54 protein-coding genes and 1 other RNA gene (2 of these 55 cut by a window edge) are annotated in these 57671 nt (G+C 54.8%); 13 read left to right on the plus strand and 42 right to left on the minus strand.

Features of this window, described 5'->3' with window-relative positions; genetic code table 11:
* The 9 genes from K5L82_RS09630 to K5L82_RS09670 all read right to left on the minus strand — a co-directional run.
* A protein-coding gene (locus tag K5L82_RS09630; protein WP_133006369.1) for a YbeD family protein crosses the window boundary here: on the minus strand, positions 1 to 84 show its 5' end (the start). The gene continues 186 nt to the left of window position 1, outside the view; the window shows 84 of its 270 coding nt (coding positions 1–84); it begins with the start codon at positions 82 to 84; the stop codon falls past the left edge of the window.
* A 43-nt stretch (positions 85 to 127) separates the two neighbouring features.
* Positions 128 to 1303, minus strand: coding sequence for a D-alanyl-D-alanine carboxypeptidase family protein (locus K5L82_RS09635; RefSeq protein ID WP_223133950.1), 1176 nt, complete (start codon positions 1301 to 1303; stop codon positions 128 to 130).
* A 45-nt stretch (positions 1304 to 1348) separates the two neighbouring features.
* Positions 1349 to 2242 carry a septal ring lytic transglycosylase RlpA family protein gene (locus K5L82_RS09640; RefSeq protein WP_410505859.1) on the minus strand — a complete coding sequence of 298 codons (894 nt, stop codon included), beginning with the start codon at positions 2240 to 2242 and terminating at the stop codon, positions 1349 to 1351.
* A 118-nt stretch (positions 2243 to 2360) separates the two neighbouring features.
* Entirely contained in the window at positions 2361 to 3506 is a 1146-nt protein-coding gene (rodA, locus tag K5L82_RS09645; protein ID WP_223133952.1) for a rod shape-determining protein RodA, read from the minus strand.
* Positions 3506 to 5404, minus strand: coding sequence for a penicillin-binding protein 2 (gene mrdA / locus K5L82_RS09650; RefSeq protein ID WP_223133953.1), 1899 nt, complete (start codon positions 5402 to 5404; stop codon positions 3506 to 3508). Before mrdA ends, rodA begins: the two co-directional genes overlap by 1 nt.
* 8 nt (positions 5405 to 5412) lie before the next feature.
* Complete coding sequence (gene rlmH / locus K5L82_RS09655; protein WP_223133954.1) at positions 5413 to 5883, minus strand: 23S rRNA (pseudouridine(1915)-N(3))-methyltransferase RlmH; 471 nt, start codon at positions 5881 to 5883, stop codon at positions 5413 to 5415.
* A 2-nt stretch (positions 5884 to 5885) separates the two neighbouring features.
* Positions 5886 to 6236, minus strand: coding sequence for a ribosome silencing factor (gene rsfS, locus K5L82_RS09660; protein WP_133006375.1), 351 nt, complete (start codon positions 6234 to 6236; stop codon positions 5886 to 5888).
* Positions 6237 to 6306: 70 nt separating this feature from the next.
* Positions 6307 to 6957, minus strand: a complete 651-nt coding sequence (gene nadD / locus K5L82_RS09665; protein WP_223133955.1) for a nicotinate-nucleotide adenylyltransferase — start codon at positions 6955 to 6957, stop codon at positions 6307 to 6309.
* A 3-nt stretch (positions 6958 to 6960) separates the two neighbouring features.
* Positions 6961 to 8217, minus strand: coding sequence for a glutamate-5-semialdehyde dehydrogenase (locus K5L82_RS09670; RefSeq protein WP_262492561.1), 1257 nt, complete (start codon positions 8215 to 8217; stop codon positions 6961 to 6963).
* 143 nt (positions 8218 to 8360) lie between these two features.
* Between K5L82_RS09670 and K5L82_RS09675 the strand changes: the two genes are divergently transcribed.
* The 3 genes from K5L82_RS09675 to K5L82_RS09685 are packed head-to-tail and all read left to right on the plus strand — an operon-like array spanning position 8361 to position 11811.
* The gene (locus K5L82_RS09675) at positions 8361 to 9368 is read left to right on the plus strand and encodes a GGDEF domain-containing protein (RefSeq protein WP_223133956.1); all 1008 of its coding nucleotides are present in this window, start codon (positions 8361 to 8363) and stop codon (positions 9366 to 9368) included.
* Entirely contained in the window at positions 9365 to 10363 is a 999-nt protein-coding gene (locus tag K5L82_RS09680; protein WP_223133957.1) for a GGDEF domain-containing protein, read from the plus strand. The genes K5L82_RS09675 and K5L82_RS09680 overlap by 4 nt, the downstream gene beginning before the upstream one ends.
* Positions 10360 to 11811 carry a bifunctional DedA family/phosphatase PAP2 family protein gene (locus K5L82_RS09685; RefSeq protein ID WP_223133958.1) on the plus strand — a complete coding sequence of 484 codons (1452 nt, stop codon included), beginning with the start codon at positions 10360 to 10362 and terminating at the stop codon, positions 11809 to 11811. The genes K5L82_RS09680 and K5L82_RS09685 overlap by 4 nt, the downstream gene beginning before the upstream one ends.
* Here K5L82_RS09685 and K5L82_RS09690 read toward each other — a convergent pair.
* Positions 11808 to 12389 (minus strand): LON peptidase substrate-binding domain-containing protein, encoded by a 582-nt coding sequence (locus tag K5L82_RS09690; protein ID WP_133006381.1) that lies wholly within the window; start codon positions 12387 to 12389, stop codon positions 11808 to 11810. The two genes, K5L82_RS09685 and K5L82_RS09690, sit on opposite strands and share 4 nt — an antisense overlap.
* 44 nt (positions 12390 to 12433) lie before the next feature.
* On the minus strand, positions 12434 to 13687 hold the full coding sequence (locus K5L82_RS09695) for an HDOD domain-containing protein (protein WP_223133959.1): 1254 nt from the start codon (positions 13685 to 13687) through the stop codon (positions 12434 to 12436).
* A gap of 152 nt (positions 13688 to 13839) precedes the next feature.
* Here K5L82_RS09695 and ilvD point away from each other — a divergent pair, with 152 nt between their 5' ends.
* Positions 13840 to 15675 (plus strand): dihydroxy-acid dehydratase, encoded by a 1836-nt coding sequence (gene ilvD / locus K5L82_RS09700; protein WP_133006383.1) that lies wholly within the window; start codon positions 13840 to 13842, stop codon positions 15673 to 15675.
* Positions 15676 to 15741: 66 nt separating this feature from the next.
* Here ilvD and K5L82_RS09705 read toward each other — a convergent pair whose 3' ends face one another.
* Both K5L82_RS09705 and K5L82_RS09710 read right to left on the minus strand, forming a co-directional pair.
* The gene (locus tag K5L82_RS09705; RefSeq protein ID WP_262492562.1) at positions 15742 to 16149 is read right to left on the minus strand and encodes a peptidoglycan-binding domain-containing protein; all 408 of its coding nucleotides are present in this window, start codon (positions 16147 to 16149) and stop codon (positions 15742 to 15744) included.
* Between the two features lie 99 nt (positions 16150 to 16248).
* A complete protein-coding gene (locus K5L82_RS09710) occupies positions 16249 to 17340 on the minus strand; it encodes an AI-2E family transporter (RefSeq protein WP_223133960.1) in 1092 nt (363 codons plus the stop codon).
* Between the two features lie 119 nt (positions 17341 to 17459).
* Between K5L82_RS09710 and K5L82_RS09715 the strand changes: the two genes are divergently transcribed.
* Positions 17460 to 17819 carry a hypothetical protein gene (locus K5L82_RS09715; protein ID WP_223133961.1) on the plus strand — a complete coding sequence of 120 codons (360 nt, stop codon included), beginning with the start codon at positions 17460 to 17462 and terminating at the stop codon, positions 17817 to 17819.
* A 162-nt stretch (positions 17820 to 17981) separates the two neighbouring features.
* Complete coding sequence (locus K5L82_RS09720; protein WP_223133962.1) at positions 17982 to 18881, plus strand: haloalkane dehalogenase; 900 nt, start codon at positions 17982 to 17984, stop codon at positions 18879 to 18881.
* A gap of 16 nt (positions 18882 to 18897) precedes the next feature.
* Here the strand turns inward: K5L82_RS09720 and K5L82_RS09725 are convergent, their stop codons facing one another.
* Positions 18898 to 19686 (minus strand): acyl-CoA thioesterase, encoded by a 789-nt coding sequence (locus K5L82_RS09725; protein ID WP_223133963.1) that lies wholly within the window; start codon positions 19684 to 19686, stop codon positions 18898 to 18900.
* A gap of 195 nt (positions 19687 to 19881) precedes the next feature.
* On the opposite strand from K5L82_RS09725, the gene K5L82_RS09730 reads away from it, so the two are divergent.
* Complete coding sequence (locus K5L82_RS09730; RefSeq protein WP_133006388.1) at positions 19882 to 21408, plus strand: DEAD/DEAH box helicase; 1527 nt, start codon at positions 19882 to 19884, stop codon at positions 21406 to 21408.
* A gap of 18 nt (positions 21409 to 21426) precedes the next feature.
* Here the strand turns inward: K5L82_RS09730 and K5L82_RS09735 are convergent, their stop codons facing one another.
* From K5L82_RS09735 to K5L82_RS09750, 4 genes are read right to left on the minus strand one after another with little or no spacing between them, the layout of a single operon-like run.
* Complete coding sequence (locus tag K5L82_RS09735) at positions 21427 to 21942, minus strand: dihydrofolate reductase (protein ID WP_133006389.1); 516 nt, start codon at positions 21940 to 21942, stop codon at positions 21427 to 21429.
* Positions 21943 to 21980: 38 nt separating this feature from the next.
* Positions 21981 to 22820: a thymidylate synthase gene (locus tag K5L82_RS09740; protein ID WP_133006390.1), complete on the minus strand. Its 840-nt coding sequence runs from the start codon at positions 22818 to 22820 to the stop codon at positions 21981 to 21983.
* Positions 22817 to 23605 carry a prolipoprotein diacylglyceryl transferase gene (lgt, locus tag K5L82_RS09745; RefSeq protein ID WP_133006391.1) on the minus strand — a complete coding sequence of 263 codons (789 nt, stop codon included), beginning with the start codon at positions 23603 to 23605 and terminating at the stop codon, positions 22817 to 22819. The genes K5L82_RS09740 and lgt overlap by 4 nt, the downstream gene beginning before the upstream one ends.
* A gap of 10 nt (positions 23606 to 23615) precedes the next feature.
* On the minus strand, positions 23616 to 24413 hold the full coding sequence (locus tag K5L82_RS09750; RefSeq protein ID WP_133006392.1) for a sulfite exporter TauE/SafE family protein: 798 nt from the start codon (positions 24411 to 24413) through the stop codon (positions 23616 to 23618).
* Positions 24414 to 24505: 92 nt separating this feature from the next.
* Here K5L82_RS09750 and K5L82_RS09755 point away from each other — a divergent pair, with 92 nt between their 5' ends.
* The 4 genes from K5L82_RS09755 to dxs all read left to right on the plus strand — a co-directional run bounded on the left by K5L82_RS09755 (position 24506) and on the right by dxs (position 28543).
* Positions 24506 to 25279 (plus strand): NRDE family protein, encoded by a 774-nt coding sequence (locus K5L82_RS09755; protein ID WP_223133964.1) that lies wholly within the window; start codon positions 24506 to 24508, stop codon positions 25277 to 25279.
* Between the two features lie 57 nt (positions 25280 to 25336).
* Entirely contained in the window at positions 25337 to 25591 is a 255-nt protein-coding gene (locus K5L82_RS09760) for an exodeoxyribonuclease VII small subunit (protein ID WP_223133965.1), read from the plus strand.
* Positions 25591 to 26487, plus strand: coding sequence for a (2E,6E)-farnesyl diphosphate synthase (ispA, locus tag K5L82_RS09765; RefSeq protein WP_223133966.1), 897 nt, complete (start codon positions 25591 to 25593; stop codon positions 26485 to 26487). The genes K5L82_RS09760 and ispA overlap by 1 nt, the downstream gene beginning before the upstream one ends.
* Positions 26488 to 26611: 124 nt before the next feature.
* Complete coding sequence (dxs, locus tag K5L82_RS09770; RefSeq protein WP_223133967.1) at positions 26612 to 28543, plus strand: 1-deoxy-D-xylulose-5-phosphate synthase; 1932 nt, start codon at positions 26612 to 26614, stop codon at positions 28541 to 28543.
* A gap of 43 nt (positions 28544 to 28586) precedes the next feature.
* Here the strand turns inward: dxs and ribA are convergent, their stop codons facing one another.
* The 6 genes from ribA to K5L82_RS09800 form a co-directional block, all read right to left on the minus strand.
* Positions 28587 to 29198, minus strand: coding sequence for a GTP cyclohydrolase II (gene ribA, locus K5L82_RS09775; RefSeq protein ID WP_133006397.1), 612 nt, complete (start codon positions 29196 to 29198; stop codon positions 28587 to 28589).
* A 52-nt stretch (positions 29199 to 29250) separates the two neighbouring features.
* Complete coding sequence (gene moaC, locus K5L82_RS09780; RefSeq protein WP_133006398.1) at positions 29251 to 29739, minus strand: cyclic pyranopterin monophosphate synthase MoaC; 489 nt, start codon at positions 29737 to 29739, stop codon at positions 29251 to 29253.
* A 17-nt stretch (positions 29740 to 29756) separates the two neighbouring features.
* A complete protein-coding gene (locus tag K5L82_RS09785) occupies positions 29757 to 30761 on the minus strand; it encodes a Nudix family hydrolase (protein WP_223133968.1) in 1005 nt (334 codons plus the stop codon).
* On the minus strand, positions 30742 to 31959 hold the full coding sequence (gene argJ, locus K5L82_RS09790) for a bifunctional glutamate N-acetyltransferase/amino-acid acetyltransferase ArgJ (RefSeq protein WP_223133969.1): 1218 nt from the start codon (positions 31957 to 31959) through the stop codon (positions 30742 to 30744). Before argJ ends, K5L82_RS09785 begins: the two co-directional genes overlap by 20 nt.
* 102 nt (positions 31960 to 32061) lie before the next feature.
* Positions 32062 to 34794: a preprotein translocase subunit SecA gene (gene secA / locus K5L82_RS09795; protein ID WP_223133970.1), complete on the minus strand. Its 2733-nt coding sequence runs from the start codon at positions 34792 to 34794 to the stop codon at positions 32062 to 32064.
* Between the two features lie 89 nt (positions 34795 to 34883).
* A complete protein-coding gene (locus tag K5L82_RS09800) occupies positions 34884 to 35840 on the minus strand; it encodes a M23 family metallopeptidase (RefSeq protein WP_223133971.1) in 957 nt (318 codons plus the stop codon).
* A gap of 216 nt (positions 35841 to 36056) precedes the next feature.
* Between K5L82_RS09800 and K5L82_RS09805 the strand changes: the two genes are divergently transcribed.
* The gene (locus K5L82_RS09805) at positions 36057 to 36509 is read left to right on the plus strand and encodes a DUF721 domain-containing protein (RefSeq protein ID WP_133006402.1); all 453 of its coding nucleotides are present in this window, start codon (positions 36057 to 36059) and stop codon (positions 36507 to 36509) included.
* An 11-nt stretch (positions 36510 to 36520) separates the two neighbouring features.
* Here K5L82_RS09805 and lpxC read toward each other — a convergent pair whose 3' ends face one another.
* The 18 genes from lpxC to rsmI all read right to left on the minus strand — a co-directional run bounded on the left by lpxC (position 36521) and on the right by rsmI (position 56163).
* Positions 36521 to 37438: a UDP-3-O-acyl-N-acetylglucosamine deacetylase gene (lpxC, locus tag K5L82_RS09810; protein WP_133006403.1), complete on the minus strand. Its 918-nt coding sequence runs from the start codon at positions 37436 to 37438 to the stop codon at positions 36521 to 36523.
* A 212-nt stretch (positions 37439 to 37650) separates the two neighbouring features.
* The gene (gene ftsZ, locus K5L82_RS09815) at positions 37651 to 38808 is read right to left on the minus strand and encodes a cell division protein FtsZ (RefSeq protein WP_133006404.1); all 1158 of its coding nucleotides are present in this window, start codon (positions 38806 to 38808) and stop codon (positions 37651 to 37653) included.
* 99 nt (positions 38809 to 38907) lie between these two features.
* On the minus strand, positions 38908 to 40143 hold the full coding sequence (gene ftsA / locus K5L82_RS09820) for a cell division protein FtsA (protein WP_133006405.1): 1236 nt from the start codon (positions 40141 to 40143) through the stop codon (positions 38908 to 38910).
* Positions 40144 to 40179: 36 nt separating this feature from the next.
* Positions 40180 to 41019, minus strand: coding sequence for a cell division protein FtsQ/DivIB (locus K5L82_RS09825; RefSeq protein WP_223133972.1), 840 nt, complete (start codon positions 41017 to 41019; stop codon positions 40180 to 40182).
* Positions 41012 to 41980 carry a D-alanine--D-alanine ligase gene (locus K5L82_RS09830; RefSeq protein WP_133006407.1) on the minus strand — a complete coding sequence of 323 codons (969 nt, stop codon included), beginning with the start codon at positions 41978 to 41980 and terminating at the stop codon, positions 41012 to 41014. Before K5L82_RS09830 ends, K5L82_RS09825 begins: the two co-directional genes overlap by 8 nt.
* Before the next feature lies 1 nt (position 41981).
* A complete protein-coding gene (murC, locus tag K5L82_RS09835) occupies positions 41982 to 43427 on the minus strand; it encodes a UDP-N-acetylmuramate--L-alanine ligase (protein WP_223133973.1) in 1446 nt (481 codons plus the stop codon).
* On the minus strand, positions 43420 to 44505 hold the full coding sequence (gene murG, locus K5L82_RS09840) for an undecaprenyldiphospho-muramoylpentapeptide beta-N-acetylglucosaminyltransferase (protein WP_223133974.1): 1086 nt from the start codon (positions 44503 to 44505) through the stop codon (positions 43420 to 43422). The genes murC and murG overlap by 8 nt, the downstream gene beginning before the upstream one ends.
* On the minus strand, positions 44498 to 45697 hold the full coding sequence (gene ftsW, locus K5L82_RS09845; RefSeq protein WP_223133975.1) for a putative lipid II flippase FtsW: 1200 nt from the start codon (positions 45695 to 45697) through the stop codon (positions 44498 to 44500). Before ftsW ends, murG begins: the two co-directional genes overlap by 8 nt.
* Positions 45697 to 47037, minus strand: coding sequence for a UDP-N-acetylmuramoyl-L-alanine--D-glutamate ligase (gene murD / locus K5L82_RS09850; RefSeq protein ID WP_223133976.1), 1341 nt, complete (start codon positions 47035 to 47037; stop codon positions 45697 to 45699). The genes ftsW and murD overlap by 1 nt, the downstream gene beginning before the upstream one ends.
* A gap of 15 nt (positions 47038 to 47052) precedes the next feature.
* Positions 47053 to 48138 (minus strand): phospho-N-acetylmuramoyl-pentapeptide-transferase, encoded by a 1086-nt coding sequence (gene mraY / locus K5L82_RS09855; RefSeq protein WP_133006412.1) that lies wholly within the window; start codon positions 48136 to 48138, stop codon positions 47053 to 47055.
* Positions 48123 to 49520: a UDP-N-acetylmuramoyl-tripeptide--D-alanyl-D-alanine ligase gene (locus K5L82_RS09860; protein WP_223133977.1), complete on the minus strand. Its 1398-nt coding sequence runs from the start codon at positions 49518 to 49520 to the stop codon at positions 48123 to 48125. The genes mraY and K5L82_RS09860 overlap by 16 nt, the downstream gene beginning before the upstream one ends.
* A complete protein-coding gene (locus tag K5L82_RS09865) occupies positions 49517 to 51001 on the minus strand; it encodes a UDP-N-acetylmuramoyl-L-alanyl-D-glutamate--2,6-diaminopimelate ligase (protein ID WP_133006414.1) in 1485 nt (494 codons plus the stop codon). The genes K5L82_RS09860 and K5L82_RS09865 overlap by 4 nt, the downstream gene beginning before the upstream one ends.
* Positions 51002 to 51003: 2 nt before the next feature.
* Positions 51004 to 52707: a peptidoglycan D,D-transpeptidase FtsI family protein gene (locus K5L82_RS09870; protein WP_410505860.1), complete on the minus strand. Its 1704-nt coding sequence runs from the start codon at positions 52705 to 52707 to the stop codon at positions 51004 to 51006.
* A 60-nt stretch (positions 52708 to 52767) separates the two neighbouring features.
* A complete protein-coding gene (gene ftsL, locus K5L82_RS09875) occupies positions 52768 to 53172 on the minus strand; it encodes a cell division protein FtsL (protein ID WP_223133979.1) in 405 nt (134 codons plus the stop codon).
* 27 nt (positions 53173 to 53199) lie between these two features.
* Positions 53200 to 54156, minus strand: a complete 957-nt coding sequence (gene rsmH / locus K5L82_RS09880) for a 16S rRNA (cytosine(1402)-N(4))-methyltransferase RsmH (RefSeq protein ID WP_223133980.1) — start codon at positions 54154 to 54156, stop codon at positions 53200 to 53202.
* Entirely contained in the window at positions 54153 to 54611 is a 459-nt protein-coding gene (mraZ, locus tag K5L82_RS09885; protein WP_133006418.1) for a division/cell wall cluster transcriptional repressor MraZ, read from the minus strand. The genes rsmH and mraZ overlap by 4 nt, the downstream gene beginning before the upstream one ends.
* Before the next feature lie 292 nt (positions 54612 to 54903).
* An RNA gene (rnpB, locus tag K5L82_RS09890) (RNase P RNA component class A) lies at positions 54904 to 55253 on the minus strand.
* Positions 55254 to 55293: 40 nt separating this feature from the next.
* A complete protein-coding gene (gene rsmI, locus K5L82_RS09895) occupies positions 55294 to 56163 on the minus strand; it encodes a 16S rRNA (cytidine(1402)-2'-O)-methyltransferase (protein WP_223133981.1) in 870 nt (289 codons plus the stop codon).
* A 143-nt stretch (positions 56164 to 56306) separates the two neighbouring features.
* Between rsmI and K5L82_RS09900 the strand changes: the two genes are divergently transcribed.
* On the plus strand, positions 56307 to 57671 hold the 5' portion of the coding sequence (locus K5L82_RS09900; RefSeq protein WP_262492565.1) for a penicillin-binding protein activator. The gene runs 477 nt beyond the window's last position; 1365 of the gene's 1842 nt are visible here — the first part of the coding sequence; its start codon is at positions 56307 to 56309; the stop codon falls past the right edge of the window.

A 57671-nucleotide genomic window follows, 5' to 3' on the forward strand; every position in this document is an offset into this window, starting at 1 on the left:
GATGAAATCCGGGGCGGAGTCTCCGATCACCTTAATCACGTAATCACAGGGAAACTCAATTTTCGGTGCTTTCGGCTCAGTCATACCGCCCTATACTCCCACGTCGTCGCGGTTGTTCCGCGCGTTCTTAATTGAATAATTGAATGAAAAAGAGCTTGATAGAATCCCACAGGCGTTTGAACAGGCCGCCTTGCTCAATTTCAGTCAGCGCCAGAACCGGTTGCTCGACCACAGTTTCGCCATCAAGCAGCACACGTACTTGCCCCAGTTCCTGACCCATCTTAATGGGCGCTTTGATCACAGAATCAAGGTCTACCGTAGATTCCAGTTTATCGCGGGAGCCTCTTGGAATCGTGACATACACATCTTCAGCCATACCAACCGAGACTTGATCAGCCACACCACCCCAGACATCCGCCGCCATCAACTCTTGGCCAGCACTGAACAAGCGCTCGGTTTCATAATAACGGAAACCGTAGTTCAGCATTTTCTGCACTTCCTGCGCGCGGGCTGCTGAGCTGCTGGTACCCATCACTGAGGCAATCAAACGGGTATCATTTCGCTTCGCTGACGCAACAAGGCAATAACCCGCTTCGTCGGTATGACCTGTTTTCAGGCCATCAACACTGTCATCACGCCACAGCAACGCGTTGCGGTTCGGCTGACGGATGTTGTTGTAGGTAAAATGCTTCTCGGCATAAATCGGGTAGTTTTCGGGGTAATCTTGAATAATGGCCCGCGCCAGAAGTGCGAGGTCATAGGCAGTAGAGAAATGATCCTGTGCCGGCAAACCAGTAGCATTCCGGAAGTTCGTGTTCTTCATGCCAAGCAATTGAGCTTGCTGGTTCATGATATCGACAAACGCCTCTTCGCTTCCGGCAATGAACTCTGCCAAAGCCACCGAAGCATCGTTGCCTGACTGGATGATGACACCTTTCAGCAAATCGTGAACGGTCGCCGTGGTGCCTTCACGAAGAAAGGTACGTGATCCTTCCGTACGCCACGCATTTACACTAATGGGCACCATGTCCTGCATGGAAATTCGACCTTCATCCAGTTCACGCTCAACGATGTAAGCCGTCATCATTTTGGTCAGACTGGCCGGCGGTAGGCGCTCGTTGCTGTTGTGTTCCATGAGCACACTGCCACTGAGCGGGTCCATCAGCACCCAGGAGCTACCGGCTACTTTGGGCGCCGAAGGTATCAGCACGGATTGCGCAGATACCTGCGCAGAAAACACTGTCAAAGACAGAGCCAGAAGAAAGATTCTAGTAAACATTTTGAAAGCCATGGGTTGTTTCATTCGCTGTCAGAGGTTTGTCTTATGTGTTTTCTGAACTCAGAGGGTTCAGTGTGTGTCCGTAAGAACAATGGAGTTGCCGAAACCTTTTGCTTCAATCAGGTTCTGGGCATACCGGGCATCATCTTCGGTGCCAAACGGGCCCACTTGCACCCGGTGGAAGCGCCCGTTACTCGTTGAAACTTGCCGCACCCGGACGGGATCATCAAGCTCTCGTTGAGCACGAGCGAGCATTGCATTCGCTGGCTCCAGGCTACCAAAAGCCCCTAGTTGCACAAACAACGCCTTGCGGGCGTTTTCAACCGCCGGCTTTTGGGGCTCGACAGGTTCCGGAGCCGGTTTGGCCATCACAGTTTCGCCATTCGGGCTATAAGGCTGCCCAGCCAAAAACATAGAGCCGCCGGGCTTAACGGTAATGGCCGCCACTTCTACGTGCGCTGTACCGCGGGATTGATAACCCAGTTTCTTGGCCGCCGCGTACGACAAATCGATCAACCGGTCACCATGAAATGGGCCCCGGTCGTTTACACGAACAATCACAGAGCGGCCGTTATCCAGATTGGTCACTCGGGCATAGCTCGGGATGCGAAGTGACTTATGGGCAGCAGACATGCTGTACATATCAAACACTTCGCCATTCGACGTTTTATGGCCATGAAACTTTTGCCCGTACCAACTGGCGGTTCCCCGCTTTACGTAACCATCATTCGACTCCACCACTTGGTAGCTTTTGCCCCATACTTTATAGGGCGACTTGTTACCCGCCCGGCGGGGAGCTTCGTAGCGAGGCTCGGCATCGGCTAGGCCGCTGACGTCGTAATCGCCGTCTGGCGCACGGTCTTGCTTCATGGTGTATCGTGACGAATGATCGACCTCAGGTGTACTGGAGCAGCCAGATAAGACCACTGCGATCAACGCCACCAAAAAACCCATGTTAAACATATTCGCCATAGCTGCGCGCAACTCATCGTGTTGGTTTGTCAGAGCTTACTGACCTGCAATATTGTAACGGGTTCCCCCTGGCCTTAACCATTACCGGCCAGCCATGATTCACCTGATGTCAGGCGGTAATCATCCGGCGATGGGTGTGGATCGACATAAGCACCCCGAAAGCTGCCATTAACGTGACTCCCGAAGTTCCACCATAACTGATTAGCGGCAAGGGCACACCGACCACCGGCAATAGCCCGCTGACCATTCCCACGTTGACGAAGATGTAAATAAAGAAGGTCATAGTCAACGCGCCAGCCAACAGTCTTGCATAGGAATCCTGAGCCGACACCGCGATGAATAGACAGCGCAGGATGACCAAAAAATATAAAGCCATCAGCAGCATCATGCCAACAAACCCAAATTCTTCGGCTAACACAGCAACGATAAAATCGGTGTGACTTTCCGGTAAAAACTCCAAGTGAGACTGAGTCCCCTGGAGCCAGCCCTTGCCGTCCATCCCGCCGGAACCGATCGCAGTCTTAGATTGAATAATATTCCAGCCGGCTCCCAACGGGTCGCTCTGTGGATCCAACAAGGTAAGCACACGCTGTTTTTGGTAATCCCGCATGACAAAAAACCACATCAGCGGCGCGGAAACCGACACCACACCAAAAAACGCAGTGATGAGTTTCCAGCTCATGCCGGCAAAAAACACGACAAAAATACCCGCCATACCCACTAGCAACGAAGTTCCCAAGTCAGGTTGCTGGACAATCAAAAACATCGGAAGCAACACGATAAACAATCCGACCATTACACGCCCAAACGTAGGCGGGAGGAAGTAACGGGAGAGATACCAAGCGGCCATCATCGGCACCACCAACTTCATCAATTCTGACGGTTGGAACCTTGGTAGCCCGGGGATTGCCAACCAGCGTTGCGCGCCTTTGGCCCCCACTCCCACCAGCAAGACCGCCACCAGGCCGGCCAGCCCAAGTACGTACAACCAAGGCGACCAGCGTCGGAATACGGCCGGGTCAAGCTGAGCAAACACCAGCATCACAGCAAAAGCCACGGCCAGCCGGATACCCTGTGCTTTGACCACATCGATGTTTCTATCCGCACCGCTATACAAGACAAACAAGCCGCCGCCAACCAGCAGCAGTAACAGAAACATCAGAACCGGGTCCAGATGCAATATGCTCCATATGCTGCGCGAACGGCCTAATGCGTTATCCGCCGGCCCTTCCAGAAAACTCTTCCCCAGCGCCATCAGTGCTCACTCTCACTTTGGTCTGACAAGCCCGCTACTTGCGCGGATTCTGCTGCCGGAAACTCTTCCAACCAGGCATCAAACAAGCCTCTGGCTACGGGGGCTGCGACACTACTACCACCGCCAGCATTTTCGACAATGATGGCCACGGCAATTTTTGGATCGTCGGCTGGCGCAAAACCAACGAATAAGGCGTGATCCCGAAGCCGCTCCCGGATCTCTTCGGCGTCGTATTCCTGGTCTTTCCCCAAACTGAACACCTGTGCAGTTCCGGTTTTGCCTGCCATTTTGAAATTGGCACCGCGTGCGGCTCGCCGGGCGGTACCTCGAGCTCCGTGCATCACTTCTTCCATGGTATCGACCACATATTCCCAATTTTCCGGATCTTTCAGAACCAATGGCTTGTGGGTCTCGGCTGGCAAAAACTCTGACGCGGTCCCCTCGCCACGAATATCTTTCAGCAGGCGGGGTTCAACCCACTCACCCCGATTAGCGATCAGCGCTGTTGCCGTCGCTAGCTGCAACGGTGTCGCCAGAAAGAAGCCTTGGCCAATCCCCATGTTTACAGAGTCCCCCGGGTACCATGGCTGGTCACGCATCGCGCGTTTCCAGCCGTCAGAAGGCAACAAACCGCTCAAAGCCCCGGATACGTCTAGGGTTGCGTCTTCGCCGAAGCCGAATGCCGACAAGTAATGATGCATGGTATCGACACCCATGTCGGCGGCCACATCATAAAAATAGACATCGCAAGACTGCGCCATCGCATGTTTCAAATCTACCCAACCATGCCCGGAACGTTTCCAGTCACGGTACCTGCGACCGCCTTCGCGTAACTGGAAATACCCCGGATCCCAGATTTTCCGATCACGGGTTGTCACTCCGCTATCCAGCGCTGCCACCGCCATCATCGGTTTAATGGTTGAGGCTGGTGGATACTGGCCACGCAGCGCCCGGTTAAATAGTGGCTTGTCGATGCTTTCGCTAAGTGCGCGGTAGTCCGCCACGCTGATACCTGTTACGAACTTATTGGTATCGAAACCGGGCACACTTGCCAGCGCCAAGATGCCACCGGTGGCCGGTTCAATTGCCACAATGGCTCCGCGTCGCCCTTCTAACAATTCATGGGCTTTGCGCTGAAGGCGCAAGTCCAGATGCAATTCAAGGTCCTCACCCGGCACAGGGTTTTCACGCTCCAGTACGCGCAAAATACGGCCTCGGGCATTGGTTTCAACGTGCTGGTAGCCAACCCGGCCGTGCAAGACTTCTTCGTAGAAGCGTTCGATCCCGGACTTGCCAATGTAATTGGTACCCGCATAGTTAACGGGATCTATCCGATTCAACTCTTCGCGATTAATACGGCCAACGAACCCTAGGGCATGGGCAGTGAGATCACTGTGGGGGTAGTAACGAACTAATTCAGCGGTAACTTCTACACCGGGAAATTCATGCCGATGAACGGCCATCTTGGCGATATCAGATTCCCCCAGATCATAAAACAAGGGAATCTCTTGGAAAGGTCGTCGAGGCTCATTCAAACGCTTTTTGAAGCGTTCGAGGTCTTCGTCGGCAATCGCGAGAATACGCCCCAAACGGGCCAGTGTGTCGTCAATCGGAGCCGCCCGCTCGGGCACGATGGTTAAACTGAAGACCGGCCGGTTCTCCGCTATAAGTTCGCCGTTTCGGTCATACACCAAACCACGAGGCGGCGGCACTGACTGAACCTGTACGCGGTTTTTATCAGACAGCGTGGTGTACACATCATGCTCAACAACTTGCAACTGATACATGCGTGCCAACAGCCCCGTCATCAGCAGAACGACGAATAGCAACATCACCAAAGCACGACGCTGAAATAACCGGCGCTCTGCCGCGGTGTCTTTGAATTCACCCCAAGCCATAGTTCACCTTAGGCCCGGTGATAAGGATGATTACGTGTGATCGACCAGGCACGATACAGTTGTTCTGCTAGCAGAATACGGACCAGAGGGTGAGGTAAGGTAAGCGGAGAAAGTGACCATTGTTGATCGGCACGTTGTCGGCAAGCGTCGGCTAAGCCATCCGGGCCACCCACCAGAAACGACACGTCCTGACCATCTTGCTGCCAGCGCTCCAGCTGGCTAGCAAGCTTTTCCGTTGACCACGGACGCCCGCCCACTTCCAAAGCAACCACCGTATCCCTTTGGCCCACAGCGGAAAGGATCGAATCGCTTTCACGCTGCATAAGTCTCGGGATATCGGGGTTTTTGCCGCGGTGAGGCATGGCAATTTCAGTCAACTCGAGGGGCAGCTCCGGAGGCATCCGGCGCACATAATCGTTATACCCCGCAGTGACCCAGTCGGGCATCTTCTGCCCCACGCAGATCAAACGCAGGCGCATGATTACTCGCTGCCTGCCGCACCAGCTTCTGGCGCATCACGCCAGAAGCGTTCCAGGTCGTAGAATTCCCGGGCTGCTGGCAGCATCAGATGCACAACCACATCGCCCAGATCGACAAGAATCCAGTCGCTGCCCGGCGCACCTTCTACGTTATTGGCTCGCATTCCCTGCTCTTTTGCCTCGATAACCACGGAATCCGCCAGTGATTTCACGTGCCGGCTAGAAGTACCCGATGCGAGAACCATAAAATCAGTAACGCTGGTACGATCACGAACATCAACCACGCTGATGTCTTGCGCCTTGATGTCTTCCAGCGCGTTTACGACCAGATCTTTCAGTTGTTCTGCCTGCATAATGACCCTGTGTTCCGGGCGCTGGCCCAGATGGCCGCCCGATTAGTGATATTCAAGCGCGATTGTAGCACTAAAAGTTTCTGTCAGGGCAGGCACCATAAAGGCCTTGCTCATGAATTCTCTGCAACACCGAATCGGGTAGAAGGTAACGAGGTGAAAGTTCGCCAGAAATTCGTTGGCGAATCCCGGTTGCTGATATCTCGATTAACGGTGCGTCAAACTCCAGAATTTTTCCGGCAGGGGCCTGCCACAGATCTTTTTCGGTTACTGCACGGCGCTCTTCAAGCAGGCAGCTGGCTGCACTCCCGGCCGGCAAATCCGACCCCGGCCGTTTAACCACAACGATGTGTGCCAAGGCCGGAATATCCTTCCACTCTCGCCACTGATCAAAGCTGGCGAAGGCATCGGTGCCTACCACCATCACCAAAGGCTTTGCAGGGCCCAGCTCCTGTCGCAGTTGCCGCAGCGTATCGGCGGTGTAGGATGCCCCGGCGCGCTGCAATTCCCGGTCATCAACACGCAACTTCGATTCGCCAGCAAGCGCAAGCTGAATCATCTCGAGCCGCTGAGCGGAGGTTGCGCCGGTATCACCTCGATGAGGCGGTATGTGGCAAGGTACCAGATCCACTTGCTGCACCTGCAGCGCGTCTGCCACTTCCAGCGCCAATCTCAGATGTCCGTGGTGGATCGGATCGAAGGTTCCGCCGTAAATAACGTGCATCAATCAGGCCCGGATGTGGCCATCGCCAAACACCACGTATTTTTGAGACGTTAAGCCAAGCAGCCCAACCGGACCACGGGCATGGATTTTGTCGGTGGAGATACCGATTTCAGCTCCCAATCCATATTCGAATCCGTCGGCAAATCGTGTTGAGGCATTTACCATTACCGAACTGGAATCCACTTCAGTCAGGAAACGACGCGCTCGGGTGTAGTTTTCGGTTACGATGCTTTCTGTGTGCTGAGAGCTGTAGTGGTTGATGTGATCTATGGCGCCGTTCAACCCCGCTACCACCCGCACCGCAAGAATCGGTGCAAGATACTCTTCGTGCCAATCCTCTTCACTCGCAGCAACGATGCCGGGGAGAATGTTTTGTGTTTGCTCGCAGCCCCGCAATTCAACACCTTTCGCTTTAAATTCTGCCGCCAGCAACGGCAGCATGTCTTCAGCAATTTCCTCATCCACCAGCAAGGTTTCCATGGTATTGCAGGTGCCGTAGCGATGGGTCTTGGCATTGACCGCAACTTTGAGAGCCTTCTCGGGATCAGCGTGACTGTCGATGTAGACGTGGCACACCCCATCAAGGTGCTTGATCACCGGTACTTTGGCATCCCGCGAGATTCGCTCAATCAACCCCTTCCCGCCGCGAGGCACAATCACATCCACATACTGTGGCATGGTGATCAATGCCCCCACTGCGTCTCGGTCAGTGGTTTCAACAACTTGAACCGCAGTTTCCGGCAAGCCGGCAGCGGCTAAGCCCTGCGCTATGCAGGCAGCCACGGCCTGATTAGAGTGGATAGCTTCAGAGCCGCCTCGAAGAATCGTTGCATTGCCGGACTTCAAACACAGGCTCGCCGCTTCAACGGTTACGTTTGGTCGCGATTCATAAATGATACCAATCACCCCCAATGGCACCCGCATTTTTCCCACCTGAATACCGGACGGGCGATAGGTCATATCCGTAATCTCGCCTACCGGATCTGGCAAGGTTGCCACTTGTTTCAGGCCTTCGATCATCGTATCAATGCGGGCTGGGGTCAGCTCTAGTCGATCAAGCATCGCAGCGTCCAACCCGTTGGCCCGGCCGTTCTCCAGATCTTTCTGATTGGCCTGCGCAAGCTCTGCACGAGCACTGTTGAGTGCGTCTGCGGTGGCTGAAAGCGCGTGATTTCTCACTTCAGTCGTTGATCTGGCAACTTCTCGGGCGGCGGCCCGAGCCTGCTGGCCGAGCTCCGTCATATACGCTGCAACGTTCATGGATATACCTTCTTATATGCAAGCTAAATCTAAAACCGGTGGGTTACTTTACCTTTCCCGTTTCAAGTCCGCACCCCAAACGACTATTATACCGCTGCACAGGATTCAATATTCAACGGATGTGCCGGTATAGGACTGTCACCATGCCCCAGTTGGCCGAAAAATTTCTGCCTAGCAAGCTGTCGAAAATAGGCTTCGTTGTTCTCGCGTTAACCGCGGCGGGGTTTGCTGCCTTGAGAGAACCACTAGCGGCGGCCGCAGCGGCGTCTACAGCGGGCCTGTTTCTGACCGGCATGCACGGCAACCGCCGCAGACAATTCATGCCGTGGCCACAGTTGCGCATACTGTTTTTTATTACTCTGAATTTAGCCCTGTTTATCGCACTATGGCGCGGCCCCTGGGCTCTGAGCCACTGGCTGTATGCCCTCCCCCTGATCACTTTCGGGTTTGTTCCGGCTTATCTGGCAACCGTTGTAACCATGATTGGCGTTGTGTTTGTGATATCCAGCACACAATGGTTTATCACGCTACCCGACCGGCACCAGATGATCAGCGCCTTTTTGCTCTCCACACTGCTCGGAGCAATCCTGATTCTTCTTCAAAAATACAAAGACCGCCAGCTCAAGCCCTTGCGCCGCACTGATCAGCTAACCCAAGCGGCAAGCCGGGAATACTTGTCAGCAGATTTACACAAGGAAATACAACGCAGTGAGCGGGAAGGCACTCATCTTTCGGCCATGGCAATAGGGCTCGATACCCACCTGAGCGATACTGATCCGGATGCCGACATCAGCGCTATTCTGCCTCGCATCGGCCGGTACCTGCATTCGCAGCTTCGGGATTTCGACACCTATTACCGAATGGCCGATTTGCAGTTTCTGGCAATACTGCCGAGCACCAATACCGCAGAAGCCGCGGATACCGCCGAACGCATTCGGAATGGACTGCGCACCCTGATGACCTCTCACGGCCTGAAACTGACCGTCAGCGCTGGCGTTGCCGGCTTAAACATTGGCGATGATGCTGACAGCCTGCAAATCAGCGCTTCAAATGCACTACGGCGCGCCCAACAGCAAGGTGGTAACCGAACACAAGCCTACAGCAATCCGGTACCCAACAACCTTTCAGGTACCAAAGGGGCTGCACAATGACAGAAACCCGGCTAAGAACCTGGTCCCACAGCGTAGCCTACACGCTGGCGGCTGTTTTTATCAGCGCATTGGCATTCCAAAATCTGCGCTATGGTTTTTATCAACTGTTCTACCTTGCTTCAATGATGGCGACACTGCTGTTCGTGGGCCTGATCTACACGTTTATTTCTCGCCGTCAGCAACTGTCAGCGCCGGGGCACCTGATCATTCTCAGTCTTTTAAACGCAGGATTGCTCATTTCCTCGCTGACTCTCAATGCGCCGGGCATCAGTCACTGGGCGATGCCGCTTCTGGTTCTCAACCTGACCATTTTGCCGCTTCGCCAAGGGCTTGCGTTGTCAGTTTTATTGGTCACAACGGTGTCCGTCTCATTGCTGGTAGAACAACCGTTCGCTGACGCGCTTATATCCAGCTCAGGGCTGATGCTCATGCTGACGGTGGTCGGGTTCTATATTTGGGGTTACGACTACATGGCCCAATCTGCTCAAAACCTATCCACCACAGACCCGATTACGGGCGCTCATAACGCTCGTTTTCTTGATGAAACACTGCAAAAAGAAATCAGCCGAGCCATTGCCACCGGACACCCGCTTTCTGTTGTTAGCATCGGCCTTAGCTATGCAGAAGAAATTCGGGATCTGCACGGAAAAAACGGGCTACAAAACTTGCTAAAGAACATAACCGAGCACCTGTTCGAAACCATTCGAACCGGTGACACTCTATACACCGTCAATGAATCTGAATTTTTCCTGATCCTCCCCTTCACACCCGAAGAAGGCGTTCGAGTGATAGCTGAGCGCATCCGCCGCAAGCTCATAGAGCACAACTGGCCCGAAATCGGCAACGTTTCCGTTAGTCTGGGGTGCACCACTCGCGGCAATGGCGACACCAGCACCTACTCATTGCGGTCTCGCGCCACAAGCGCCATGGAAGAGGCGCACACAAGAGGTGCCAATTCAGCTTGGTTTAGCCCCGGAGAACCTGTTAAAGCATGACCGAAACTTGGCTTAACGAGGCAACAACATGGGTCGCAGCCAACCCTGGATGGCTTGCGCTGGCACTCGCTGCCACGGCCTTTATTGAATCTCTCGCCGTGGCGGGCATTATTGTGCCCGGCGTGGCGATGCTGTTTGCGTTTGCGGCTTTAGCCGGAAAATCCGGCATGCCGCTGTCGGAAGCCCTTATCTGGGCGGGCGCAGGAGCTGTGGCGGGAGACGTGTTGAGTTTTACCATCGGGCGGATGCTTCAGGGTCGCCTACATTCAGTTTGGCCACTGAGCCGCTACCCTAAATTGTTAGCCCGCGGGGAAACGTTTTTCCATGCCCACGGCGGCAAAAGCGTCATCATTGGTCGCTTTGTAGGCCCTATACGCCCCATCATCCCTTTAATTGCCGGTGCCTTTTACATGCCTTGGCAACGCTTCCTTGCGTTTAATCTGCTGTCTGCGGTCGGTTGGGCGCTGACTTACATTCTGCCGGGCTACCTGGTTGGCGCGGCACTCGCGACGGGCATTCAACCGCCGCCCCATTTCTATTGGGTCCTCGGCATCAGTGGCGCCGCATTGCTCATTGTGTATCTAATCACGCTTAGAATGCGACTCGGTCTTGGTGAAGGCAGTCGGCTGTATCACTGGCTAGAAACGCGCATGGCGGCCTATGATGCCACCCACAGATTCTGGCGTTTATACACGAGCACCCGGCCCGCCCGCAGCGGCGAATTTCCGCTGCCTTCACTAATGATGGCCACCACGGCCTTGGCACTGTTTTTGATTCTCGCCCAGTTGGTCACGCTCAGCGGCCACCTGCTCTTGCTCAACCAATTGGTCAGTGAATGGTTCCAATTGCTCCGGCAACCACTGCTGGACCTACCAATGATCGCTTTTACGCTTGCCGGCGATCCTCCCGTTTTAGTCGCAGCCGCGGTCTTGGCAACCGCATGTCTTGCGTTCCGAGGCTACTACGCGGCCGCCATCCACATCATCACAGCAGCCCTACTGACTGCCGTCAGTGTATGGTTACTCAAGGCAGGCATTGGCATAAGCCGTCCCGATCAGGTGCTTAGCCCCCCTGAGTCTGGCGCTTTTCCCAGTGGCCACACGGCCGGCGCTACGGTTTTAGTGACACTGGCTGCTAGCTTCATTGCCGCCGAAAACACTCAAAAACAACGATGGCAAAGCTATGTATTGCTGTCGTTACCCCTGATTCCGATAGCACTTAGCCGACTTTACCTCGGGGTACACTGGTTCACTGACGTTTTAGGGGGATTGTTTCTGGGGCTGACGATTACCGGCATTATCCGAGCTAGCTATAGCCGCTATGACCGGGTCCCGATCAAGGCTGATGCGGTCTCCTGGATCGCTCTCATCATTTGGGTGGTGTTTGGCGCTTTTTACATCGGCGAGCAATGGGGTTTAGCCATACAGAACTATACTCCTAGGCCCTAACCGTCGCCTTCAAGCGCTTCCAACAGACGCTGTAGTCGGTCAAGACGCTCCAACGGATCTTGCAGCTCGGCCAAACGTTGTTTTTCGGGGGTATCCAGGGGTAATAATTCCGTGAGACGCCATCCAACATGCCGTGCGTCGTCAAAGTCCACCTTCATGTCGAGATTCTGTATCGCGGGGTGCCGAAACAGAGCCCGAAGCACCGAAGGCAATTCATGGTAACGCTCCGGCACACCGCTCTCGACTTCGGACATCAAGCATTCCACGTCACCCAGATTCAAGCCGTCTTTTTGCTGCCAGGTTCGAACCACCGTCACCTTGCTTTCACCCTCTACCGTGATGCCCAACAATCCATTATCCAGCTGCTGGAAATCAATGATGCGCACGTAGGTGCCAATGTCGTAAAACGCCGTGGTCCTCGACGTTTCAGGGCCTTCCTGCAAGAGCACAATCACAAAACCGCGATCTTCCTTCAGGCATCGGCTCAACATATCAATATATCGAGGCTCGAACAGCTGCAAAGGAATGCGCCCTTGAGGCAAGACAACGGAATTCAACGGAAATATAGGCACATTCATATGGGTTTCATTCACTGCAAAGCAGACCCCGGTTGCATGTTAATTTAACGGCCAGACAATAGCTTCTGAGCTTCATTTACCCGATCTTTCGCTTCACTGAGCACTTGCAGACTGCGGGATGCATTCAACTCCAGCTCACCCAAGCGGCGCCAAGCGGGCACCTGATCAAAAGCCGGTAAACCGCCACTCTTGCTGGAACCAATCATGGCGTGCATTTGAGCCACAATCACGATATCCACAAGCTGAGGCGAGGGGTCGCGGCTCTCATAGCTCCAATCTTCGGCATAACGAGCCGCTTCAATAAAGTTTTTAGGAAACGACCAATTCTCCAAGACAGCGCAACTAACGTCCGACCGCAACTCCGAGATAGCATGCTGCAGGTTCTTTTCGTCTGCGAACAGATTTACATGCCTCTCGGCCTGCACCAGCACCGGCACCACGCCCACATCGTGTAACAACCCCGCCAGCATCGCTTCTTCCGGGTTCACGCCCGTTGCATGGTCTGCTAAAACCCAACACAAAGCCGCCACCTCGCGAGAATGCTGCCACAAGGCTTCCATCTCTTTCTTTAACGTGGGTTGCTGGGATTTGAATACTTCCCGCATAGCGAACACCGTCACCAATTGCCGGGTTGTTCTCATCCCCAAACGAACCACCGTTTCTTGAACGCTTCGAACGTCACTGAAACCACGGTACAAGGGACTGTTGCAGGCGCGAACCAATTTCGCCGCCATGGCCGGGTCAGCCGACACTGCTGCAGCAACCTCGGTTGCACCAGTATCTTCTCGTTCAACAAGCCGTCGAACTTTCCAAGCGACATCCGGCACACTTGGCAGTTGTAACTGGTTCGATCGCAGCTTGGCATAGAACTCCATCAACAACTGGTGCTCTTCGCTCTGACCAACCTCGTCAACCGATGATGCCATCCCATCCTGCGCCACTGGGGCATCGCGCAACAGCTGGTTGAGAATTTCTTGCTCAACAACCAGCACCTCACAAAGCTCCAACGCTTTAACGTCGTACATTCGCGGCTGGAGCCTCGCGATCGGGTTAACCGCCTTGTCGGTCCCCGCCTGAATGACCGAATTTCGGCCATCATGAGATGCCAACTGCACCGAGCCGGAAATCAAAAAGTAATCCAACCCGTCACGCTCTCCGCGTTCGAGAATTTTCGCGCCCCGCTTAAAGGCCCGGCGCTCGGCCCGGTTTGCCAACACCACGAGCTGACCATCTGTCAGCCGGCCAAGGGGATTAAAATCTTTCAACCGACGAAGCGTTAGCCGTTCCTGGCTTCCCATAAATAAACTCTCAAGATAATGAATATCGTTGTTACATATTCTAATCACACACGACCAAAACAGCCATGCGAACGCACTGAATCTGGTATCCTCTGATGTTTACAGCTTTTAATATAGCTTTAATAAGATCAATCGGGAGAGAAAAGCACATCATGCCCCAGTATCGTTCGCACACATCGACAGCCGGCCGGAACATGGCCGGAGCTCGCGCCCTATGGCGTGCAACTGGTATGAAAAACGAAGATTTCGGCAAACCCATCATAGCCGTCGTTAACTCTTTTACCCAATTCGTGCCGGGTCATGTTCACCTGAAAGATCTGGGCCAGTTGGTCTGCCGTGAAATTGAAGAAGCCGGCGGTGTTGCCAAAGAATTCAACACCATCGCGGTTGATGATGGTATCGCCATGGGGCACGACGGCATGCTGTACTCCTTGCCATCCCGTGAAATCATCGCCGATTCGGTTGAGTATATGGCCAACGCGCATTGTGCCGACGCGCTGGTGTGTATCTCCAACTGCGACAAGATCACCCCGGGCATGCTGATGGCCGCCCTGCGCCTGAACATCCCCGCTATTTTTGTTTCCGGTGGGCCGATGGAAGCCGGCAAAACCAAGCTGTCTGAAAACAAGCTTGATCTGGTCGATGCCATGGTGATCGCCGCCGACCCGACCGCCACCGACGAGAAAGTAGCCGAATACGAGCGCAGCGCCTGCCCCACCTGCGGCTCCTGTTCCGGCATGTTTACTGCCAACTCCATGAACTGTTTGGCTGAAGCCATTGGTCTGGCACTACCGGGGAACGGCTCAATGCTGGCAACTCACGCTGACCGCGAACAACTGTTCCTGAAAGCCGGCCGTCAGATCGTGGAAAACACCCGACGTTATTACGAACAGGATGATGACAGCGTACTGCCTCGCAGCATCGCGTCACTCGAATCGTTCAAGAACGCCATGGTCATGGACATCGCCATGGGTGGTTCAACCAACACTATTCTGCACCTGCTTGCTGCCGCTCAGGAAGGTGAAGTGAACTTCGATTTAGCCGACATCGACCGCTTATCCCGGGAAGTGCCGCAGCTGTGCAAAGTGGCGCCAAACTCGCCGAAATACCACATGGAAGACGTGCACCGCGCGGGCGGCATCATGGGGATTCTGGGCGAGCTGGACCGCGGTGGTTTGATCAACAGCAATTTGCCAACTGTTCACAGCAAGACCATGAAAGAAGCCCTGAAAACATGGGACATCATGCAATCGCCCACGCCTGAAGTGATCGAATTCTACAAAGCTGGCCCTGCGGGCATTCCGACCCAAACCGCATTCAGCCAGAGCACTCGCTGGCCAAGCCTTGATGGCGACCGCGAAAGCGGCTGCATCCGCTCGGTTGAAAACGCCTACTCATCCGAGGGTGGCCTTGCGGTGCTTTACGGTAACATCGCCCTGGACGGTTGCGTGGTAAAAACTGCCGGTGTTGATGAAAGCATCTTTGTCTTCGAAGGTAAGGCTAAGGTGTTTGAAAGTCAGGACTCTGCCGTCGCCGGCATTCTCGACGATGAAGTAAAGTCTGGCGACGTGGTTATCATTCGCTACGAAGGCCCTCGCGGCGGCCCCGGCATGCAGGAAATGCTCTACCCCACCAGCTACCTGAAATCCAAGGGGCTAGGTAAAGAGTGTGCTTTGTTGACCGATGGCCGGTTCTCAGGCGGCACGTCAGGTCTATCTATCGGCCACGCGTCCCCCGAAGCCGCTGCCGGAGGTGCCATAGGTCTGATCGAAGACGGAGACACCATCCTGATCGACATCCCGAACCGCTCGATCAACGTGCAGCTCAGCGATGACGAGCTAACCGAGCGTCGCCGCCTACGTGACGCAAAAGGCTGGAAGCCGGATCAAACCAGAGAGCGCAAGGTTTCAACAGCCCTCAAGGCTTACGCTCTGTTGGCAACCAGTGCCGACAAGGGCGCGGTCAGAGATTCGTCCAAACTGGACTGACCCGCCCTACCAATAAAAAAGCCCGGATCAGTCAGAGCCGGGCTTTTTTATATTCGGGCTGACCGCTCACCAGAGCGACCAGGTATCGTCCTCTTCCGCTTCATCAGCTTTCTTGGTAGCTGGTTCGGCAACAGTTTTTGCTGCCTCGGCGGTTTTAGCCGGTACCGGAGCGGCGGCGCTGGTGACACTTGATGAAGCGACCTGCTGGACAGGAACCATGCCCAACACCTTTTTCGTTTCTTCGGTAACCATGCCGTTGGCTTTCAACCCTTGATCTTCCTGAAAGCGAACCAGCTCGGCACGTGTACTGTCATCCATGGTGGGGCTGACATTACTAATGTCATAGCCAGCCCCATATAGCGCATGTTTGAGGGCAACCGTGTCGTTGGCCTGAGCTGCCGGGACCAGCCCCGCCATTGTGATTGCTCCAACCAACAGCGTCGATTTACCGAAATGACGTACAACTGTTCTCATGGTTCTCACCTGCCTTACTCCTGATACCTTGCGGTACCTGTCTAGTTATTATGTTGTAGCGCACAGTCTAGTTATGACTTAAAAAAACCGTAACATATTTCAGAGCTCAGAACCGTGCTCGCTGTTCCGTTGTTGCGCTTCTTGTTCTGCCCCTTCACTGAATTCCCGAATAAAGATGCCCCAGAAAGCCATAAACAAAGCCGCGACCAAAGGCCCCATGACAAACCCGTTGATACCAAACATCGCTATCCCACCGAGCGTTGACAGCAGCACCAGATAATCCGGCAACTTGGTGTCGCGACCCACCAAAATAGGCCGCAACAGATTATCCGCCAGACCAATCACCACCACACCAAATGCCGTAAGCACAGCCGCCGATACAACATCACCAACCGCAGCCAGGTAGATAGCCGCCGGCACCCATACAATCGCGGCGCCAACGGCGGGCAACAACGACACAACCGCCATAACCACCCCCCACAACACGGCACCGGTGATGCCGAGCACAGCGAAAATAATGCCGCCCAACGCTCCCTGAATGATGGCGATCAAAAGATTGCCTTTGACGGTTGCTCGAGTCACCTCGGCAAATTTCGCAAACAACAACCGTTCCCGCTCATCTCCGAGCGGCAACGCCTTGATCATCAATTCAACAAGTTTACTGCCGTCCCGAAGCAGAAAGAACGCCAAGTAAATCATCAACGCCAGTCCAAGGAAGAATTGGAACGTATTCTGACCCAACCCTAATGCTTGTTTGGCCAAAAACTGACTCCCCCCTAAAAAAGCACTCACCACTCGGTCTCTAAGCTCCGCAACGTTGATATCAAATTGCGCCAGAAGTGATTGAATAGCGGGAAATGATGTATTGACCTGATCGATGTATTCGCCTGGGCGAATCTCGCCATCCTGAATTTTTTGGTATATACCCACCCCTTCACCAATCATCGCAGTGCCGAGAACGAGGACCGGAAGAATGACGATCACCAAACACACAAAGAGCGTGATCAACGCATTGGTATTGGGCCTGTCACCTAGCCGTTTATGAAGAAGTTGTTGAACAGGGTGAAATATAAGCGCAATTGCCACCGCCCAAAAAATCGGGCCCAAGAACGGCTTCATCAGCAGAACGAACGCTAAAGAAACGCCCACCAGCATCGCCAGAAAAGTTCGTGTTTCAAGTTTGGCGTACATATCGGATCAGACCTACAAAACAGGGGAACAAACGGAAGCTAAGACTACCACGACAGCGTGGCCACTGTAGCCAACTTCGCGTTATAGTTGATGGTTATTAACCAACCATTGAACTCGTTATGCCATTGCCCACTGAAAACTTCAGCCTTGAGACGGCTCTTGACGCGGCCACTGAATTGCGGCGAGTCCTCGCTGCCCGCATGCATCGCCGAAAGGTGATGGGGCAGGACGTTTTAGTGCCTGGACAGTTGGGAGAGGCTCTGCAACTTCCAAAAATCATCAGCCGTTTGACCAGCAAACAACAGCGCTATCGCGAGATGGGCTTGAACGACTTTCAAGAGCTCTGGCCAACTCTTTCGGCCCGCACCCGTGAAAAAGTCTTGGATGCAATTGGTTGGTATAACCCCAAAGAACTAGATTGGGACGACAAACGATCCAATCGCCGCCCCGTGATCGATCCAAAAGATGGCCCGAACTGACAACCCTCCGCACTAAAACGGCGCAACAAGACAAGCTCGGATTCAAACCGACAACGCTCTGTTACGCAACTCAAACAAACAAACGTTTCAACTGTTTTATTCTGAACCCCTAAGATTGTCGACCGACAGTCGCGCACCCAATCAGTTAGGATAGTCGATGGCATGCGTATCCTGAGAACCGACGAAGCACGCTTCGAAGGCCTACCGGATTACCCTTTTCCTCCAAATTATCAAGAGGTCGAATCCGGCCTGCGAATGCACTTCGTGGACGACGGACCCGCAAATGGAGCTCCCGTGATCATGCTGCACGGCGAGCCCACTTGGTCGTACCTTTACCGGCATATGATCCCGGTTGTTGCCGCAGCTGGTCACCGGGTTTTGGCACCCGATCTGATTGGTTTTGGAAAATCCGACAAACCCGCCGCACTCAGTGACTATTCCTACGACAACCATCTACGCTGGCTGTCCCGCTGGCTGGAGACACTGGACATCCGGGGAGCCACGCTGGTTTGTCAAAACTGGGGATCCTTACTCGGCTTACGGTTGGCGGCAGACAACCCTGACCGATTCAACCGCATTATCGTTGGAAACGGCATGCTGCCAACCGGCGACACACGGGTTTCAACAACGTTTAAAGTCTGGAAAGCCTTTGCCAACCACAGCCCCTGGTTTCCTGTCAGTAAAATGGTACAACTCGGCACCGAAAGAACACTGACGAAACGGGAACTAGCTGCGTACGAAGCGCCATTTCCACGGGACGAATTCAAAGGCGGCGCCCGAGCTTTCCCTGCGCTGATCCCCACCTCTCATGCTGATACGTCCAGTGCTGCAAATCGCGAAGCCTGGCGCAAACTCGAGAAGTGGCGCAAACCCTTCATTACGTGCTTCAGCAGCGGCGACCCCCTCACCCGCGGCGTTGATCGCCAAATGCAGCGTCGTATACCGGGCGCGTATGGGCAGCCGCACATGACTCTTCCGGGGGGGCACTTCCTGCAGGAAGACTCACCAAACTCGTTTGCCAGAGTCATTATCGATGCGTTGAAACAAGAGATGGCCGCCTGAACGCAGCCATCTCCGCTCAACCAAAGACAGTCACCGCTTGCCGGCTCAAAGCTATTAGCTCACCTTTAGCTGTCCAAATACCCGCATGGGTATGCCCATAACCTGAACCCGCTTGATCAACCGTGGCCCGGTACAGTAACCAGTCGCCGGGGGCGATCACAGGCCTTGGATGAATAATTTCCAGATTCCAGCTCAGTGAGCTCGCCGGAGCCGGCCCCTTCAAGTGCGGTAAAATAGCCGGCGGCCATGCGTCCGCCAAAGCAATAATATGGGCATCCGTCATAGCATCCGGCGTTTCTCGGAACTGCATCCAACCGCCCATCTCGCGTCCACCTTTACCGGAAAACGGCATATGTCCAAACGCCCAGCGCATTTCAATATGCTGGGTAAATTCCGGAGTTACGCCCTTGATGTAAGGAAGCTCGGGACACTCGTCAACCGGTTTGGCAACGGGCCCCTCTAAAGGAGTCACCTGAACAGCAGAATCACGATCACCACCAAAGCTCGCCAAGCAAACCAGGCGAGGCTCGCCATTCTGTACAATACGCCCAGTTACCTGTGAGGCGGCTTTTCCTTCACGAAGAACCTCCACCTCAAAAACCGCAGGAACATCCGCCTCCACCGGCCCAACGAAAGAAATCTGCATGGCACGAAGGGGCCGACCGGGAGCCACCTTGGAGACCACCACTTCATAGGTCAGCGCTGCAACCACGCCGCCAAAACTTGCTCGCCCTTGCCCCCAACTCGCCGGTATCACTACATCCAGGCCCTGGCGTACACCCTCTAAAAGCTCATCAAATCTCATGCCTATTCTCCGACCGTTAGCCTGCAAACATTAGAGATTGCCCCAGTTCCTGACAGCTGGCAAGACAGCCGCCCCGGCAACTACCTACCTGACCTACAGCATAAAATATGTCAATAGCGCCACAAAACGACTATAATCCTCGAAAATCATGCATTGCGTTTGCAATGTCATATCCTCCGAATACCGAGTACATTCATGTCAGAATTGTCTTTTGCCGAACTGGGGCTGGACCCAGCCGTCCTGGAAGCCGTATCCGCCGTTGGCTACGAAACACCATCGCCCATCCAGGCGCAATCCATTCCTGCCCTGCTGGCCGGCAACCATTTATTGGGTGTCGCCCAGACCGGCACCGGAAAAACTGCGGCGTTTGCACTGCCCTTGCTGAGCCGCATTGACCCGAACATTGCACAGCCTCAGATTCTTGTATTGGCCCCCACCCGGGAACTGGCCATCCAGGTAGCTGAAGCTTTTACTACCTACGCGAGTAAGTTCAAACAGTTCCACGTTCTGCCAATATACGGCGGCCAAGACTTCGCCCCCCAGATTCGCGGCCTGAAGCGTGGCGCCCAGGTTATCGTGGGTACTCCCGGCCGTATGCTGGACCACCTGCGCAAAGGTACTCTGAGATTAGAAAACCTCCGAGCTCTGGTTCTCGACGAAGCCGATGAAATGCTGCGAATGGGCTTTATCGACGATGTTGAGGCAATCTTGTCCAAAACACCGCCGAACTGCCAGCGTGCCCTGTTCTCGGCCACTATGCCGCCGCAGATCAAAAAAGTTGCCCAGACATATCTGAAGAACGCTACCGAGGTCCGCATTGAAAGCGAAACTCGCACCGTTGAGCGTATTTCTCAGTTTGTATTGCCGGTTTACGCTGAGCGCAAGCTCGACGCCCTAACCCGAATCCTGGAAGTAGAGCCGTTTGACGCGTCAATCATCTTTGTTCGCACCAAAGCGGAAACCACACTGCTCGCAGAAAAACTGTCAGCCCGCGGCCACGCCGTTGCGCCTTTGAGCGGCGATTTGAACCAGCGTCAGCGTGAGCAAACCGTTGAAGATCTGAAGCGCGGCAAGAAAGACATCATCATTGCTACCGACGTAGCTGCCCGTGGCCTGGACGTTCCCAGAATCACCCACGTTATCAACTACGACGTCCCCTACGACACCGAAGCTTACATTCACCGCGTAGGTCGTACGGGTCGTGCAGGCCGTACCGGTAAAGCCATCTTGCTGGTAACTCCCCGCGAGCGTAGCTGGTTGCGCACTTTAGAACGCGCCACCAACTCGCCCATGGAACCGTACCAACTGCCTTCGCCGGCTGCGCTGCAGCAAATGCGAGTTGAGCAGTTTGAAGCACAACTACTGGGCTTCACCGACGATCCTCGCGCTGCCAAAGCGATTGCTTTGCTGGACGACATCGCCGAACGTAACGATATGGACATCACGGCAGTAGCCGGTGCCTTGGCATGCTGGATGGAAGCGTCTCAGCCAGATTCACTGCCACTTGAGCAGCCTGAAGCTCTGCCTGAAGTTTCGTCAGCTCCGCCACGACGCAGAGGCGGCCCTTCCGGTAAAGGCAACTTCCGCAAAGGCGGTCCTGGCAAAAACTTCCGTAAAGACGGTAAGCCCGGCGGTGGCCCCCGCAAAGACGGCGGTCGAGGTCGTCCTGGTGGCGGTAAGCCCGGTGGAAAACCTGGCCCTAAGCGCGCTCCGCGCTCATAAGCCAGCTAGCGTAACCGGTCAGCTCGACCGGTTACGCTGATAGACTACAAAACTGTAGTCGTAAGGATTATTGTCAGACGCGGAGAAATCTTCGCGTCCGATCTCTTCCCACTCATCCCAGTTCACTTCCGGAAAGTAGGCATCCCCGTCAACTTCGGCGTGTACCTGCGTAATATAAATCCGATCGACCATCGGCAGAGCTTCTGCGTAAATCTGCCCACCGCCAATTATCATCACCTCTTCACCACCATCCAGCTCAGCCTGAGCCTCGGCTTTCACCAATGCTGCGTCCAATGATGTGGCCGATACTGTACCCGCTGGAGCTTTCCACTCTGGGTTTCGGGAAATAACCAGGTTCATCCGCCCCGGCAAGGGCCGACCAATAGAGTCCCAAGTCTTCCGCCCCATAAGAATGGGCTTACCCATAGTGGCTTCTTTGAAGTACCGCAAATCTCCCGGCAAATACCAAGGCAGCGCATTGTTCCGGCCAATAACCCGATTTCGGGCCATGGCTACGATGAGTGCTTTTCTCATTTCGTCTGATTCCCATTTGAATTTGGAGTAAGCAAAGGTCAAATAGCGATAGGCGCCTTTATCCCCGGATACGGGTCATACCCCTCAAACTCGAAATCTTCCAACTCATAGTCAAAAATCGAAGCAGGCTTACGTTTCATAACCAGCTTCGGCAAAGCTCGAGGCTCCCGCTTCAACTGCTCAAACACAATCTCGTCAGTCAGGTGATTCTGGTACAAATGGCAATCGCCAAATGTATGCACAAACTCACCCACATCCAGATCACACTGCTGAGCAATCATATGCGTCAGCAACGCATAAGACGCAATATTGAACGGCACACCCAGGAACAAATCTGCACTGCGCTGATACAACTGACAAGACAGCTTGCCGTCAACCACATAAAACTGGAACAAACAGTGGCACGGAGCCAACGCCATACGCCCTTCCCGCACGTTATCCTGCGGGCCAATGGATTCATCCGGCAACTCAGCCGGGTTCCAGGCTGAAACGATCAAACGACGGGAGTTTGGCTTATTGCGAATCTGGTCGATCACTTCGCTAATCTGATCAATCACACCCCCATCGTGGCACTGCCAGCTACGCCACTGCTTACCGTAAATAGGCCCCAGATCGCCATTCTCCAATGCCCACTCGTTCCAGATGGACACCTTGCGTTCTTTGAGCCAGTTGTTGTCAGTGGATCCTTGCAGAAACCACAGCAACTCACAGATGATACTGCGCAGATGCACTTTCTTGGTGGTCACCAACGGAAAGCCTTCCTGCAAATTGAAACGGATCTGCCGGCCAAACACCGAACGGGTTCCCACGCCAGTACGGTCACCCTTATCAAATCCGTTATCAACCACATCTTGCATCAGGTCGAGGTAAGCTTTCATGATGTTTCTCTCCGGTAAGCTATGGCAATTAAGGCAGCGCCAGCAATGATCATGGGCAACGACAACACCTGTCCCATGGTGACCCAATCAAAGGCCAAGTACCCTAGGTGCGCGTCTGGCAAGCGGACAAACTCGACCAGAAAACGGAACACGCCGTAACACAACAAAAAGAGGCCCGAGACCGCCATTTTCGGCCGTTCTTTCGCCGAGAACCACCACAGAATGGCAAATAGCGCCACGCCTTCCAACGCAACCTGATACAACTGTGACGGGTGACGTGCCAATGCCTCTTGTGCCTGTGGGAACACCATGCCCCATGGCAAATCCGTCGGTTTGCCCCAAAGCTCGCCGTTAATGAAGTTACCGACACGGCCTGCGCCTAACCCTACCGGCACTAGCGGAGCCACAAAATCGGCAATTTTCCAGAACCCGGCACCGGTTTTGCGGCCGTACCACACCATGGCAACCATGACACCCAGCAAGCCACCGTGGAACGCCATCCCGCCTTCCCAGACCCGCAACAACCAAAGGGGGTCTGCAATAAAGGCATCGAAGTTATAAAACACGACGTACCCAAAACGGCCACCGAGGATGACACCCAGCGCCATATAGAAAATCAAATCGCCAACTTGCTCTTCCTTCAACGGTGACCATGGTTTACGGCTACGGATGTTCCCCAGCCACCATGCGGCCGCAAAGCCGACCAAATAGGTCAGACCATACCAATGAATTTTAAGGGGGCCGATCGCGATCGCGACCGGATCAATCTGTGGGTATTGCAACATGGAAAGACTCTCAGCTCAGCAGGAATCGTAGGCCGACAATAATCAGCACAATGGCAAAAATACGTTTCAGAAGGCGGCCATCAAGGCGGTGTGCCAATTTGGCCCCTAAACGGGCAAATATTACGCTGGTGGCGACAATGCCAATGAGTGCGGGCAAGTAAATAAATCCTAGGCTCATGCCTGGCAATTCGGGATGCTGCCATCCGGTCCAGATGTTCCCGACCGCTCCCGCCAGAGCTATCGGAAAACCGCAAGCGGCCGACGTGGCAACGGCCTGCTGCATGCGGACGTTGGACCACGTCAGATAAGGCACGCAAATCGTGCCTCCACCAATCCCGAAAATCGCAGAAGCCCAGCCGATGAAACCACCAGCCACGCCCAATCCAGCAGTGCCGGGCACATCTCTACCCGGCTTTGGATTCACTTCCAGAATCATCTTCAGTGCCACCAGAATAGCGAACACACCAATAATCGTTTCAAGGAACGGCCCACTTAACATAGCAGCCGTCCAAGCGCCCAATAGTGCGCCCGCAATGATTCCGACCGTCATAGGGCGAAAAAGATCCCAACGCACGGCGCCATGCTGATGATGGGTGCGAATGGAACTAATCGAGGTAAACAAAATGGTCGCCAGCGAGGTCCCGATGGCCAAATGCGCGGCAATCTCCGGGCTGAACTCCATAAAGTTGAAACTGAAAATCAGCACAGGCACGATCACCAGACCGCCGCCAATACCGAACAGGCCAGCCATAGTGCCAGCAAGTGCACCTAGCAACAGGTACAGAACAAGTACGCCAATCAGGGTCATAATCGTTTAGGGTCCGGGGAAGCATTCAGGCTGGTATGATACGCATTGTTGTCAATCGCTGCAGCCCCGATGAGTAAGGATGATTACCTGTTATGTGCACCATTGTTTTCGCCCTTGGCCAAAGCCGTCAGTACCCGCTTGTGGTGGCCGCCAATCGTGATGAATTTTACCGGCGCCCCACTACAGCAATGGACTGGTGGACGACAGACAACGGTTTAGAAATCCTTGCAGGCCGCGATTTGGAATCCGGCGGCACCTGGCTGGCAGTTTCACCTGACGGCCGCGTAACCGCGGTCACCAATGTCCGCGAGGGAAGCCCTGAACCGGGACGTAGCAGTCGGGGCGAACTGCCCCTGAATGCCCTCAGCCAGCCCTACACGGAATTAAAGCATTCGTTAAGCTCGGAGCCCGAACGCTATTCAGGATTCAATCTGGTATCGCTATCCCCCAGCAGTGGCTGGTATTACAGCAACCGGGATGCCAACCCAGGAAGGCAAGTATTCAGGGGTATCTACGGTCTCAGCAACCATTTGCTACAAACTCCCTGGCCCAAGCTTTTGCGACTACGTGCGGCCGTCGGCCAATCAATAGACTCAGCCCACGCCGATACAAACGCGATGCACAGCCAGCTGATTTCTGTACTGCAAGACACCACACCAGCCCCCGATAACCAACTGCCAGACACCGGCGTTGGGATGGACACTGAACGTTTTCTCTCATCTCCGTTTATCAGTGGCGAGCACTACGGCACCCGTGCCACCACCATTGTGACGCTGTCAGCGCTAGGCGAAATACAGGTAACAGAGCAAACTTGGGGACCGTTCGCACAGAAGCTCGAAAAGCGAGAGTTCCGCTGGCAGCGATAGCTCGGGGACTCTGTTATAATCCGCGCATTTCCTGACACATTGGAGCGGAGGACGCCCATGGCCGGTGACAAAGACAAGACATCGATAGCCGACTTTGAAAAATCCCTGGACGAGCTCGAAAAGCTGGTACGGGATCTGGAGCAGGGCGAACTGCCTTTGGAGCAATCTTTGGCGGCGTTCGAGCGAGGCATTAAATTGACCCGCGAGTGCCAAAGCGCTCTGAAATCGGCCGAACAGCGGGTTGAGCAGCTGACTCAGAACAGTGATGGCTCCCTGGAAACACGTCCTTTCGCTGCGGATGATACTCACTGATGACTGATCACACCGCTCTGGCGACTCACTATATTGAACAATGCCGCCAACGCATCGATGCCGAACTTGATCGCAGCATTCGCCAGGACTCCGCGTCTGAGCGACTGCAAGACACTATGCGCTACAGTGTACTGGGTGGTGGCAAGCGCATTCGCCCAGCGCTTTGTCTGGCTGCCGCTCGGGCCGTTGGCTGCGATGAAGAGATCGCCCTGGTCCCCGCCTGTGCATTGGAATTAATCCATGCCTATTCGCTGGTTCATGACGATCTGCCCGCTATGGATGACGATGACCTGCGCCGAGGCCGACCGACCGCCCACATTGCATTCGACGAAGCCAGCGCCATTCTCGCCGGCGACGCCCTGCAAACACTGGCGTTCAGCTTGCTGGCCAGCGCGCCCGACTTAACCGATAGCCAGCGGGTCATCATGATCGCCAAACTGGCTCAGGCCAGCGGGCACGCAGGCATGGTTGGCGGACAAGCCATTGATCTGGAATCCGTGGGCATTGAATTAGGCCTCGATCAGCTCGAAAACATGCACCGTCACAAGACGGGAGCATTGATTGAAGCCAGCGTGGATCTTGGCGCGGTAACCGCCGCCAGCGTCACTTCGGAGCAACGCTCTGCTCTGGCAAGTTACGCCCGGGCGCTGGGACTGGCCTTTCAGGTTCAGGATGATCTGTTGGATGTCGAGGGTGATACGGCCATCATTGGCAAACGACAGGGCTCGGATGCTGCCAAAGCGAAGCCAACCTACCCGACTCTGCTTGGGCTCGAAGGTGCACGGGCTCATCTTGCGACGCTGCTGGAGCAAGCCCTGCGGGCATTGGAAGGCTTTGGCCCAGAGGCTGAACCGCTGCGAGCGATGGCTGACTACGTGGTCACAAGAAACCACTAACAACCGCATGAACACACGGCAACACATCGTTTTGTAACATCTGGCCCGAGAAGCATGAAACAGCCACCACTGTTCCCTATAATGCCCGCCAGAGAATTCATATTTTCGAGAAAGACCGGAGCTGATGCAGGACACTTATATCTTCAGGGAAATCCCCTCACAGCGGCCGAACACACCGCTGCTGGACCGTATTGACGCTCCAGCTCAATTACGTGAACTGGCACCGGAGAACCTGCCTCAACTGGCCCGGGAACTGCGGTCGTTCCTGCTTTGGACGGTAGGCCAAACCGGCGGACACTTTGGTGCTGGCTTGGGTGTTCTGGAACTAAGTGTTGCTCTGCATTACGTATTTAACACGCCAGAAGACCGGCTGGTCTGGGATGTGGGCCATCAAGCTTACCCCCATAAAATTCTGACTGGTCGTCGAGAGCAGATGGGCACCATTCGCCGCAAAGGCGGGCTTGCCGGCTTCCCAAAGCGCGCCGAGAGCGAATACGACACCTTTGGCGTGGGGCACTCAAGTACCTCGATCAGTGCCGCCTTGGGCATGGCCATTGCTGCGCGCATGCAGAAAACCGGGCGTAAAAGCATCGCCGTGATTGGTGACGGTGCGATGACCGCAGGCATGGCTTTTGAAGCCCTGAACCACGCCGGCCATTTGCACGCCGATATGCTGGTGATACTGAACGACAACGACATGTCGATTTCACGGAATGTGGGCGGTCTTTCCAATTATTTCGCCAAATTGCTGGCAAGCCGAACCTACAACCAGGTCCGCGACGGTAGCAAGAAAGTGCTTGCTGGCGCCCCCAACCTGATGGCACTGGCAAAAAAGACGGAAGAGCACTTCAAGGGCATGATCGCCCCCGGCACGTTGTTCGAAGAACTGGGCTTCAACTACATCGGCCCCATTGATGGTCACGACCTGCCATTGCTGGTAGAAACGCTGGAAAACATCCGAGACCTCGACGGCCCGCAGTTTTTGCACATCGTGACCACCAAAGGGAAAGGTTTTGCCCCTGCCGAAGCAGACCCGATTGGCTACCACGCCATCAACAAGATTGAGCCGGTCCCGGCCGACAAGCCGGAACCCGTAGCGCCAAAACCTGCCAGCCCAAAATACGCCAACGTATTTGGCCAATGGCTGTGCGATGCGGCTGAACAGGACGATCGCATCGTCGGCATTACCCCAGCCATGTGCGAAGGCTCGGATTTGCTGGGCTTCTCCGAGCGTTTCCCCGATCGATATTTTGATGTCGCCATTGCCGAACAGCATGCGGTGACGCTCGCTGCGGGGCTTGCCTGTGATGGCGCCAAACCAGTCGTCGCAATTTATTCGACCTTTCTCCAGAGAGGCTACGACCAGCTGATTCATGACGTTGCCATTCAGGACCTCGATGTCCTGTTTGCGATCGACCGTGCAGGGCTGGTAGGTGAAGATGGCCCGACTCATGCCGGCGCGTTCGATATCAGTTATCTGCGTTGCATTCCCGGCATGGTCATCATGACCCCATCTGATGAAAACGAAACCCGCCAACTGTTGCACACCGGCTTGATACACGAAGGCCCTGCAGCCGTGCGTTACCCTCGAGGTACCGGCCCGGGTGCCGAGATCGCGCAAGAGCTTTCACCAATGCCAATCGGTAAAGGCCGTCGTATTCGTGAAGGCGCTCGTGTTGCCATACTGAACTTTGGCCCGCTGCTCGAGCCCGCGTTGAAAGCGGCTGAAGAGCTAAACGCCACGGTGGCCGACATGCGCTTCGTCAAGCCACTGGATGAGACTTTGGTGCTGGAGCTTGCGGAACAGCACGATTTGCTTATCACCTTGGAAGAGAATGCGATAGCGGGCGGTGCAGGCAGCGCCGTCACCGAGTTCCTGTGCGCCAAGGAAGTGACCCTGCCGGTGATGCAATTAGGCCTTCCCGACCGTTTTATCGATCACGGTAAGCCGTCGGAGCTGTTGACCGAGTGCGGGCTGAATGCTGAAGGGATCAAAAATGCGATCGCCGGGCGGCTGGAGCGCCTGCATAGCCGGCCAGTTAGCGCAGCCAAATAAGAAAAAAGCGCTGGTGAACGCCAGCGCTTTTTTTAAAGAGGGATCAGGCCGGGTCGTCGTCCTGATGGGTTTCGAGCCAATGTCCCAGCTTACTTTGCTTGGTATTGAGATAATGCTCGTTGTGGGGGTTTCGGCCTACATGGAGAGGCACCCGCTCAACAATGTTCACACCATACGATTCAAGTGCCTTCACCTTTCTCGGATTATTGGTCATCAGCTTCAAGTGACCAATGCCCAAGTGCTTCAACATGTCCTGACACATGCTGTAATCCCGTAAATCGGCGCCAAAACCCAGCTGCTCATTGGCTTCAACTGTGTCAGCACCTTGGTCCTGCAGGCGATAAGCCCTGATTTTATTCAGCAGACCGATGCCACGACCTTCCTGACGCAAATACATCAACAAGCCACGCCCTTCCCGGGCAATACTGCGCAAGGCTTCTTCAAGCTGGTAGCCGCAATCGCAGCGCATGCTATAAAGCGCATCACCGGTCAGACACTCGGAATGCGTTCTCGCCAACACAGGCTCATCGGTGCTGATATCACCCAACGTCAGGGCCACGTGCTCCTTCCCGGTTTCAATCTCTTCAAAGCCGTGCATATCGAAGACACCAAAGGGGGTAGGCAAACGGCAGGTCTCAATGTAACGAACAGCCACTGTAATTCCTCGTGGTTCTGACAAATGGGGCGGGCATTCTATCACGTGGCCGCTAGCGGGGCGTAGTCTCAGCCAACCAATGACCGGAACGACCGCCTTTTTTTTCCAGCAGCCGAACGTTATCGACCACCATCCCTTTATCCACAGCCTTACACATATCGTAGAGCGTCAGCGCAGCCACCGAGGCGGCCGTCAGCGCTTCCATCTCAACACCGGTCTGGCCAGACAGCTTGCAGCGGGTTTCAATATGAACCGACGCACCGTCAGCACCTGGCGACAACAGCACTTTGGTGGATGTCAGGTTCAACGCATGGCACAGCGGAATCAAATCGTGGGTTTTCTTGGCGGCCATGATGCCCGCAATCCGGGCTGTGGCCAAGACATCGCCCTTCGGATGCTCGCCATCGATAATCATCCTGAGTGTTTCCGGCAACATACGCACCGTTGCTTCAGCCCGCGCTTCACGTTCGGTAACGGCTTTCTCCGTCACATCGACCATCCGCGCTTCGCCTTTTTCATCAAGATGGGTCAGTTTGCTCACGCTTGGCTCCCTTTGCATTAAGTTCCAACCTTTCGGTTTTCATGGCGCGGCCACCAGAAGCTGATGCCGGCAATGCCTTGGCCGCCACATGCCCGCGTCTGTGCCTGATGCTCCAGTGCTAAACCACCCAATCCATAAACCGGGATTACGGCCGCCGATACTTGGCGCTCAAATTCATGCCACCCCAAGCCCGACTCACCGGGATGACTGGCCGTTGGCAAGACCGGGCCAAATACGGCGTAGTCCGCACCTAAACGCTCAGCGTGGCGCAATTGCTCAGCACTATGGCATGACACACCCAACAAGCGATTCGCAGGCACAGGACGCTCTGACAACCTCTCAGCCTCACGCCAAGGCAAGTGTACGCCCGCTGCTTCCGGAAACTCGGCAAGCAAGTCCGGACTGCCATGCAGCATCACACCTATTTCAGAACCTTCGCTCTCGGCCAACACGGCTCTCGCTAGCTGCCGATAATCATGAGCTGCCAACTCTGGCGCCCGCAGCACCACCAATCCGGGTTTCAACGCAGGCAATGCAGTAACAAAACGAACCAGACCATTTTCCCACGATGCCATAGCACCGGTTATTGGTAGATTCCCGGGTAAGTTCAAGGCTCGAATAATTGGCCGGTTCGCAGCCGGGAAGTCTTCATCCTGTAACGAATGAGGCGACAGCCATTCGATCGGCTGGCCTTCCCGCCCCTCGGGTTCGCCTTTGGCGGCGAAGGTTTTCCACACATCCAGAAAGACCTGTTTGTCACCATAGTCGTGGCGAATACCAATAACCGGCTCAAGACTCTCAGATGGCACCGTCAAACCGGTTTCTTCCGCAATCTCGCGCACCAGGGCTTGCTGAACACCTTCCCCCGGCTCCACTTTGCCACCAGGGAATTCCAGCAGGCCGCCCTGATGGACATGATCCGGGCGGCGCGCAATCAGCACGCGACCATTTCGGATAATCACCGCTACGGCGACATGTACCAGCTTAGGCAGGGTCGTTCGGTTAGCTTCGGTATTCGGCATTGATGGTCACATAGTCATGAGATAAATCGCAGGTCCATACCGTTTCCCGAATTTCACCGCGTTTGAGGTCAATGGCGATGGTAATTTCTTCTTGATCCATCACCGCTTGGCCACGCTCCTCGGAATAATCGTCGGCACGACCGCCATCACGAACCAAACACACATCGCCGAGGTGAATTTCCAGTGCCTCCAAATCAAGGTCCGGAACGCCGGCGCGACCGACCGCGGCCAAAATCCGGCCCCAGTTCGGATCTGACGCGTAAAGCGCGGTCTTCACCAGCGGCGAATGCGCCACCGTGTACGCCACATCCAGCGCCTCTTGCTGATTCGCCGCACCGGCCACATCGATGGTGACAAACTTGGTAGCCCCTTCGCCATCGCGCACAATGGCGTGAGCAAGATTCAGATAGATTTTCCGCAGTGCTTCTTTGAGTTCACTGAACAACGGGCTGTCTTCGGTAATTTCCGGGCCACCGTAGGTGCCGCTGGCAATGAGCATACAAGCATCATTAGTCGAGGTATCGCTGTCGATGGTAATCCGGTTAAAAGATTTCTCACCCAGTTCGGAGGCCAAAGCCTGCAAAGCGTCCGGCGCAATCTTGGCGTCCGTGGCAATGAATCCAAGCATGGTTGCCATATTCGGGCAAATCATGCCCGCGCCTTTGCTGATACCCGAGATCGTTACCTTATGGCCATTCAGATCAATCTGACAAGACGCTCCCTTCGGTCGGGTGTCGGTCGTCATAATGCCCCTGGCTGCTTCTGCCCAACGATCTTCGCCGGCATTGGCTAACGCGTCTGGCAATGCCCCAACGATCTTATCAACTGGCAACGGCTCGCCAATCACGCCAGTAGAGAACGGCAATACGCAGGCTGTGTCCACACCCGCTCTTTCTGCCAACGCCGCACAGCAGCGCTCTGCATTCGCCAGCCCGGCACTCCCGGTACCGGCGTTGGCATTTCCGGTATTAATCAGCAAGTAGCGGGGTGCTGTTTCAGCTAGATGGCGGCGGCTCAGCACAACAGGGGCGGCACAGAACTGGTTTTGGGTAAATATACCCGCTACTCGGGCATCCGATGCCAGCTCAAAGACAACAACATCCTCACGGCCAGGCGTTTTGATACCCGCACTGGCAACACCAATCTTTACCCCTGCTACCGGATGAAACTCCGGCAAAGTTCCGGGACCAACCGCCATGCTTATCTCCTTGAATGAATGCCAATCTGAAAACGACAAAACCCGCAAGCTGCTCTTGATCAGGCAGTTTGCGGGTTCTGGCTCGTGCGTCTCGGTGTCGGTTTAACTCACCTTACCGCAGCATTGCTTAAACTTCTTACCAGACCCGCAAGGGCAAGGTTCGTTTCGGCCTACCTTGCGCTCTTGGCGGACAAAGGTATCCGGCGTTGTTTGCTGCCCTTCTTCGCCTTCGCCCTGTGCCGGAGCAGCCGCACTGGTTTCATCGTGTCGCAGGTTGGCTCGGGCCATTTCCCGCTCAAGCTCTTCCTTACGGCGACGCTCTACCTCTTCCATCTCTTCACGACTCTGCACGCGAACATGGCTCAGAACTCGAGCAACATCCCGCTTCATGCCGTCCAACATGTTTTCGAACAGATTAAACGCTTCGCGCTTATATTCCTGCTTGGGATTTTTCTGGGCATAGCCGCGCAAATGAATACCGCGACGCAAGTGGTCCATATTTGAAAGATGCTCTTTCCAGAGCGTATCCAGCACTTGCAAGAAGACCTGCTTCTCGAACTTGCGCATGGATTCGACGCCAGCGATCTCTTCCTTCGCCTTGTACTCGGCGACAATCGCATCCAGTATTTTCTGGCGCAGATTGTCTTCGAACAACTTGCTGTCTTCTTCCAGCCACTGTTGAATCGGCAGCTCAATCGCCATCTCTGATTGCAGCTGCCCTTCCAGACCAGCCACATCCCACTGCTCGGGCATGCTCTGAGGAGGAATGAATTCGCTAATCAGCGCATCAACCACGTCTTCCCGAATTGTATCCACCATTTCAGATACGTCTTCGGAGGCCATGACTTCGTTACGCTGCTCGTAGATCACGGTACGCTGATCGTTGGCAACGTCGTCGTACTCCAACAGTGTCTTACGCATGTCGAAGTTGCGACCTTCCACTTTGCGCTGGGACTTTTCGATCGCGTTGGAGACCATGCGATGTTCGATGGCCTCGCCTTTCTTCATGCCCATCGCCTGCATCAGGTTCTTCACACGCTCTGGCGCGAAGATCCGCATCAGGTTGTCTTCCAGCGACAGGAAGAAACGGGAAGAACCCGGGTCACCCTGCCGACCCGCTCGACCACGCAGCTGGTTATCGATCCGGCGAGATTCATGGCGCTCGGTACCGATGATGTGCAAGCCACCGGATTCCAGCACCTGATTGTGGCGCTCGGTCCACTCAGCCTTCAATCGACCAATTTCTTCTTCCGAGGCCTCAGACATGCCAGCGGCTTCAAACTCCCAGTTACCCCCCAGCACGATGTCCGTACCACGACCCGCCATGTTGGTAGCGATGGTAACGGCACCTGGGCGGCCTGCTTGGGCAATAATCTGTGCTTCGGATTCATGCTGTTTGGCGTTCAGAATTTTGTGATCGATACGCGCTTTTTTCAGCAACATCGACAACAATTCAGACGCTTCAATAGAGGCAGTACCCACCAGAATCGGCCGGCCTTCGGCCGTTACGTCCTTGATCTCGTCAATGATCGCGTGGAATTTTTCTTCCTGCGTCAGATACACCAGATCGTTGTAATCAATACGCTGGATCGGTTTGTTCGGCGGAATCACCACCACGTCAAGCGCGTAGATTTGACGGAATTCGAACGCTTCGGTGTCTGCCGTACCGGTCATGCCAGCCAATTTTTCGTACAGACGGAAGTAATTCTGGAAGGTGGTTGAAGCCAGTGTCTGGCTTTCAGCCTGAATTTTGAGCCCCTCTTTCGCTTCGATCGCCTGGTGCAACCCTTCGCTCCAGCGACGGCCCGGCATAGTACGACCGGTGTGTTCATCAACAATAACCACCTGACCACCCTGAACGATGTAATCCACATCTTTCTGGAACAAGTGGTGAGCCCGAAGGCCGGAATGCACATGGTGCAACAAACCCAGGTTAGCTGCGGAGTAGAGGCTCTCACCTTCCTGCAACAAACCACGGCCCAGCAGAAGCTCTTCGACTTTTTCATGACCGGTTTCGGTCAGTTCCACCTGACGAGACTTTTCATCGATAGTGAAGTCGCCGGAGGATTCACCTTCTTCACTGACCTCACCCTTTTCCAGACTTGGAATCAGTGTATTGATGGCCTGGTACATCTTTGAGGAGTCTTCCGCCGCGCCCGAAATAATGAGCGGCGTGCGCGCCTCATCGATCAAGATGGAATCGACTTCGTCAACAATGGCAAAATTCAACCCGCGCTGGACCTTGTCGTCAATACTGAAGGCCATGTTGTCGCGCAGGTAATCAAAACCAAATTCGTTGTTCGTGCCATAGGTTATATCAGCTTGGTACGCAGCCTTCTTTTCTTCCGGCGCCTGACCAGCTACAACAACGCCCACATCCATACCGAGGAAGCGGTAAAGCTTGCCCATCCACTCGGCATCTCGACGGGCCAGATAGTCGTTCACGGTAATAACGTGTACGCCTTTACCCGGTAGAGCGTTCAGATACACCGCGGCGGTCGCAACCAGCGTTTTACCTTCACCGGTTTTCATCTCGGCGATGCGCCCTTCGTGCAGAGTCATACTACCCACCAGCTGGACATCGTAATGGCGCATTCCCATCACACGGCGGCTGGCCTCACGAACGGTGGCAAAAGCTTCGGGAAGGACGGCATCTAATGTTTCGCCCTCTTCCAGGCGGCGGCGGAACACGGCCGTCTTGCCCTGCAATTCGGTATCCGACAGTGAGCTAAACTGCTCTTCAAGTTCGTTGACACGCAAGACAACCTTGCGCATCCGCTTGATTTCTCGAGCGTTCTTACTGCCAAACATCTTGGTTGCGAGCTTTGTGAACATAGACCACGGCTTCTTCAGTTAAACGGAGGAAGCCGGCATTCTAACCTTATTTAGGCGAAGGACAAAAGGAGGGCTTCACGGGAATGAAATCAGCGGCTTGCGCGGCGGATATATTTTTCGGGGTTTTCAGGCTTTCCGTTGCGGATAACTTCAAAATGTACGTGTGGGCCAGTAGAACGACCCGTACTGCCCATTAGCGCGACACTCTGCCCCTTTTGGACGATTTCCCCGACCTTCACCTTGATGGCCTTGGCATGGGCGTAACGGGTCACTAACCCTTCGCCGTGATCAATCTCGACCAAGTTGCCGTAGCCATAGCGCTCATCGGCGTAGGTAACCACACCACTGGCCACCGCGATGATGTCACTGCCGTCTTTACCGGCAAGATCAACACCGCTATGCCAAGTTCGCTTTCCGGTGAAGGGGTCAGACCGATAGCCATACTTCGAAGACAACCAACCCCAGGTGATCGGGCGCCCCTGAACGTATAACTCGTCTTCCAGCTTCTGGCGCGAAGCCACTTTTTCCAACAGGCGCAACTGTTTTTCACGGTCGTCAATTTGGGCTTCAACCTGATCGATCATATCGGTCAATTCAGGGGCACTGAAGGAATCGGCCTGCAGTCCACCCTCTTCCGGGCCACCGACTGCGGCGGGCTGATCAAAATTAAACTCATCGCTGGTCACAATGCCGGACTCAACAAACCGCTGGCCCAACGCATCCAAGCGCAACAAACTGCCCTGAATACGGCCAAGCCGGAGGGTCAGAGCATCAATCTGAAGATCAACGTTCTGACGTACCCGATCCATTTCAGCTTTCTGCTCTTGCAGTTTTGCCTGCCATTCAGCCACCAGTTCGGATTCGGTCGGCTCCGCTGCCGCCACTCTTTCCATGGCAAAGCGGTAGCCACCCCAACCTACTGCGAGTACCACTGCGACCACGCCCAAAAACAGGCCGGCTATCATAGCTGCGTTGAGGTTTAGCGTTCGAGGCTGGCCATGGCTTTTGCCAACGAAAATTACATTCATATCGGCGTTCGATGTCATAAAGGGAGTCGCAACCATATCCGTGTAGTGCTGCGACCCGGAGTGGTTCCGAGCGGGTCTGCTATCCTTAGCAACAACTACGCACTGAAAAAAGTCGTAGCATCCGGTAGACATTGCCGTCCGTCACACTGTAAAACGGCCGTATTATAGACGCTACGTATAAAACGTGCTGAAGTGTAACCAATCGTAAACCGCAGAGTCGAGCAAAACCCGGCAATGAGCAAAAAAATCGATCAAAAAACGATCTTCAGCGCAGTTTCGTCGAGTTCCGGAACAACACTGAAACAACTTGTCGCAAAAGCTGGAATGCACGTCGAGGCTGAACAGATCGTGCTCGCAGCCATTCCCGCCGAGCTGACGAAGGGCACTCGCTTTGTAGCTTGCCAGGACGGTGAGCTTGTGCTGTCAACGGATACCGCCAGCAAAGCTACTCGACTCAGGTTCCGCCAACACGAGATTATGGAAGCGCTGAGGAATAACGAGCTCTTTCGGTTTGTATGGAAGGTTCGCATAAAAGTCGCGCCCGCCCGATACGAAGCTCGCAAAAAGGTCGAAAAGATACCTCTCAGCAAAGAAAATGCCCGACTCCTCGAAGAGGAGGCCGGGCACACGAAGGATAAAGCTCTACGCGAGGTTCTCGAAAAACTCGCAAGCCACGTCCGAGATTAAGGCGTCCCGCCTTAGCCCTCGACCGCCAGCACAGGCTTCATGTAAGAAATCGGAGCTGTCGCTTCGTCTTCGAACGTCACAACTTCCCACGATTCCTCTTCGGCCTTAAGCTTACGCAGCAGCTTGTTGTTTAAGCCGTGACCCGACTTAACGCCACGGAACTCACCAATCAAACTGTTGCCAAGCAGATAAAGATCCCCGATCGCGTCCAACACTTTGTGCTTAACGAACTCGTCGTCGTAGCGCAAACCGTCTTCGTTCAGAATTTTGTAGTCATCAACCACAATCGCATTATCGACACTACCACCAAGGGCCAGATTCATGGCTCGCAGCTTCTCGATATCACGCATAAACCCAAATGTACGGGCACGAGATACTTCTTTTACGAAGGAAGTGCTTGAGAAGTCGACCGTTGCGGTTTGGGCGCGGCCCTTAAACACCGGGTGATCGAAATCAATACCAAAGCTGACCTTGAAGCCTTCGAACGGAAGGAAGGTGGCTTTTTTACCATCTTCTTCAACCGTCACTTCCCGCTTGATACGGATAAAGCGCTTGGCAGCATCTTGTTCGGCAATGCCTGCGGATTGCAGCAGGAACACGAACGGGCCGGCCGATCCGTCCATAATAGGCACTTCGGCAGCGCTTAGCTCTACGTAACAGTTATCGATTCCGAGACCAGCCATAGCAGACAGTAAATGCTCTACTGTTGCCACACGCACACCGTCTTTTACCAGCGTCGTGGACAGCGTGGTCTCACCCACATTTTCCGCACAGGCACGAATTTCGACTACTGGGTCGAGATCCGTGCGCCGGAAGATGATTCCGGCATCGACCGGGGCCGGCTTCAGAGTCAGGTAAACCTTTTCCCCTGAGTGCAGGCCAACACCGGTCGCGCGGATGGTGTTTTTGAGTGTGCGTTGTCTAATCATCGGTCATTATTCCGTCACAAAAGAGCGATATTCTCAGCAAAAATCTGCCCGCAGAATATCAGAATTCAAGACTGAGCACCATTTAACCAACACAAGTTTAGTTAACTTATGCAATAGCTTATGACTATGATCAATCAGCTCGTCTTTGACAAAGGCTTACACCTTGCATCCATAATGAATGCACGCCTATCTGTCAGCATCGAGACAGAGTATCAATCAGCCTGCCTACGAAGGAATGCGGGAATATCGAGATAGTCCACGCCTTGCTCTTCGCTTTCTTTGCTCTGGTCCAGTGCTACATTGCCTTGAGTGACTGCGCGACGACGTAGAATCGCCGGACGATCCAACTGGTTGTAATCGGTTTTGCCATCCAGAGTGCGCGAGTTATCCACCACTTTGGTCGGCTTTTCACGATCGCCACCCAGACCAGTCGCCACAACCGTGACCTTCAACTCTTCTGTCATTTCCGGATCAATCACAGTACCCACAACAACCGTGGCAGATTCGGAGGCGAATTCACGGATGATGTCACCCACTTCGGTGAACTCACCCAAGTTCAGGTCCATACCAGCAGTGATGTTAACCAGAATACCTTTGGCTCCCTGCAGGTTAACGTCTTCGAGAAGCGGGCTACGAACAGCGGCTTCCGCAGCTTCCTGCGCCCGGTTTTCACCGGTTGCACGAGCTGTACCCATCATGGCCATGCCCATCTCAGACATCACCGTCTTCACGTCGGCAAAGTCGACGTTGATCATACCGTTGCGGGTGATCAGGTCAGCGATACCTTGAACGGCACCCAGCAGAACATCGTTGGCTGCGGCGAATGCGTCCAGAAGACTGGTTTTCTTACCCATGACCGCCAGCAGTTTTTCGTTCGGGATGGTGATCAATGAATCAACGGTTTCTTCCAGCTCTTTCAAGCCAGATTCGGCAACGCTCATGCGCTTGCCGCCCTCAAACTGGAACGGCTTGGTAACCACCGCTACCGTCAGAATACCCATTTCGCGGGCCACTTCGGCCACGATAGGCGCGGCTCCGGTACCGGTACCGCCACCCATGCCAGCGGTAATGAATACCATATCAGAGCCGTTCAGCGCTTCAGCGATGCGGTCACGGTCTTCAAGAGCGGACTGGCGCCCCACTTCCGGGTTCGCACCGGCACCCAGCCCTTTGGTGATGTTGCCACCCAACTGAATGATCTGACGCGCGTCCAGGTCTGTCAGTGCCTGGGCGTCTGTGTTGGCGCAAATAAATTCTACGCCCTCAATGTCGCTGTTAAGCATGTGACGTACGGCATTACCACCGCCACCGCCAACACCGACAACCTTAATGACTGCGCTTTGTTGAACATTATCGACGAGTTCAAACATATCCCCTACTCCTTCGTGCTGTTTCCGATCTATCCAGACCGGCTATTTCATTGATTTTGTATTTTCGAGAAACCTTCGTGTACTACTTCCTGTTTGCCGTCAGAACTGACCGGTAAACCAGGCTTTCATGCGCTCAATCAATGAGGGAGCATCCTCAGCTTTGAGCACCGGTGTCCGGCCAAGGTCCATTTGCCGGAAACCATGAATCAACAAGCCAACGCCAGTGGCGTATATCGGATTGTTGACTACCTCCGTCATGCCGGATACCGCCTGCGGACAGGCGAGCCTTACCGGCATGTGGAAGATTTCTTCGGCCAGCTCGACCACCCCTTCCATGGTGGAGGAACCGCCCGTGATGACGATGCCTGCCGGAATCATTTCTTCGAATCCGGAGCGGCGTAGTTCGGACTGCACCAACGTGAACAGCTCTTCGTAACGAGGCTCGACGACTTCCGCCAGCGCCTGACGGGAAAGATCGCGCGGCGCCCGATCACCAACGCTGGGCACTTTGATGGTGTCTTCAGCGCCTGCAAGCTGGGTCAGCGCACAGGCGTATTTGATTTTGATTTCTTCCGCGTTCTGAGTCGGCGTGCGCAGGGCCATCGCGATGTCATTGGTCACCTGATCGCCGGCGATAGGAATGACGGCAGTGTGGCGGATGGCGCCCCCGGTAAATACGGCGATGTCAGTGGTCCCGCCACCCACATCCACTACGCAAACCCCAAGCTCTTTCTCATCTTCGGTCAGGATGGCGTGGCTGGAGGCCAGCTGCTCCAGAATGATGTCATCCACTTCCAGGCCGCAGCGCTTCACACACTTATCGATGTTCTGGGCCGCGTTGACAGCACAAGTGACCAAATGCACCTTGGCTTCCAAGCGAACACCAGACATACCCATAGGCTCTTTGATGCCTTCCTGGTTATCGATGACGAATTCCTGCGGCAAAATGTGCAGCACTTTCTGGTCAGCCGGGATCGCTACCGCCTGAGCCGCGTCAATAACCCGGTCAATATCTGCTTGGGTCACTTCACGGTCCCGAATCGCGACAATGCCGTGAGAGTTCAAACTCTTGATGTGACTGCCAGCAATGCCCGCATACACGGAATGAATCCGACAACCTGCCATCAACTCGGCTTCTTCCACCGCCCTCTGGATGGCTTGCACGGTGACTTCAATGTTCACCACCACGCCGCGCTTAAGACCGCGAGATGGGTGCGAGCCAATTCCGACGACTTCAATGGTTCCATCCATTTTGCGTTTGCCGACGATCGCAACCACCTTGGAGGTTCCGATATCCAGGCCGACAATCATGTTTTCCGTTTCAACCGATGACATGTGATTCACCAAACCCCAAGTTCGTAATAATCGTTATCAGGACTTCGGTGCAGCAACTGCTGCATCCGCTTTCCACTGCACCGCTATGCCGTTTGTATAGCGGGCATCTACCCGGCTGACTTCGTCCACGCGGGAGGCCAACCGGTTCTCGTAAACCGTTATGAAGCGCTCAAATCGTTGTTCAACTTTGTCGCGCCCCAACACCACTTCAATGCCGTTTGCCAGAGTCAGCGTCCAGGCACCTCGTGCCTCGAGCGCCAGCCCTGCAAAACCAAGCCCGTAACCGTAAAGCTGCTCACTCATTTTCCGAGCCATGGTGATAACCTCTCTCACTCGCTCATCCGGCCCCGAAAGCTTTGGCAAGCGGCCAGCGACTTCCGGATTCGGCGGCGAGAATAACTCGCCGGATCGACTAACCAGCCGCCCGTCACTCCAATAAGCCAGCGGCTTTTTTTCCCGAATATCAATCACCAAACGCCCGGGCCACACGCGCTTAACCGCCGCAGACTCAACCCATGGCCGTTGTTCCAATACAGCCTTGATGTCGGCCAGATCGGTTGAAAAATAGCTTTTACCAATCCAAGCACCCGCTGCGCGCTCAACTCCGATCCGGCTGTCACCAACAAACTGGCCCTGAACATCGACGGCCAGAATCTGTTGATCCATCGCCGTCAAAAGGCGATCAGTTCCCCAAGGGACCAACGCCGCCAGCAAAACCACCGTTGCTCCCAATCCGACCTGCAGCCAAGGCACAGCCGCCAATATCGCTTTCAACACTCCAAACCGGTCTTGCCCTGGCTCTAGGGTGGTCGCCCCCCGTCGCCGGGGCTGCTCAGGCGGTACCGCCCGGCTCCGGATCAGTAGTGTTTCAAGCATTCGGTGCCTCCACCAAAGTGTCTTCCAGAATCCGCACCACCAGTTCTTGAAAACCGATGCCAGCCGCTTTCGCTGCCATAGGTACCAAGCTGTGATCGGTCATTCCCGGTACGGTGTTAATTTCCAGCAGCCAGAACTCACCTTGCGCGTCCTGCATGATGTCTACACGTCCCCAAGTTCGGCAGCCAACCACACGAAACGCATCTAGCGCCAACTGCTGCAACTGCAGCTCTTTTTCAACCGACAAACCACACGGAATGCGGTAGCGCGTGTCGCCTGCCAGATACTTCGCATCGTAATCGTAGAAATCGTGATCGGTGCTCAGGCCAATCGCGGGCAGTGCCTTGTCTTGCAGTAAGCTAACGGTAAATTCCGGGCCTTCAATCCACTGTTCCACCAGCACCAGGTCATCCATGGCTGCAGCTGTTTCGTAGGCCTCTGCCAGCTCACTAACGCTGCGCACCTTGCGAATACCGATGCTGGAACCTTCGTGAGCGGGCTTTACGCTCAGCGGAGTGCCCAGTTTGGCCACAATATCCTCCGCTTCATCAGCAGACTTCATCGCGCGAAACGCCGGTGTCGGAAGCCCACAGCCTTCGAACACGTACTTGGTGCGTAACTTGTCCATCGCCAGCGCAGATGCCAACACTTCACTACCGGTATAAGGAATGCCTGCCTGCTGCAGAATCGCCTGTATGGTTCCATCCTCACCGCCTCTGCCATGCAGAGCGATAAACACCCGATCAAACTTCGGGGACTCGACGGCGCCCAGCAAACAGCCCTGCACATCTATACCGTGGGCATCCACGCCTGCCGACTGCAGTGCCGACAACACGGCTTCGCCACTATTCAGAGAGACCTCCCGCTCGGCAGAGTTGCCTCCCATAAAGACCGCAACCCGGCCCAAGCCTTTCACCAGCTCGGGCGATGCTAAATAGTTATCGGAGTCGGTATGGCTCATATCACTCACTCTTCGCTACTCCTGTTGCGGCGAGGCGTGCCGCGACGCCACCAATGTCTCCAGCACCTTGGGTAATCAACAAATCGCCGTCTTGAAGTATTTTTTCCAGAAGAGCTTCAATCTCTTGGTTGTCTTCAACGAATACCGGCTCGACGTTGCCACGCTGGCGGATGCTGCGGCACAAAGACCGACCATCCGCTCCCGGAATGGCAGCCTCACCTGCGGAATACACATCCATCAATAGCAGGCCATCGACTTCGGAAAGCACCCGAACAAAATCTTCGTACAGGTCGCGAGTACGAGTGAATCGGTGAGGTTGGTACAACATGACAATACGACGATCAGGCCAGGCTCCGCGAGCCGCCTTGATAACCGCTTCTACTTCCGTTGGATGGTGGCCGTAGTCATCCACCAACGTGGCCTGCGCGTTGGCTGTTTTGTATTCTCCGTAAACTTGGAAACGACGACCCACACCGGCAAAGCCAGCCAAACCACGGCAAATGGCTTTGTCATCAACGCCTTCGTCGGTGGCCACTGCGATCACTGCAAGCGCGTTCAGCACGTTGTGCCGGCCCGGCATCTTAAGTTCGACATCCAGATCGAAGCGACCACCAGGGCGACGCACCACAAAACGGGTCTTCAAGCCGTCGGAAGAAATATTTTCAGCCCGATAATCGGCATCCGGATTGTCGATGCCGTAGGTGATGATGGCCCGAGAAATGCGCGGGATAATTTCCCGAACGTACGGATCATCCACGCACATCACTGCGATGCCGTAGAACGGCAGGTTGTGCAAGAAGTCCACAAAGGTCTGCTTCAGTTTTTCAATATCGCCGCCATAGGTTTCCATATGGTCAGCTTCGATATTGGTGACCACTGAAATCGTGGGGGTCAGGTGCAAAAAGGACGCATCGCTTTCATCGGCCTCTGCCACCAGATAACGGGAACCACCCAGTTTGGCGTTGGTGCCGGCGCTGTTGAGCTTGCCGCCAATAACGAAGGTGGGATCCAAACCCGCTTCACCAAACACCGATGCAATCAGGCTGGTGGTCGTGGTTTTACCGTGGGTACCGGCAACCGCAATACCGTGGCGATAACGCATAATCTCGGCCAACATCTCGGCACGAGGTACGATCGGCACCCGGCGACTGCGCGCTGAAACCACTTCCGGGTTATCCGACGACACGGCAGACGACACCACGACAACATCGGCATTCGCACTATTTTCTTCACGGTGGCCAATGAAAACCTGAATACCCATGGCCCGAAGGCGGTCGGTAACCACGCTCTCTTTAATATCGGAGCCAGATACGTCATAGCCTTGGTTCTTCAGGACCTCAGCAATACCGCTCATACCTGCGCCACCGATACCAATAAAGTGGATACCGCGGATACGGCGCATTTCGGGAACCTGATACACCAGCGGTGTATTGTTCGAATCAGCCATTGACGGCCTCCAGACAGTAATTCACAACTCTCTCCGTTGCATCAGGGCGCGCCAGCGAAAAAGCGGCCTGTGCCATGTTCAGGATACGTTCGCGGTTACCCGCTAAATCTTTCAGTGTGTCGGCCAACAATTCAGGTGTCAGCTGAGACTGAGGAATCAGAATGGCGCCACCCGCTTTCACCATGTGCTGGCCATTGCGGGTTTGATGATCATCTACAGCGTGTGGGAAAGGCACCAGCACCGCGCCGACACCCGCTGCACACAACTCCGACACGGTCAATGCGCCTGCCCGGCAAATGACAAGATCTGCCCAGCTATAGGCTTCAGCCATGTCGCGGATAAAGGGCTCAACACTGGCCTCAACCCCCGCGGTTTCATAAGCTTCACGCGCGGCATCTGCATTTTTTTCACCGCACTGGTGGCGCACTTCCGGGCGTTCGCTTTCAGGCAAAGTTGCCAGCGCCTGCGGCAATTGCTGGTTGAACACTTGCGCGCCCAAGCTGCCGCCTACCACCAAAATTCGTGCGGGGGTGGTTCTACCCTCAAACCTTTGCTTGGGCTCTGGCAATGTTGCCAAGTCTTTACGTACCGGATTCCCGGTGCAGCGGGTCACCGTCTTATCACCGAAACTACCGGGAAATGCTTCCAACACAATGCTCGCGAAGCGCGTTAACAACCGGTTGGTCATGCCCGCAACCGCATTCTGCTCATGAATAATCAACGGTCTGCGCAGCAACCAAGCAGCCACCCCACCCGGTCCAGTAACAAACCCACCCATACCGACAACAGCGTCTGGGTTGATTCTGCGAAGATGGGTATAGGCTTCACCGAGCGCTCGCATCAACCGGAACGGTGCCAGCAACAACGCCAGCTTGCCCTTGCCTCTCAAACCCTTAATGTGAATCAGCGACAGCGGTATTTCGGTCTCACCAATCAACCGCTCTTCCATGCCGCCTTTGGCACCGAGCCAATGCACTTCATGGCCCTGCTCTTGCAACGCCCGAGCTGTGGCCAGTGCTGGGAATACATGGCCGCCTGTTCCACCCGCCATCATGAGGAAGCGACGAGGACTAGTCATAAACCGCGCCTCCTTTAACTTTTCGGGCAGGTTTGTCTGCCGCCATTTTCTCTTTATCCAAACGTTCCATTTCGACCCTGGCAATGATACCCAGACCCACACACGTCACTAACAAACTGGAACCACCGTAGCTAACCAATGGCAACGTGAGCCCTTTCGTTGGCAGCAGGCCGGTCGTTACACACATATTGATGGCCGCCTGCAAACCAACCAGCATCGCGATCCCATAGCTGAAACATGCCCCAAATGGCATGCCACTTCGTTCGGCTCGGCGACCGATCACGAAACCGCTCACCACCAGAGCGGTAAACAGGGCTACCACGATCAGCGCCCCGATCAGACCAAATTCTTCGGCAATGACTGCGAAAATGAAGTCAGTGTGGGCCTCTGGCAAAAAGAACAGCTTCTGGACTGAATTGCCCAGCCCCACGCCTGTCCACTCGCCTCGACCAAATGCAATTAACGATTGAGTGAGCTGATAACCACTATCAAACTGATCCTTCCAGGGATCGAGGTAACTGACGACCCGTTTCAAACGGTATGGGGCACTTACGACCAACACCGTGCCGGCAACGACCATCAGGCCAATCAGCGGCAGAAAGCGCGTGAGCCGAACCCCGCTCAAGAAGATCACGCCGGCGGCCGCGGCACTCAGCACCACCGAGGCGCCAAAATCCGGTTCGATCATCAGCAATCCAACCGCCAGCCCCAACACCAACAATGGCCGAATAAATCCGGACCAATCATTCAGCAGGGCATCACGACGGCGAACAACATATCCCGAGAGATAAGCGATCAAACACAGCTTAGCGACCTCGGAAACCTGAACGTTAAAGACGCCCATCGGTATCCAGCGAGTTGATCCGTTAACCGTACGACCAAGCGGTGTCAAAACCAAAACCAAAACCAGTATGCCGACACCCAATAGAAGCCACCCACTGCGCTCCCACCAAGAGATCGGAATATTCACGGCAACCAGAGCGGCCAAACAACCGAGCATGGCGAAAATCACTTGCCGTACCACGTAGTGATAACTGTTACCTAGCGTTGCTGCGGCCACGTCCATAGAAGCGGACGAGATCATAACCATGCCAATCACCAACAAAGCCACGGAGGTCAGCACTAAAACTGGTAGCGGCTGAAATTCAAGCCCTTTGGTCTGGAGCTTCGGAATGCTGGCTGCTACTTGCATCACAGCACCTCCACCAACGCGCGGAACTGATCACCACGGTCGTTATAGTCCTTAAACATGTCGAAACTGGCGCAGGCCGGGGACAACAACACCCGATCGCCAGCACAAGCCACTTCTCCGGCTTTAGCAACCGCCTGCCCGAGAGAATCTGCAGAAATCGTTTCAACGCTTTGCCCGAGCGCGTCAGAAATTGCGATCGCATCGCGGCCAATCAAAACAACCGCTCTACAACACGCCTTAACCGGCTCGGCCAAAGGAGTAAAATCAGCACCTTTACCATCGCCTCCGACGATCAAAACGACCTTGCCCTGATCTGGCACCAAGCTTTCGATGGCCGCGACGGTTGCGCCTACATTGGTGCCTTTGGAATCGTTGATGTAATCAACGCCATCCAGATTCCGGACAAACTCGCAGCGATGCGGCAAACCGCGAAACTCTCGGGCCACATCCAACATGACCGGCATTGGCAAACCGGCGGCCTGGCCAAGCGCAAAAGCAGCCATCACATTGCTGATGTTATGGCGCCCCATCAGTTTCAATTCGCTGGCCAGCAGCAAGTTGTCAAAACCAAAGGTAATCCAGGTACCTTGGTCGTCATCACGGGTACTGAAGGTATCGGGATTGACGCGATTGAAGCCAAAACACAGAAAACGGAGGTTGTCCCTCGCCATTGGCGTGCTCAGCGCATCATCAAGATTGACAATGGCGTGCTGGCAGCCGCGATATACCCGTTGCTTAGCCTGGAAATACGCCATTTTATCCGGGTAACGATCCATGTGATCATCGCTGACGTTCAACACGGTGGCTGCCACAGCGTTGAGGGTGTCAGTGGTCTCCAACTGGAAACTTGAAACCTCAAGAATGTATAGATCTGCGCCCTTTCCGAGTAGATCCAGAGCCGGCGTACCAATATTGCCACCCACTTGCACCTTTCGCCCGGCGGCCTTCGCCATTTCACCCAGCAAGGTGGTTACGGTGGTTTTCCCGTTAGATCCCGTGATGGCAACGACAGGCGCATCAGCGGCCTCGGCAAACAGATCAATATCACCGCGAATTAATGCGCCGCTCTTCGCAGCCGCGTCAATGGCCTGCTCGGCGATGCTGATACCCGGGCTGACCACGAGCTCGCTGAACTCAGCAAACAGACCTAGGTCGAACTCTCCGAGGTGCACAGGCACTTCCGGCCACCGCTCTTTCAGCTCGTTCAGCCCCGGCGGGTTAGCACGACTATCTGCCACGGTCACCGACCGGCCTTGTTCGGACAAATAGCGCACGCACGAGAGCCCGGTTTTCCCGAGCCCTACGATCAATGTGCGACGATCCGAAACAATGACACTCATAACGACGTTACTTTCCTATCGGAGTTTCAGACTGGCCAAGCCAATCAGTACGAGAACCACAGTAATTACCCAGAACCGCACGATGACTCGCGGCTCCGGCCAACCTTTCAATTCAAAATGGTGGTGCAACGGTGCCATACGGAAGATACGGCGCCCGGTCAGGCGGAACGAAGCCACCTGAAGAATCACCGAGACGGTTTCCATCACGAACACTCCGCCCATAATGAACAGGACGATTTCCTGGCGCACAATGACCGCGACCACACCCAAAGCCGCGCCTAATGCCAGCGCACCTACATCCCCCATAAACACTTGGGCGGGATAGGTGTTAAACCACAAGAACCCAAGGCCCGCGCCGACTAGAGCACAACAGAATACGATGAGCTCTCCGGTACCCGGCAGGTGTGGGATCAACAAATAATTGGCAAATTGGGCGTGCCCCGAGACGTAAGCAAAGATGGCGAGCGCACCGGCAACCATCACAGTGGGCATAATGGCCAGCCCGTCCAGTCCATCAGTCAAGTTCACCGCGTTGCTACTACCCACAATCACGAAGTAAGTCAGCAGAATGAACAGAACTGGCCCCAGAGTCAGGGACACATTTTTCAGGAACGGCAGATACAAAGACGTTTCCTGCGGCAACGTCGAAGTTGCATACAGAACCACGGCAGCAGCGGCCCCAATCACCGATTGCCAGAAGTACTTCCAGCGACCGGGCAAACCACGGGGATTGCGTTCAACCACTTTACGATAATCATCCACCCAGCCGATCGCACCGAACAAAATGGTAACCAGCAGTACGGTCCAGACATAGCGATTGCTCAGGTCTGCCCACAGCAGCGTTGAAATGGCGATTGCCACAAGAATCAACGCACCACCCATTGTGGGCGTGCCGGCCTTGCTCAGATGGGTCTGAGGGCCGTCATCCCGAACCGCCTGCCCAATCTGGTACTGGCTGAGCTTACGGATCATCAGCGGACCGATCATCAGAGAAATCAGGAGTGCTGTCAGCACTCCAAAAATAGCGCGCACGGTCAGGTACTGAAACACCGTCAGCGCAGAAAAATATTGAGATAAAACCTCTGTCAGCCAGAGCAGCATGCGTTTTTCACCTTTGTCTGCATTCCCTCCACCACGCGATCCATGGCAGAACTTCGAGAACCTTTGACCAGCACCACCATGGCACCCTGGCGGCCATCAACGATGGCATCCACAGCTTGCTCATGGGTCTGGAATTGTTCAGCACCTTGTCCGTAGCCCTTGGCGTAGCCCTCACAACCCGGCCCCACCAGCAACAAACGTTCAATACCTTTTTCTTTGGCGTGAGCCCCGACCTCGGCATGCAGGTCGTCGACCTGTTCACCCAGTTCAGCCATAGCGCCCAACACAGCCACCCGGGGCCCCGGGTATCCGAAAAGCACATCAATCGCGGCCTTCATGGAAGCTGGATTCGCGTTGTAACTGTCGTCGATGATCGTAAATCCCGGGACAGGCTCTAACACCTGCAAGCGCCCCTTGACGGCTTGGACGCCGCTTAGCCCTTGCACAAGCTGTTCGTCGGTTGCACCCAGTTCGCGACACGCGGCAATGGCGCACAAGGCGTTACTGATATTGTGCTCACCAACCAGCGGCAGGGTGAATTCACAGTACCAGCCATCGGGGCCTTTCGCCTTGACCGCCATGGTCTGATCGGACGCAATCTGAGCCTCAGCCCGATAGTCCGCTTCCGGATGCTTCATCCGTGACACACTTACGACCCGGCGTCTGCCGGCCCGCGCAAGCCACTGATCATATGCAGGGTCATCCCGATTGAGTACAACCAAACCCTGCTCGGCGACGCCGTCAACGATCTCGCCTTTAGCTTTGACGATGTTCTGGTAACTGCCAAAGCCTTCGAGGTGCGCCTGACCGGCGTTGGTCAGAATCACTACTTGCGGGCGCACAAGAGCAACGGTGTGGGCAATTTCACCCAAACCACTCGCACCCAGTTCAACGGCACCGTATTGATGTTCAGGCGCCACCCGGAACAGCGTTAACGGCACACCAATGTGGTTATTCAAGTTACCTTCGGTCGCAAGTGCCTCGCCCATCTGCGCGAGAATCGCGGCGGTTAACTGGCGCACGGTTGTCTTGCCACTACTACCAGTGATGGCCACCAACTGAGCGCTGCTTTCGTTGCGATTTCCGGCCGCCAACGCTGCAAGCGCGTTAACCGTGTCATCGACCACCAGTTGCGGAAATGGCACCGAATCGTCTGCGGCTTCTACTACGGCAGCAACGGCGCCTTGCAAGCGAGCCTGCTCAAGAAACTCATGACCATCGAACCGCTCGCCACGCAGAGCGACAAACAGCTGACCATCACCAACCGCGCGGGTATCGGTGGATACCCCCTCAAACCGCATTTTTTCAGCATCAACCGGCTTTCCCGCCAACGATGCACCTAGCCAAGACTGGGCTTCGGCCAGCGAAAAGGCGCGCATCATGCCACACCTCCATTCAGGTGCAACTGATTCTGTACCTGTTCAGCATCACTGAAAGGAATTTTTTGGCCCGCCGCTTCCTGCCAGGTTTCGTGCCCCTTGCCCGCCACCAACACCAAGTCCTTCGGACCGGCCATGGCGACAGCTTGGGCAATGGCAGTCGCTCGGTCATGGATAACCTGATAATCGGCGCCTTCGGAGAAACCTTCTTCAATATCTTTAGCAATGTGCGCCGGGCTTTCTGACCTCGGGTTGTCATCCGTCACGATGACCACATCCGCTCGCTGCTGCGCTTCAGCCGCCATCTCAGGGCGTTTGCCCGGATCGCGATCACCGCCGCAACCAAATACGCAGATCAGTTTTCCTTCCGTGTGAGGTCGCAGCGCCGCTAGCGCATTGGCCAGCGCATCTGGCGTGTGTGCGTAATCAACGACCACGCAACGGCCATCTGCCCCCGTGTACTTTTCCAATCGGCCTGCTGGAGGCACCAACCTGGAACAGGCATCTACGGCACGATCGACCGGAACACCCAGCGATAACACCGTCGCCATAGCGGCCAAAACATTGCTCGCGTTGAAACTGCCCAACAGAGGCACTTCCAATACAAACTCGCCCCACAAGCCATCGACCGTCGCACGAAAACCCGAAGCAGTCGGGGTAAATTCTTTCAACCACAGCTCTGTCTGGGCTTCATGGAGGCTGTACCGTACCCGATCACACAACCCTTCTATCTGCTCGTATAACTGGCGCCCAAACGGGTCGTCGAAATTGATGACAGAGAAGTGCAACTCTTCGCGGCGAAACAAGCCAGCCTTGGCCTCGCCATAGGCTTCCATGGTGCCGTGATAATCCAAGTGATCCCGGGTCAGATTGGTGAAGACCGCCCCGGTCATGGCAACTTTGTTAATACGCCCCTGCGCCAATGCATGGGAAGACACTTCCATAACCGCGGCGCGACCTCCATCTAGGCGAATCTGGTGCAATATACGGTTAACCTGAACGACATCCGGAGTGGTGTGAGTTGCTGGCTGCAAACTACCGGGCATACCGTAACCTAGAGTGCCAAGCACTCCGCAGGGCGTACCCGCCTCTTGCAACAACGCCGAGATGTATTGAGTGACCGACGTTTTTCCGTTGGTACCCGTCACGCCTACAACCCGCAAATGCCGAGAGGGATGTTCAAAAAAACGCGTGGCGATGCGCCCCATCTGATCCCTAAGGCCAACAATCGGAACAATCAGAGCACCGTGGCGCTCATGACACTCTTGCGGCATCTTTGCTTCCAATAGAACCGCGGTGGCACCAGCCGAGATTGCTTGATCTAAGTAGGCATCGGCCGGAGTCTTTGCCCCCGACAACGCAATAAATGCGTCACCAGAAGCAACATTACGACTATCCGTTTGCAGACCATGGATAGTGACATCAAACACTGAAGGCACGTCAACAATGCCTTGCAACAGGGTACTAATAGACGTGATACACATAGCTACCCCCTATCCCCGGAAGCCGAAGCTCCAGCATCAGTAACTTCCAGCTCTGGCTTCACATTCAGCAACCGCAACGCATCTCCCATGACCCGGGCAAAGACCGGCGCAGCCACTTCACCACCGTAATACTCGCCAGACTGAGGCGCATCTACGGCCACCACCGTGACGATTTTCGGATCGTCAATCGGTGCCATGCCCGCAAAAATCGCCTTGTACATGCTGTCCTCATAGCCGTGTGCTCCTACGAGGTGCACCGTTCCGGTTTTGCCCCCAGCCGCGTAAAGGCCCGGCTGAGCTCGGCCTCCCGTGCCTTTCGCTACGGCGTCTTTCAGCATCTTTCGGACTTCATAGGTTACTTTTTCGCTTAGAACCCGCTGCCCTTGTGGCCGCTGCTCTTGCTTCAACAGACTGACCGGATACCGTATGCCGCCATTGGCCAACACCATGTAGGCTTGAGCCAACTGCAATGCATTGACGCTCAAGCCATAACCATATGACAGGGTTGCTTCCTCAACCGGACGCCATTTCGGACGGGCGGGCAGGACACCGACGGCTTCACCGGGAAAACCAATCCCCGTTGCCTGCCCCAGACCCATGCGCGAGAACAGATTACTCAGAACATCCCCGCCCAGGTCGTTCGCGATCTTGCTGACCCCAACGTTGCTCGATTTGACGATAATCTTGGTCAGATCCATTACGCCGTAGTTTCGATAGTCCCGAATGGTGAAGCGTCCGAAGCGACGATAACCGGGCGAGGTATCAATGGTGCTATTGATGCTGTATTCACCAGACTCCAAAGCTGCCGCAATCGTCAACGGCTTGATGGTGGAACCCGGCTCGAATAAATCGGTTATAGCCTTGTTGCGTAAATTCTCGACGGCTAACTGTGAGCGGTCATTCGGGTTATACGAGCCCTGATTGACCATCGCCAGAACCTCACCGGTACTGACATCGAGCATAACCAAAGTCCCGCCGCGGGCCTTATGAGCTCCCACAACCGCTTTCAGCTCACGATAGGCAAGGTACTGAAGCCGGAGATCGATGCTCAACTCAAGATCTTTGCCGGGGCGGGCATCACGCACCAACATCAAATCTTTAATGATATGGCCGCGACGATCTTTAAGAACACGCTTTGCACCCGGCTCACCTTCCAGCCATTGGTTGTAGGCCAGTTCAATACCTTCCTGACCGTCTTCGTCTATGTTGGTAAAGCCGACAACGTGAGCGGTCACCTCACCGGCGGGATAGTAACGGCGATATTCCTGGCGCGCATAAATGCCGCCGAGCCCCAACGCTAAAGCTTCTTTAGCCATCGCAGGCTGAACCTTACGACGCAAATAGATAAATTCACGACTCGCGTAATCGCGAAGGCGCTGGCGCAGTTCCCCTTCGGATAATTCCAACAGTCTGGCGAGCACCGCCAACTTCGGATGCTCGGGATCAATTTCTGACGGGTTCGCCCATACAGTCTGAACCGGGGTGCTCACTGCCAACGGCTCTCCATGGCGGTCCGTCACCACACCGCGGTGAGCATCAATGGACTCTGTTCGAATAGTGCGAACATCACCCTGCTGGCGTAAAAAATCATTATCAACAACAAGCAAATCGGTCAGCCGCCAACCAATGCCCAGCATCACCAACAGAAAAACGCCCAGCACAGAGTAAAAGCGCCAAGCTTTCAAGCCTGCCACCAGTCGCTGCACCCTGCTGTTTGTCTGTTCGCTTCGAGCGGACAAATTGGCCACCTTGCTGCTGTGATAGTTCTAGTTAGCCGCAATCGGCGTCATCAAAGGCACCAGCACGATATCCTGCCGCCCCGGAACTCTCATACCAAAACGTTCTGCTGCCAGGTTCTCAACACGACCATGAGCACTCAGAGCACTCTGCTCCAATAAAAGCTGACTCCACTCCCTCTCGTGGGCGTCACGTTGCTGCTGCAGTGTCGACAACGCATTGAAGAGCTCTCGGTTCTCGTGCGCGCTCACGACCACCCCAATAGCGGAGACCGTCAGCACCAGCAATAGAACCAAAGACACGAGAACCTGCTTTTCACGAGCTGTATCGAAGACATCTCTAGAAACTCGAACTGCCGAGACAACGCCTTCTCGGACTTTCTCTTTGTTCAGTTTTGCGGTTTTCGTCGGTTGTTCTATAGCTACGGCACCCATGGCGTCTCGCTCCCTTGCGAATTCGCTTCAGTTGGTTCTTCGTTCCAATACCCGCATAACAGCACTGCGAGCCCGAACGTTCTCGTCTATTTCATGATCGCTGGCCTTATTGGCCTTACCGACCAGACGGTAAGAAGACTGCATCTGCTCCGCCGTCACTGGCACGCCTTTTGGAATCTTTGGCCCTTGAGCCAAATCCCTCATAAACCGCTTAACCAAACGGTCTTCAAGCGAATGGAAGCTGATCACCACCAGCCTGCCACCAGGAACCAGGCGTTCCGCGGCGACTTTCAACCCGATTTCCAAGTCTTCCAGCTCCCGATTGATATAGATTCGGATTGCTTGGAAGGTGCGTGTAGCCGGGTGTTTATGCTTCTCTTTCTTAGGCACCGCCTCGGCGACCAGCTCAGCCAACTGCCGAGTCGTCTCCAAAGGCTCCTCAGCTCGACGCTGAACCACCAAACGCGCAATACGGCGAGAGAAGCGCTCTTCGCCGTACCGGAAAATCACGTCTGCAATGTCTTTCTCGTCCGCACTGGCCAGCCACTGCGCCGCGCTTGGCGCCTGCTGTGGGTTCATCCGCATGTCCAAAGGACCATCGCGCATAAACGAGAACCCGCGCTCAGCATCATCCAATTGAGGCGACGACACACCGAGATCCATCAATACACCGTTGACGGTCGGCCATTGCTTGGCATCCAATGCGCCAGTGAGCTCAGCAAACGAGCCGTGAAACCAGTCAAACCGCTGATCGCTGGCCGCCAACTCTTCTGCCACCCGAATCGCCTCAGGGTCTTTATCGACACCTAGCAAACGCCCCTGTTCGTTGAGCTGGTTCAGAATGAGCCGGCTATGTCCACCGCGCCCGAACGTGCCATCGACATAACAGCCCGCGCTGTCATTAACCAGATAGTCGACGGCCTCATCGAGCAACACGGAGCGATGCCTGAAACCTTCAACTGAGTCAGAATCCGGCTTGGTCATAGTGACAGAGCCTCCATTTCAGGCGGCACATCGTCATCGTCAGAAGACTCATCCAGCCAGGCCACCCAACGCTCTTCGCTCCAGAGCTCCCACTTATTACCCTGACCGATCAACATCAATTTCTTTTCCAAATAGGCGTAACTTCTAAGTGTGGGCGGTACAAGAATGCGGCCAGCCGAATCAAGCTCCATGGGCGCTGCGTTACCGAGCATCAGACGTTGCAAACGACGAACTGGCTTCTTGATATTGGGCAAAGCTTCAATCTTGGGTCGTAAGACTTCCCATTCGGGCTCTGGATACAGCAGTACGCAACGCTCTTCATCTGTATTGGCACTGGCAGTCAAAACAATACGGCCACCACAAAGCTGCGCGAGCTCTTCGCGCAGCTTTGTCGGAATCGCTAAGCGACCCTTCGCGTCCATATTGATGGCATGACTGCCAAGAAAGTTGCTCATTTACGTCGCATCCAAGGGTGCCATTTCCACAAAAAACCACTTTTTCCCACTTCCGCACACTATAGAAACACGCAAAAGACAATGCAAGCGCCGCTTTCGCTGTCGCAAGGCCAAAAGTTCCTTTAATGACAAGAGGTTACGAAATAGAAATTTATGGAGAGCCTGAAAAGACGAAGAGAAGTAGAGAAAAAACAAGAACCTGCAGAGCGTTCTGAACACTTAACCTAAAGCATAAGATCTTTTGGCTATAACTGCAGGGTTGTGAGAAGTACGCACATTAAATAATGATAGGAAAAAGAGCTCGCCGATAAGCCGGGTTCTGTCTTGGACAGTCATTCATCTAGGGCCTGCGTCACCACAGGCCTCAAGCAACCTACCCGAATCCAGCGCGGGCCACGCCAACGGATTCCTATTTGGTCTTGCTCCAGGTGGGGTTTACCATGCCGTGAACTGTTGCCAGTCACGCGGTGCGCTCTTACCGCACCATTTCAACCTTACCGGCGCCCGAAGGCACTTAGGCGGTGTATTTTCTGTTGCACTTTCCGTCGACTCGCGCCGCCCAGGCGTTACCTGGCACCTTGCCCTATGGAGCCCGGACTTTCCTCCCCCGGTAAAACCGGCGGCGACTGTCTGGCGAGCTCGGGGCTGACAATACCCCTGCAGCCGCCTACGCGCAAGTGCTTTAGCCTTCCTTCATCTCTAAGGCCCGCTGATAGAGCTCATTCTTCCCCAGACCACATACATCCGCCACGATTCTCGCCGCCTTTTTCACCGGCAGCTCTTTAACCAGCATCGCCAGCAATTTATTAGCATCAACTGAAGCCTCTGCACCCTGCACACCTTCCGAGCCTCGGATCATCACCACGAACTCCCCTTTGGCTCCGTGCGGGTCAGCTAGCAGCTCCGACAACACTTCTCCAGCAGGTCCCGCATAGAAGGTCTCGAAGGTTTTGGTCAGCTCCCTGCCTAACACGCACTCTCGATCCGCACCCAGAACCTCGATGAGATCTTCCATAAAGTCGGTGATTCGGTGAGGTGACTCATAGAACACCAGCGTCGCCGGCTGATGCTTAAAACCTTCCAGCGCAGTCTTTCGCCCAACCCGCTTAGCCGGCAAAAAGCCTGCGAACAAAAACTGATCGGTCGGCAAGCCGGCTGCGGAAAGCGCTGCCACCAGAGCGCATGCGCCAGGTATTGGTGAAACCGAATAGCCAGCCGCCCGAGCCTCTCTCACCAGTATGTAGCCAGGATCGGAAATCAGAGGCGTACCCGCATCGGACACCAAGGCCACACTCTGCCCTTGCGACAAAGCATCAAGGATCTGGCTGACCCGAGCCCGTTCGTTGTGATCATGGAGCGCAAGCATCTGTTTGTTTAGCCCAAGATGCTGAAGCAACCTGCCGCTATGACGCGTATCCTCCGCCGCCACTAAATCGGCTTTAGCCAACACCTGACGCGCACGCTCCGTTACATCATCGAGATTTCCGATCGGCGTTGCGACAACGCATAGCTGTCCACCGGCACTAACGGGCGTTCGCTCAGAACTGGGCATAAAATGACTCCGGAGAATTGATAACATGATTATATAGCCGGCCCATGACAGCCACGTCATGTGAAATACGCCGGGAGCTGGTAAACTTGCCAGCTAATTAGCGGCATCACAAGCCCAATGATCCGGAGACGACCGAGCCTGCCATGATGACATACCGCAACTCATTACCTACGCTAACGCTACTTGCCGTGCTGATGACCCTGCTTAGCGGCTGTGCGTCCATCAATCTTGACACTCATGTTGCCGAAACGCCGGAACAGGCCCTAACCATAGCTGCGGATGAAAACGACCCACAACGCGCCCAGCGTTACCTGCTCCGCATAGCCAGCGATTACCAGAACAAAGGCAATCACACCGCGGCCAGGAAAATACTTCGGCACAACCTGTTAAAGTCAGCCAAAGGCCAGCCTCTCGAACAGCAGCGGTTGCTTGCTATGGCCAGCGCGATCGAGTTGGATGACCGAGCCTGGGCCAAAGAACTCGCCGCCACCGGCAACGCTGAAGATTTCCTAAACTATCCCAGCGATTTGTTGCCCCGAGCTGCAAACCTGCAAGCACAAACCTACGCGCTAGCAGGCAAGCCTCTTGATGCAGCGACAACACTGATCTTGCTTGGCCAGACCGATAGCAGCACCAGCCCGCAGAGTATTCACGACAAAATCTGGAGCCAACTGAAGAACGTTAGCTCAACCAAGCTGCAAGCCAATACCGACAACGCCATCGGGTTTGAAAACCAAGGTTGGCTTGAACTGGCGATGACACTCCGGAACACAGACGGCAACCTGGATGCACAAGGTCGACTCATTCGGGAATGGCAAAACAACTGGCCAGGACATCCTGCCGCCCAAACTCTGCCGAAAGATCTCGCCCTTATGGCTGACATCTCTTCCTTACGACCAGAAAACATTGTCTTGGCGCTGCCGCTCAACGGCCCCCTAGCCAGTGCAGGCAAAGCTATTCGAGACGGCTTCATCGCGGCCTATTACAATGACATCAGTGCCAATCGCAGCAAAACCGATATCCGCGTTGTGGATACAACCAACCAGTCTTTTCGCGATCTCTACAGCAAACTGAGCAGCGGCAACGCTGATTTGATCGTTGGCCCACTTGAGAAAGACGGCTTAACAGAACTGGCAGATATGAACACCCTTCCCGTCCCTGTGCTTGGTCTAAACTATTTACCTAGCGACAGCAAAGCACCTAGCGGCCTGTACCAATACGGCCTGTCTGCCGAAGACGAAGCGCGACAAATTGCGGAACAACTTGCGGCAGACAACATCACTCGGATTCTCGCGCTCATCCCTAACGGCGAGTGGGGAGACCGAGTTACCTCTGCTCTGACCAATAAACTTCAAGAAACTGGCGTAACGGCACTGCACGTACAGCGATTCATCCCGGAAGACAACCTTCGCGCCATTACCGCCGACGTTCTTGGCGTAACGGCGTCTCGCCAGCGCGCAATCGATGTCGAGCGCACCATTGGCCTGAACGTGGAATTCGAACCCCGA

Source organism: Marinobacter sp. AL4B (genome assembly GCF_019916045.1).
Lineage (GTDB): Bacteria > Pseudomonadota > Gammaproteobacteria > Pseudomonadales > Oleiphilaceae > Marinobacter.

Coding starts and splice junctions, on each gene's coding strand:
- K5L82_RS09635 (WP_223133950.1), bottom strand. CDS start 1,303: ATGAAACAACCCATGGCTTTCAAAATGTTTACTAGAATCTTTCTTCTG.
- K5L82_RS09640 (WP_410505859.1), bottom strand. CDS start 2,242: ATGTTTAACATGGGTTTTTTGGTGGCGTTGATCGCAGTGGTCTTATCT.
- rodA (WP_223133952.1), bottom strand. CDS start 3,506: ATGGCGCTGGGGAAGAGTTTTCTGGAAGGGCCGGCGGATAACGCATTA.
- mrdA (WP_223133953.1), bottom strand. CDS start 5,404: ATGGCTTGGGGTGAATTCAAAGACACCGCGGCAGAGCGCCGGTTATTT.
- rlmH (WP_223133954.1), bottom strand. CDS start 5,883: ATGCGCCTGCGTTTGATCTGCGTGGGGCAGAAGATGCCCGACTGGGTC.
- rsfS (WP_133006375.1), bottom strand. CDS start 6,236: ATGCAGGCAGAACAACTGAAAGATCTGGTCGTAAACGCGCTGGAAGAC.
- nadD (WP_223133955.1), bottom strand. CDS start 6,957: ATGCACGTTATTTACGGCGGAACCTTCGATCCGATCCACCACGGACAT.
- K5L82_RS09670 (WP_262492561.1), bottom strand. CDS start 8,217: ATGAACGTTGCAGCGTATATGACGGAGCTCGGCCAGCAGGCTCGGGCC.
- K5L82_RS09675 (WP_223133956.1), top strand. CDS start 8,361: ATGCCCCAGTTGGCCGAAAAATTTCTGCCTAGCAAGCTGTCGAAAATA.
- K5L82_RS09680 (WP_223133957.1), top strand. CDS start 9,365: ATGACAGAAACCCGGCTAAGAACCTGGTCCCACAGCGTAGCCTACACG.
- K5L82_RS09685 (WP_223133958.1), top strand. CDS start 10,360: ATGACCGAAACTTGGCTTAACGAGGCAACAACATGGGTCGCAGCCAAC.
- K5L82_RS09690 (WP_133006381.1), bottom strand. CDS start 12,389: ATGAATGTGCCTATATTTCCGTTGAATTCCGTTGTCTTGCCTCAAGGG.
- K5L82_RS09695 (WP_223133959.1), bottom strand. CDS start 13,687: ATGGGAAGCCAGGAACGGCTAACGCTTCGTCGGTTGAAAGATTTTAAT.
- ilvD (WP_133006383.1), top strand. CDS start 13,840: ATGCCCCAGTATCGTTCGCACACATCGACAGCCGGCCGGAACATGGCC.
- K5L82_RS09705 (WP_262492562.1), bottom strand. CDS start 16,149: ATGAGAACAGTTGTACGTCATTTCGGTAAATCGACGCTGTTGGTTGGA.
- K5L82_RS09710 (WP_223133960.1), bottom strand. CDS start 17,340: ATGTACGCCAAACTTGAAACACGAACTTTTCTGGCGATGCTGGTGGGC.
- K5L82_RS09715 (WP_223133961.1), top strand. CDS start 17,460: ATGCCATTGCCCACTGAAAACTTCAGCCTTGAGACGGCTCTTGACGCG.
- K5L82_RS09720 (WP_223133962.1), top strand. CDS start 17,982: ATGCGTATCCTGAGAACCGACGAAGCACGCTTCGAAGGCCTACCGGAT.
- K5L82_RS09725 (WP_223133963.1), bottom strand. CDS start 19,686: ATGAGATTTGATGAGCTTTTAGAGGGTGTACGCCAGGGCCTGGATGTA.
- K5L82_RS09730 (WP_133006388.1), top strand. CDS start 19,882: ATGTCAGAATTGTCTTTTGCCGAACTGGGGCTGGACCCAGCCGTCCTG.
- K5L82_RS09735 (WP_133006389.1), bottom strand. CDS start 21,942: ATGAGAAAAGCACTCATCGTAGCCATGGCCCGAAATCGGGTTATTGGC.
- K5L82_RS09740 (WP_133006390.1), bottom strand. CDS start 22,820: ATGAAAGCTTACCTCGACCTGATGCAAGATGTGGTTGATAACGGATTT.
- lgt (WP_133006391.1), bottom strand. CDS start 23,605: ATGTTGCAATACCCACAGATTGATCCGGTCGCGATCGCGATCGGCCCC.
- K5L82_RS09750 (WP_133006392.1), bottom strand. CDS start 24,413: ATGACCCTGATTGGCGTACTTGTTCTGTACCTGTTGCTAGGTGCACTT.
- K5L82_RS09755 (WP_223133964.1), top strand. CDS start 24,506: ATGTGCACCATTGTTTTCGCCCTTGGCCAAAGCCGTCAGTACCCGCTT.
- K5L82_RS09760 (WP_223133965.1), top strand. CDS start 25,337: ATGGCCGGTGACAAAGACAAGACATCGATAGCCGACTTTGAAAAATCC.
- ispA (WP_223133966.1), top strand. CDS start 25,591: ATGACTGATCACACCGCTCTGGCGACTCACTATATTGAACAATGCCGC.
- dxs (WP_223133967.1), top strand. CDS start 26,612: ATGCAGGACACTTATATCTTCAGGGAAATCCCCTCACAGCGGCCGAAC.
- K5L82_RS09785 (WP_223133968.1), bottom strand. CDS start 30,761: ATGCCGAATACCGAAGCTAACCGAACGACCCTGCCTAAGCTGGTACAT.
- argJ (WP_223133969.1), bottom strand. CDS start 31,959: ATGGCGGTTGGTCCCGGAACTTTGCCGGAGTTTCATCCGGTAGCAGGG.
- secA (WP_223133970.1), bottom strand. CDS start 34,794: ATGTTCACAAAGCTCGCAACCAAGATGTTTGGCAGTAAGAACGCTCGA.
- K5L82_RS09800 (WP_223133971.1), bottom strand. CDS start 35,840: ATGACATCGAACGCCGATATGAATGTAATTTTCGTTGGCAAAAGCCAT.
- K5L82_RS09805 (WP_133006402.1), top strand. CDS start 36,057: ATGAGCAAAAAAATCGATCAAAAAACGATCTTCAGCGCAGTTTCGTCG.
- lpxC (WP_133006403.1), bottom strand. CDS start 37,438: ATGATTAGACAACGCACACTCAAAAACACCATCCGCGCGACCGGTGTT.
- ftsZ (WP_133006404.1), bottom strand. CDS start 38,808: ATGTTTGAACTCGTCGATAATGTTCAACAAAGCGCAGTCATTAAGGTT.
- ftsA (WP_133006405.1), bottom strand. CDS start 40,143: ATGTCATCGGTTGAAACGGAAAACATGATTGTCGGCCTGGATATCGGA.
- K5L82_RS09825 (WP_223133972.1), bottom strand. CDS start 41,019: ATGCTTGAAACACTACTGATCCGGAGCCGGGCGGTACCGCCTGAGCAG.
- K5L82_RS09830 (WP_133006407.1), bottom strand. CDS start 41,980: ATGAGCCATACCGACTCCGATAACTATTTAGCATCGCCCGAGCTGGTG.
- murC (WP_223133973.1), bottom strand. CDS start 43,427: ATGGCTGATTCGAACAATACACCGCTGGTGTATCAGGTTCCCGAAATG.
- murG (WP_223133974.1), bottom strand. CDS start 44,505: ATGACTAGTCCTCGTCGCTTCCTCATGATGGCGGGTGGAACAGGCGGC.
- ftsW (WP_223133975.1), bottom strand. CDS start 45,697: ATGCAAGTAGCAGCCAGCATTCCGAAGCTCCAGACCAAAGGGCTTGAA.
- murD (WP_223133976.1), bottom strand. CDS start 47,037: ATGAGTGTCATTGTTTCGGATCGTCGCACATTGATCGTAGGGCTCGGG.
- mraY (WP_133006412.1), bottom strand. CDS start 48,138: ATGCTGCTCTGGCTGACAGAGGTTTTATCTCAATATTTTTCTGCGCTG.
- K5L82_RS09860 (WP_223133977.1), bottom strand. CDS start 49,520: ATGATGCGCGCCTTTTCGCTGGCCGAAGCCCAGTCTTGGCTAGGTGCA.
- K5L82_RS09865 (WP_133006414.1), bottom strand. CDS start 51,001: ATGTGTATCACGTCTATTAGTACCCTGTTGCAAGGCATTGTTGACGTG.
- ftsL (WP_223133979.1), bottom strand. CDS start 53,172: ATGGGTGCCGTAGCTATAGAACAACCGACGAAAACCGCAAAACTGAAC.
- rsmH (WP_223133980.1), bottom strand. CDS start 54,156: ATGACCAAGCCGGATTCTGACTCAGTTGAAGGTTTCAGGCATCGCTCC.
- mraZ (WP_133006418.1), bottom strand. CDS start 54,611: ATGAGCAACTTTCTTGGCAGTCATGCCATCAATATGGACGCGAAGGGT.
- rsmI (WP_223133981.1), bottom strand. CDS start 56,163: ATGCCCAGTTCTGAGCGAACGCCCGTTAGTGCCGGTGGACAGCTATGC.